This window comes from Pseudomonas sp. 65/3-MNA-CIBAN-0223, from assembly GCF_040310425.1.
Taxonomy (GTDB): domain Bacteria; phylum Pseudomonadota; class Gammaproteobacteria; order Pseudomonadales; family Pseudomonadaceae; genus Aquipseudomonas; species Aquipseudomonas gregormendelii.
The window spans coordinates 1-55,589 of the sequence record NZ_JBEOPV010000029.1; the positions used below are offsets into that span (position 1 = coordinate 1).

54 protein-coding genes and 1 tRNA gene (1 of these 55 running past the window's edge) are annotated in these 55,589 nt (G+C 60.7%); 21 read left to right on the forward strand and 34 right to left on the reverse strand.

Annotation, left to right across the window (positions count from 1 at the left end):
* Positions 1-146 precede the first annotated feature (146 nt).
* The 6 genes from prpD to AAEZ09_RS25425 all read right to left on the reverse strand — a co-directional run bounded on the left by prpD (position 147) and on the right by AAEZ09_RS25425 (position 8,779).
* Positions 147-1,631 carry a 2-methylcitrate dehydratase gene (gene prpD, locus AAEZ09_RS25400; RefSeq protein ID WP_350601251.1) on the reverse strand — a complete coding sequence of 495 codons (1,485 nt, stop codon included), beginning with the start codon at positions 1,629-1,631 and terminating at the stop codon, positions 147-149.
* A gap of 197 nt (positions 1,632-1,828) precedes the next feature.
* Positions 1,829-3,031: a 2-methylaconitate cis-trans isomerase PrpF gene (gene prpF, locus AAEZ09_RS25405; protein WP_350601253.1), complete on the reverse strand. Its 1,203-nt coding sequence runs from the start codon at positions 3,029-3,031 to the stop codon at positions 1,829-1,831.
* Between the two features lie 56 nt (positions 3,032-3,087).
* Positions 3,088-5,685, reverse strand: a complete 2,598-nt coding sequence (acnD, locus tag AAEZ09_RS25410) for a Fe/S-dependent 2-methylisocitrate dehydratase AcnD (RefSeq protein ID WP_045060989.1) — start codon at positions 5,683-5,685, stop codon at positions 3,088-3,090.
* A 214-nt stretch (positions 5,686-5,899) separates the two neighbouring features.
* Positions 5,900-7,027 (reverse strand): bifunctional 2-methylcitrate synthase/citrate synthase, encoded by a 1,128-nt coding sequence (prpC, locus tag AAEZ09_RS25415; RefSeq protein ID WP_045060988.1) that lies wholly within the window; start codon positions 7,025-7,027, stop codon positions 5,900-5,902.
* A 145-nt stretch (positions 7,028-7,172) separates the two neighbouring features.
* Positions 7,173-8,063, reverse strand: a complete 891-nt coding sequence (prpB, locus tag AAEZ09_RS25420) for a methylisocitrate lyase (protein ID WP_045060987.1) — start codon at positions 8,061-8,063, stop codon at positions 7,173-7,175.
* Positions 8,060-8,779 carry a GntR family transcriptional regulator gene (locus AAEZ09_RS25425; protein WP_177328579.1) on the reverse strand — a complete coding sequence of 240 codons (720 nt, stop codon included), beginning with the start codon at positions 8,777-8,779 and terminating at the stop codon, positions 8,060-8,062. The genes prpB and AAEZ09_RS25425 overlap by 4 nt, the downstream gene beginning before the upstream one ends.
* Positions 8,780-9,081: 302 nt before the next feature.
* Here AAEZ09_RS25425 and rloA point away from each other — a divergent pair, with 302 nt between their 5' ends.
* From rloA to pabB, 4 genes are read left to right on the forward strand one after another with little or no spacing between them, the layout of a single operon-like run.
* Positions 9,082-9,618 carry a retropepsin-like aspartic peptidase RloA gene (gene rloA, locus AAEZ09_RS25430; RefSeq protein ID WP_350601293.1) on the forward strand — a complete coding sequence of 179 codons (537 nt, stop codon included), beginning with the start codon at positions 9,082-9,084 and terminating at the stop codon, positions 9,616-9,618.
* Between the two features lie 5 nt (positions 9,619-9,623).
* Positions 9,624-11,159, forward strand: a complete 1,536-nt coding sequence (gene rloB / locus AAEZ09_RS25435; protein WP_045060984.1) for an osmotic stress tolerance membrane protein RloB — start codon at positions 9,624-9,626, stop codon at positions 11,157-11,159.
* Complete coding sequence (locus AAEZ09_RS25440; RefSeq protein WP_045060983.1) at positions 11,159-12,145, forward strand: alpha-L-glutamate ligase-like protein; 987 nt, start codon at positions 11,159-11,161, stop codon at positions 12,143-12,145. The genes rloB and AAEZ09_RS25440 overlap by 1 nt, the downstream gene beginning before the upstream one ends.
* Before the next feature lie 6 nt (positions 12,146-12,151).
* Positions 12,152-13,489, forward strand: coding sequence for an aminodeoxychorismate synthase component I (pabB, locus tag AAEZ09_RS25445; protein ID WP_350601255.1), 1,338 nt, complete (start codon positions 12,152-12,154; stop codon positions 13,487-13,489).
* 164 nt (positions 13,490-13,653) lie between these two features.
* Here pabB and thrH read toward each other — a convergent pair whose 3' ends face one another.
* Positions 13,654-14,271 carry a bifunctional phosphoserine phosphatase/homoserine phosphotransferase ThrH gene (gene thrH / locus AAEZ09_RS25450; protein ID WP_045060981.1) on the reverse strand — a complete coding sequence of 206 codons (618 nt, stop codon included), beginning with the start codon at positions 14,269-14,271 and terminating at the stop codon, positions 13,654-13,656.
* Between the two features lie 173 nt (positions 14,272-14,444).
* Here thrH and AAEZ09_RS25455 point away from each other — a divergent pair, with 173 nt between their 5' ends.
* The 3 genes from AAEZ09_RS25455 (at position 14,445) to AAEZ09_RS25465 (ending at position 17,961) form a co-directional block, all read left to right on the forward strand.
* Entirely contained in the window at positions 14,445-15,185 is a 741-nt protein-coding gene (locus tag AAEZ09_RS25455) for a phosphoadenylyl-sulfate reductase (protein ID WP_045060980.1), read from the forward strand.
* A gap of 459 nt (positions 15,186-15,644) precedes the next feature.
* Positions 15,645-17,177 (forward strand): NCS1 family nucleobase:cation symporter-1, encoded by a 1,533-nt coding sequence (locus tag AAEZ09_RS25460; protein WP_350601256.1) that lies wholly within the window; start codon positions 15,645-15,647, stop codon positions 17,175-17,177.
* 55 nt (positions 17,178-17,232) lie between these two features.
* The gene (locus tag AAEZ09_RS25465) at positions 17,233-17,961 is read left to right on the forward strand and encodes an aspartate/glutamate racemase family protein (protein ID WP_045058990.1); all 729 of its coding nucleotides are present in this window, start codon (positions 17,233-17,235) and stop codon (positions 17,959-17,961) included.
* 178 nt (positions 17,962-18,139) lie between these two features.
* Here AAEZ09_RS25465 and AAEZ09_RS25470 read toward each other — a convergent pair whose 3' ends face one another.
* Entirely contained in the window at positions 18,140-19,063 is a 924-nt protein-coding gene (locus AAEZ09_RS25470; protein WP_350601258.1) for a LysR family transcriptional regulator, read from the reverse strand.
* A gap of 10 nt (positions 19,064-19,073) precedes the next feature.
* The gene (locus AAEZ09_RS25475) at positions 19,074-19,739 is read right to left on the reverse strand and encodes a GntR family transcriptional regulator (RefSeq protein WP_082069157.1); all 666 of its coding nucleotides are present in this window, start codon (positions 19,737-19,739) and stop codon (positions 19,074-19,076) included.
* A gap of 254 nt (positions 19,740-19,993) precedes the next feature.
* Here AAEZ09_RS25475 and AAEZ09_RS25480 point away from each other — a divergent pair, with 254 nt between their 5' ends.
* The 7 genes from AAEZ09_RS25480 to AAEZ09_RS25510 all read left to right on the forward strand — a co-directional run bounded on the left by AAEZ09_RS25480 (position 19,994) and on the right by AAEZ09_RS25510 (position 28,576).
* Positions 19,994-21,256, forward strand: coding sequence for an NRAMP family divalent metal transporter (locus AAEZ09_RS25480; protein ID WP_236695849.1), 1,263 nt, complete (start codon positions 19,994-19,996; stop codon positions 21,254-21,256).
* A gap of 28 nt (positions 21,257-21,284) precedes the next feature.
* The gene (locus AAEZ09_RS25485) at positions 21,285-22,055 is read left to right on the forward strand and encodes a LamB/YcsF family protein (RefSeq protein ID WP_205892506.1); all 771 of its coding nucleotides are present in this window, start codon (positions 21,285-21,287) and stop codon (positions 22,053-22,055) included.
* A complete protein-coding gene (locus AAEZ09_RS25490; RefSeq protein WP_350601260.1) occupies positions 22,052-22,858 on the forward strand; it encodes a putative hydro-lyase in 807 nt (268 codons plus the stop codon). Before AAEZ09_RS25485 ends, AAEZ09_RS25490 begins: the two co-directional genes overlap by 4 nt.
* 9 nt (positions 22,859-22,867) lie before the next feature.
* Complete coding sequence (locus tag AAEZ09_RS25495) at positions 22,868-24,487, forward strand: 5-oxoprolinase subunit B/C family protein (RefSeq protein ID WP_350601261.1); 1,620 nt, start codon at positions 22,868-22,870, stop codon at positions 24,485-24,487.
* Complete coding sequence (locus tag AAEZ09_RS25500) at positions 24,484-26,223, forward strand: acetyl/propionyl/methylcrotonyl-CoA carboxylase subunit alpha (RefSeq protein WP_350601262.1); 1,740 nt, start codon at positions 24,484-24,486, stop codon at positions 26,221-26,223. The genes AAEZ09_RS25495 and AAEZ09_RS25500 overlap by 4 nt, the downstream gene beginning before the upstream one ends.
* 152 nt (positions 26,224-26,375) lie before the next feature.
* Positions 26,376-27,617 (forward strand): OprD family porin, encoded by a 1,242-nt coding sequence (locus AAEZ09_RS25505; RefSeq protein ID WP_350601264.1) that lies wholly within the window; start codon positions 26,376-26,378, stop codon positions 27,615-27,617.
* 212 nt (positions 27,618-27,829) lie between these two features.
* The gene (locus AAEZ09_RS25510; protein WP_045058982.1) at positions 27,830-28,576 is read left to right on the forward strand and encodes a 3-oxoacyl-ACP reductase family protein; all 747 of its coding nucleotides are present in this window, start codon (positions 27,830-27,832) and stop codon (positions 28,574-28,576) included.
* A 65-nt stretch (positions 28,577-28,641) separates the two neighbouring features.
* Here the strand turns inward: AAEZ09_RS25510 and AAEZ09_RS25515 are convergent, their stop codons facing one another.
* The 10 genes from AAEZ09_RS25515 to AAEZ09_RS25560 form a co-directional block, all read right to left on the reverse strand.
* Positions 28,642-29,337, reverse strand: a complete 696-nt coding sequence (locus AAEZ09_RS25515; protein WP_350601266.1) for an HAD-IA family hydrolase — start codon at positions 29,335-29,337, stop codon at positions 28,642-28,644.
* 130 nt (positions 29,338-29,467) lie between these two features.
* Positions 29,468-29,680 (reverse strand): hypothetical protein, encoded by a 213-nt coding sequence (locus AAEZ09_RS25520; protein ID WP_205892512.1) that lies wholly within the window; start codon positions 29,678-29,680, stop codon positions 29,468-29,470.
* Positions 29,681-29,775: 95 nt separating this feature from the next.
* Complete coding sequence (locus tag AAEZ09_RS25525) at positions 29,776-29,955, reverse strand: hypothetical protein (protein ID WP_045058979.1); 180 nt, start codon at positions 29,953-29,955, stop codon at positions 29,776-29,778.
* 30 nt (positions 29,956-29,985) lie between these two features.
* A complete protein-coding gene (locus tag AAEZ09_RS25530) occupies positions 29,986-30,456 on the reverse strand; it encodes a glycine zipper domain-containing protein (RefSeq protein ID WP_205892513.1) in 471 nt (156 codons plus the stop codon).
* A gap of 255 nt (positions 30,457-30,711) precedes the next feature.
* On the reverse strand, positions 30,712-31,083 hold the full coding sequence (locus AAEZ09_RS25535) for a bacteriocin (protein WP_350601268.1): 372 nt from the start codon (positions 31,081-31,083) through the stop codon (positions 30,712-30,714).
* A 310-nt stretch (positions 31,084-31,393) separates the two neighbouring features.
* Positions 31,394-31,582: a hypothetical protein gene (locus tag AAEZ09_RS25540; RefSeq protein WP_201147202.1), complete on the reverse strand. Its 189-nt coding sequence runs from the start codon at positions 31,580-31,582 to the stop codon at positions 31,394-31,396.
* A 143-nt stretch (positions 31,583-31,725) separates the two neighbouring features.
* Complete coding sequence (locus AAEZ09_RS25545; protein WP_350601294.1) at positions 31,726-33,000, reverse strand: serine hydrolase domain-containing protein; 1,275 nt, start codon at positions 32,998-33,000, stop codon at positions 31,726-31,728.
* 281 nt (positions 33,001-33,281) lie between these two features.
* Positions 33,282-33,563 (reverse strand): BrnA antitoxin family protein, encoded by a 282-nt coding sequence (locus tag AAEZ09_RS25550; protein WP_205892514.1) that lies wholly within the window; start codon positions 33,561-33,563, stop codon positions 33,282-33,284.
* Positions 33,523-33,795 carry a BrnT family toxin gene (locus AAEZ09_RS25555; RefSeq protein WP_350601269.1) on the reverse strand — a complete coding sequence of 91 codons (273 nt, stop codon included), beginning with the start codon at positions 33,793-33,795 and terminating at the stop codon, positions 33,523-33,525. The genes AAEZ09_RS25550 and AAEZ09_RS25555 overlap by 41 nt, the downstream gene beginning before the upstream one ends.
* A 183-nt stretch (positions 33,796-33,978) precedes the next feature.
* Positions 33,979-34,068, reverse strand: a tRNA-Ser gene (locus AAEZ09_RS25560).
* A 308-nt stretch (positions 34,069-34,376) separates the two neighbouring features.
* On the opposite strand from AAEZ09_RS25560, the gene AAEZ09_RS25565 reads away from it, so the two are divergent.
* The 3 genes from AAEZ09_RS25565 (at position 34,377) to AAEZ09_RS25575 (ending at position 37,237) form a co-directional block, all read left to right on the forward strand.
* Complete coding sequence (locus AAEZ09_RS25565) at positions 34,377-35,066, forward strand: crotonase/enoyl-CoA hydratase family protein (protein WP_045058973.1); 690 nt, start codon at positions 34,377-34,379, stop codon at positions 35,064-35,066.
* A 348-nt stretch (positions 35,067-35,414) separates the two neighbouring features.
* Complete coding sequence (locus AAEZ09_RS25570; protein WP_045058972.1) at positions 35,415-36,137, forward strand: 1-acylglycerol-3-phosphate O-acyltransferase; 723 nt, start codon at positions 35,415-35,417, stop codon at positions 36,135-36,137.
* A 125-nt stretch (positions 36,138-36,262) separates the two neighbouring features.
* A complete protein-coding gene (locus tag AAEZ09_RS25575) occupies positions 36,263-37,237 on the forward strand; it encodes a magnesium and cobalt transport protein CorA (protein WP_045058971.1) in 975 nt (324 codons plus the stop codon).
* Between the two features lie 87 nt (positions 37,238-37,324).
* Here AAEZ09_RS25575 and AAEZ09_RS25580 read toward each other — a convergent pair whose 3' ends face one another.
* The 3 genes from AAEZ09_RS25580 to AAEZ09_RS25590 all read right to left on the reverse strand — a co-directional run bounded on the left by AAEZ09_RS25580 (position 37,325) and on the right by AAEZ09_RS25590 (position 41,521).
* Positions 37,325-38,053 carry an amidotransferase gene (locus AAEZ09_RS25580; RefSeq protein WP_350601271.1) on the reverse strand — a complete coding sequence of 243 codons (729 nt, stop codon included), beginning with the start codon at positions 38,051-38,053 and terminating at the stop codon, positions 37,325-37,327.
* Between the two features lie 93 nt (positions 38,054-38,146).
* Positions 38,147-40,291 carry a 3-hydroxyacyl-CoA dehydrogenase NAD-binding domain-containing protein gene (locus AAEZ09_RS25585; RefSeq protein ID WP_350601272.1) on the reverse strand — a complete coding sequence of 715 codons (2,145 nt, stop codon included), beginning with the start codon at positions 40,289-40,291 and terminating at the stop codon, positions 38,147-38,149.
* Positions 40,292-40,315: 24 nt separating this feature from the next.
* Positions 40,316-41,521: an acetyl-CoA C-acetyltransferase gene (locus AAEZ09_RS25590; protein WP_350601274.1), complete on the reverse strand. Its 1,206-nt coding sequence runs from the start codon at positions 41,519-41,521 to the stop codon at positions 40,316-40,318.
* Positions 41,522-42,185: 664 nt separating this feature from the next.
* Between AAEZ09_RS25590 and AAEZ09_RS25595 the strand changes: the two genes are divergently transcribed.
* Positions 42,186-43,007, forward strand: coding sequence for a c-type cytochrome (locus AAEZ09_RS25595; protein ID WP_350601275.1), 822 nt, complete (start codon positions 42,186-42,188; stop codon positions 43,005-43,007).
* A 127-nt stretch (positions 43,008-43,134) separates the two neighbouring features.
* Here AAEZ09_RS25595 and AAEZ09_RS25600 read toward each other — a convergent pair whose 3' ends face one another.
* From AAEZ09_RS25600 to AAEZ09_RS25635, 8 genes are all read right to left on the reverse strand, one after another.
* Positions 43,135-43,944, reverse strand: coding sequence for a transglutaminase family protein (locus AAEZ09_RS25600; RefSeq protein ID WP_045058967.1), 810 nt, complete (start codon positions 43,942-43,944; stop codon positions 43,135-43,137).
* A complete protein-coding gene (locus tag AAEZ09_RS25605) occupies positions 43,941-44,891 on the reverse strand; it encodes an alpha-E domain-containing protein (protein ID WP_350601277.1) in 951 nt (316 codons plus the stop codon). Before AAEZ09_RS25605 ends, AAEZ09_RS25600 begins: the two co-directional genes overlap by 4 nt.
* Positions 44,892-44,903: 12 nt before the next feature.
* Complete coding sequence (locus AAEZ09_RS25610) at positions 44,904-46,313, reverse strand: circularly permuted type 2 ATP-grasp protein (RefSeq protein WP_350601278.1); 1,410 nt, start codon at positions 46,311-46,313, stop codon at positions 44,904-44,906.
* A gap of 476 nt (positions 46,314-46,789) precedes the next feature.
* Positions 46,790-47,131 (reverse strand): ribonuclease E inhibitor RraB, encoded by a 342-nt coding sequence (locus AAEZ09_RS25615; RefSeq protein WP_045058964.1) that lies wholly within the window; start codon positions 47,129-47,131, stop codon positions 46,790-46,792.
* A 214-nt stretch (positions 47,132-47,345) separates the two neighbouring features.
* Positions 47,346-47,579, reverse strand: coding sequence for a hypothetical protein (locus AAEZ09_RS25620; protein ID WP_045058993.1), 234 nt, complete (start codon positions 47,577-47,579; stop codon positions 47,346-47,348).
* Between the two features lie 218 nt (positions 47,580-47,797).
* Positions 47,798-48,673, reverse strand: coding sequence for a polyamine aminopropyltransferase (gene speE, locus AAEZ09_RS25625; protein ID WP_045058963.1), 876 nt, complete (start codon positions 48,671-48,673; stop codon positions 47,798-47,800).
* Positions 48,674-48,940: 267 nt separating this feature from the next.
* Positions 48,941-49,132, reverse strand: coding sequence for a PLDc N-terminal domain-containing protein (locus AAEZ09_RS25630; protein ID WP_028622263.1), 192 nt, complete (start codon positions 49,130-49,132; stop codon positions 48,941-48,943).
* A gap of 70 nt (positions 49,133-49,202) precedes the next feature.
* Positions 49,203-49,733, reverse strand: coding sequence for a hypothetical protein (locus AAEZ09_RS25635; protein WP_350601280.1), 531 nt, complete (start codon positions 49,731-49,733; stop codon positions 49,203-49,205).
* 175 nt (positions 49,734-49,908) lie between these two features.
* Between AAEZ09_RS25635 and AAEZ09_RS25640 the strand changes: the two genes are divergently transcribed.
* Positions 49,909-51,390: a methyl-accepting chemotaxis protein gene (locus tag AAEZ09_RS25640; RefSeq protein ID WP_350601282.1), complete on the forward strand. Its 1,482-nt coding sequence runs from the start codon at positions 49,909-49,911 to the stop codon at positions 51,388-51,390.
* 132 nt (positions 51,391-51,522) lie between these two features.
* The gene (locus AAEZ09_RS25645) at positions 51,523-51,888 is read left to right on the forward strand and encodes an Mpo1-like protein (RefSeq protein WP_045058960.1); all 366 of its coding nucleotides are present in this window, start codon (positions 51,523-51,525) and stop codon (positions 51,886-51,888) included.
* Here AAEZ09_RS25645 and AAEZ09_RS25650 read toward each other — a convergent pair whose 3' ends face one another.
* The 3 genes from AAEZ09_RS25650 to AAEZ09_RS25660 form a co-directional block, all read right to left on the reverse strand.
* Positions 51,889-52,686: an acyl-CoA thioesterase gene (locus tag AAEZ09_RS25650; protein ID WP_350601283.1), complete on the reverse strand. Its 798-nt coding sequence runs from the start codon at positions 52,684-52,686 to the stop codon at positions 51,889-51,891.
* Between the two features lie 269 nt (positions 52,687-52,955).
* Positions 52,956-53,723 carry a CHAD domain-containing protein gene (locus AAEZ09_RS25655; RefSeq protein WP_045058958.1) on the reverse strand — a complete coding sequence of 256 codons (768 nt, stop codon included), beginning with the start codon at positions 53,721-53,723 and terminating at the stop codon, positions 52,956-52,958.
* Positions 53,724-53,768: 45 nt separating this feature from the next.
* Positions 53,769-54,047 carry a hypothetical protein gene (locus tag AAEZ09_RS25660; protein WP_045058957.1) on the reverse strand — a complete coding sequence of 93 codons (279 nt, stop codon included), beginning with the start codon at positions 54,045-54,047 and terminating at the stop codon, positions 53,769-53,771.
* Positions 54,048-54,270: 223 nt separating this feature from the next.
* Here AAEZ09_RS25660 and AAEZ09_RS25665 point away from each other — a divergent pair, with 223 nt between their 5' ends.
* On the forward strand, positions 54,271-55,317 hold the full coding sequence (locus AAEZ09_RS25665) for a patatin-like phospholipase family protein (protein ID WP_205892525.1): 1,047 nt from the start codon (positions 54,271-54,273) through the stop codon (positions 55,315-55,317).
* A gap of 141 nt (positions 55,318-55,458) precedes the next feature.
* Here AAEZ09_RS25665 and AAEZ09_RS25670 read toward each other — a convergent pair whose 3' ends face one another.
* Positions 55,459-55,589, reverse strand: partial view of a response regulator gene (locus AAEZ09_RS25670; protein WP_045058992.1) — the 3' portion only. Its footprint extends 568 nt past the window's final position; only the last 131 of its 699 coding nucleotides appear in the window; the start codon falls outside the window, past its right edge; its stop codon occupies positions 55,459-55,461.

A 55,589-nucleotide genomic window follows, 5' to 3' on the forward strand; every position in this document is an offset into this window, starting at 1 on the left:
GGAGTTAGCCTGCTAGCGGTTCAAGTAATTCTCCATTGCCTGTTCCGGCCTCATCGCCAGCAGGCTGGCTCCCACAGGGAACCTGCGGTGCACACAAATCAACTGTGGGAGCCAGCCTGCTGGCGATTGAACGATAACGCGGTCCCTCAGATAACAAACAAATCCATAAACCTGTTCACCGGTGTCGCCTCAAGCCGAGCCTGATCCTTGCACAGCTCGAAGATCTCAGCGCTACGCTGGCGGGTGAATCGTGTCAGCAGGTTCGTCCTGAACTTGTCCTCCAGCAATGGTATGCCTTCGGCACGACGCCTGCGATGGCCGATCGGGTACTCCACCGCTACGTTCTCGGTACTGGTCCCGTCCTTGAAAAACACCTGCACCGCATTGGCGATCGAGCGCTTGTCGGCTTCCAGGTATTCACGGGTGTAAACCGGGCTTTCGACGATGACCATTTTCTCGCGCAGCACATCGATGATCGGGTGCGCAGCGTGGAAGGCATCCTCGTAGTGCTCGGCCACCAGGTTGCCGAACGCCAGTGGCACGGCCGTCATGTACTGGATGCAATGATCGCGATCCGCCGCGTTGGCCAGCGGGCCGACCTTGGAAATGATGCGGATCGCCGACTCGTGGGTGGTGATGACGATCCGGTCGATTTCATGCAGGCGGTTGCGTACCTGTGGGTACAGGGTCACGGCCGCTTCACAGGCGGTTTGTGCGTGGAACTCCGCGGGAAAGCTGATCTTGAACAGCACGTTTTCCATCACGTAGGAGCCGTATGCGCGGGAGAAACTGAACGCGCGCTTGTCTTGCGGCTTGAGCGCCAGATCGTTGTTGGTGTGGCTGAACAAGACGTCGTAGAACCCCCACTGCCGGGCCGTCAGCACCCCGGGAATGCCCATTTCCCCGCGCATGGCGATGTCCGCCAGGCGTACCCCGCGACTGGTGGCATCGCCTGCTCCCCAGGACTTTCGCGAGCCGGCATTCGGTGCATGTCGGTAGGTGCGCAGGGCCTGGCCGTCGGCAAAGGCATGGGACAAGGCTGACAGCAGTTGCTCGCGATTGGCGCCCATGAGTTTGGCGGTGACGGCGGTCGAGGCGACTTTGACCAGGATGACGTGGTCCAGACCCACTCGGTTGAAGGAGTTTTCCAGGGCAATCACGCCCTGGATTTCGTGGGCCATGATCATGGCTTCAAGCACTGCGCGCAGGGTCAGCGGCGCTTCGCCATTGGCCAGGCGTTTTTGCGACAGGTGGTCGGCTACCGCGAGAATAGCGCCGAGGTTATCCGACGGGTGACCCCACTCTGCGGCGAGCCAGGTGTCGTTGTAATCGAGCCAGCGCACGATGCAACCGATATCCCAGGCGGCCTTCACCGGGTCGAGGCGGTAGCTGGTGCCCGGCACCCGGGCGCCAAAAGGCACCACCGTGCCTTCGACGATCGGCCCCAGGTGTTTGGTGCATTCGGGGAAGCGCAGGGCCAGCAGGCCGCAGCCGAGGGTGTCGATCAGGCAGTTGCGGGCAGTGTCCAGGGCTTCGGCAGATTCAACCTTGAAGGTGAGGACGTAGTCGGCGATGTCCTGCAGGACGGAGTCGTAGTCGGGGCGGTTGTTCTGGTCGACGTTGGTGCTCATGTTCGATTCACTCTTGAAGTGGTTCGTTGATGGGACCTCGGTTCAGGGCAATCAAATTTTATTATTGAAATGCTTTCCCACTGTAGGAGCTGCCGAAGGCTCGGGCCGCGTTCGGACGATCTTTTGATCTTGATCGTAAAAACCAGGATCAAAAGATCGCAGCCTTCGGCAGCTCCTACAGGGGCTGCCGTGCCGGGTTAGAAGGAATCACCCGGTACGCGCACGAAGCCTTCCATCAGCACCCGCGCACTGCGGCTCATGATGGCTTTTTTCACGGTCCACTCGCCGTCAACCAGGCTCGCCTCGGCGCCTACGCGCAGGGTGCCGGATGGATGGCCGAAGCGCACCGCATTGCGTTCGGTACCGCCGGCGGCGAGGTTGACCAACGTGCCGGAAATCGCTGCCGCCGTACCAATGGCCACTGCTGCCGTGCCCATCATTGCGTGGTGCAACTTGCCCATGGACAGCGCGCGCACCAGCAGGTCGACATCCCCCGTCTTGATCGCCTTGCCGCTGGACGCTACGTAGTCCGCAGGCGCAGCTACGAAGGCCACTTTCGGTGTGTGCTGACGCGTGGCCGCTTCGTCGAGGTTCTTGATCAGGCCCATGCGCAGGGCGCCGTAAGCGCGAATGGTCTCGAACATCGCCAGCGCTTTGGGGTCGCCGTTGATCGCACCCTGCAGTTCGGTGCCGGTGTAACCGATGTCTTGCGCGTTGACGAAGATGGTCGGGATGCCAGCGTTGATCATGGTCGCCTTGAAGGTCCCCACGCCCGGTACTTCCAGGTCATCCACGAGGTTGCCGGTGGGGAACATCGAACCACCGCCACCCTCTTCTTCCGCAGCCGGGTCGAGAAATTCGACCTGGACTTCGGCCGCGGGAAAGGTCACGCCATCGAGTTCAAAATCGCCAGTTTCCTGCACCTCGCCGTGGGTGATCGGCACGTGGGCGATGATGGTCTTGCCGATGTTGGCCTGCCACACGCGAACCACGGCCACGCCGTTTTGCGGGACGCGGCTGGCGTCCACCAGGCCATTGCTGATGGCAAAAGAACCGACCGCCGCCGACAGGTTGCCGCAGTTGCCGCTCCAGTCGACAAAAGGCTTGTCGATAGACACTTGGCCGAACAGGTAATCGACGTCGTGGTCGGCCTTGGTGCTTTTCGACAGGATTACGGTTTTGCTGGTGCTGGAGGTGGCGCCGCCCATGCCGTCGATTTGCTTGTCGTAAGGGTCGGGGCTGCCGATCACCCGTAGCAGCAAGGCATCGCGCGCCGGGCCTGGAACCTGTGCCGCTTCGGGCAGGTCTTTGAGGCTGAAGAACACCCCCTTGCTGGTGCCGCCACGCATGTAGGTGGCGGGGATTTTGATCTGCGGTGCGAACGGGGTTGCGTGAGGCATGGTGCTCCTTAAAAGACGCGACGGAACCTGAAGTCCCGTCGCGGCATATCGAGTTGTTAAACGGCCACCGCCGACTCTTCGAGGAAGTCCTGGGCGAAACGTTGCAGCACGCCACCCGCCTCGTAGATCGACACTTCTTCAGCGGTATCGAGGCGGCAGGTCACCGGCACATCGACGCGCTCGCCGTTCTTGCGATGGATCACCAGCGTCAATTCGGCACGCGGCGTACGCTCGCCAATCACGTCGTAGGTTTCGCTGCCGTCGATGGCCAGGGTATGGCGGTCGGTGCCTGGCTTGAACTCCAGCGGCAACACGCCCATGCCCACCAGGTTGGTGCGGTGGATGCGTTCGAAACCTTCGGCGGCAATCGCTTCCACTCCGGCCAGGCGCACGCCTTTCGCCGCCCAGTCCCGGGAAGAACCCTGGCCATAGTCGGCGCCGGCGATGATGATCAGCGGCTGCTTGCGTTCCATGTAGGTTTCGATCGCTTCCCACATACGCATCACCTGCCCTTCCGGCTCGACGCGCGCCAGCGAACCCTGCTTGACCTTGCCGTTTTCCCGGACCATTTCGTTGAACAGTTTCGGGTTGGCAAAGGTCGCGCGTTGCGCGGTCAAGTGGTCGCCGCGATGAGTCGCGTAAGAGTTGAAGTCCTCTTCCGGCAGGCCCATTTTCGCCAGGTATTCACCGGCGGCGCTGTCGAGCATGATCGCGTTCGACGGCGACAGGTGATCGGTGGTGATGTTGTCCGGCAGCACTGCCAGCGGACGCATGCCCTTGAGCGGACGGGCACCGGCCAGCGCGCCTTCCCAGTAGGGCGGACGGCGGATGTAGGTGCTCATCTCGCGCCAGTCGTACAGCGGCGTGACTTTCGGGCCGGTGTCTTCGTGGATGGCGAACATCGGGATGTAGACCTGGCGGAACTGCTCGGGTTTGACCGATGCCTTGACCACTGCGTCGATCTCTTCGTCGCTTGGCCAGATGTCCTTCAGGCGAATTTCCTTGCCGTCTGCGTCCAGGCCCAACACGTCTTTCTCGATGTCGAAACGGATGGTGCCGGCGATGGCGTAGGCGACCACCAGTGGCGGGGACGCGAGGAACGCATTCCTGGCGTACGGGTGAATCCGCCCGTCGAAGTTGCGGTTACCCGACAGCACGGCGGTGGCGTACAGGTCGCGGTCGATAATTTCCTGCTGGATCACCGGATCCAGTGCGCCAGACATGCCGTTGCAGGTGGTGCAGGCAAAGGCCACGACGCCGAAGCCCAGTTGCTCGAGTTCGTCGGTCAGGCCGGCTTCATCGAGGTAAAGCGCGACAGTTTTCGAGCCCGGCGCCAGGGACGACTTGACCCATGGCTTGCGGGTCAACCCCAGCTTGTTGGCATTGCGCGCCAGCAGGCCGGCGGCGATCACGTTACGCGGGTTGCTGGTGTTGGTGCAGCTGGTGATGGCGGCGATGATCACGGCGCCGTCGGGCATCTGGCCTGGAACATCGTCCCACTGACCGGAGATGCCTTTGGCGGCCAGGTCTGACACCGCGACACGGGCGTGCGGGTTGCTCGGGCCGGCCATGTTGCGCACCACCGAAGACAGGTCGAAGGTCAACCCACGTTCGTATTGCGCATGCTTCAAGCTGTCAGCCCACAGGCCGGTAGTCTTGGCGTAGTTCTCCACCAGCTGCACCTGCTCGTCTTCACGGCCGGTGAGTTTGAGGTAGTCGATGGTTTGCTGGTCGATGTAGAACATCGCAGCCGTGGCGCCGTACTCCGGGGCCATGTTGGAAATGGTGGCGCGGTCGCCGAGGGTCAGCCTGGACGCGCCTTCACCGAAGAACTCCAGCCATGCGCCGACGACTTTTTGCTGACGCAGGAACTCGGTCAGCGCCAGCACCATGTCGGTGGCGGTGATGCCCGGTTGCAGCTTGCCGGTCAGTTCAACGCCAACGCTTTCCGGCAGACGCATCCACGACGCGCGTCCAAGCATCACGCTTTCCGCTTCCAGGCCACCCACGCCAATGGCGATCACGCCCAGCGCATCGACATGCGGGGTGTGGCTGTCGGTGCCGACGCAGGTGTCGGGGAATGCCACGCCGTCGCGCACCTGAATCACCGGAGACATTTTCTCCAGGTTGATCTGGTGCATGATGCCGTTGCCTGGCGGGATCACATCAACGTTTTTGAAGGCTTTTTTGGTCCAGTTGATGAAGTGGAAACGGTCTTCGTTGCGGCGGTCTTCGATGGCGCGGTTCTTCTCGAACGCTTCCGGATCAAACCCGCCGCGCTCGACGGCCAGGGAGTGGTCGACGATCAGCTGGGTGGGCACTACCGGGTTGACTTGCGCCGGGTCGCCGCCTTGTAACGCGATGGCGTCGCGCAGGCCGGCGAGGTCGACCAGCGCGGTCTGGCCGAGGATGTCGTGGCAGACCACGCGCGCCGGGAACCATGGAAAATCGAGGTCGCGTTTGCGCTCGATGAATTGCTTGAGGGATTCGGTGAGCGTGGCCGGGTCGCAGCGACGCACCAGGTTTTCCGCAAGGACGCGGGAGGTGTATGGCAGGGTGTCGTAGGCACCCGGCTGGATGGCTTCGACAGCCGCGCGGACGTCGAAGTAATCCAGATGGCTGCCGGGCAGCGGTTTGCGAAATTCAGTGTTCATCGTCAGGACTCGGTCACGGTAGATGCAAAGGGTGGGGCCGGACATTAATGCTGAATGGACTCCGATCCCCTGTAGGAGCTGCCGCAGGCTGCGATCTTTTGATCTTCGGCAATTTTTGAATCGCCAGAGAATCAAGATCAAAAGATCGCAGCCTGCGGCAGCTCCTACAAGGGTTCCCGGTTCATTCAGCAACCAGCGCGGGAGCCCCCACCATTCAGCGTTGTTCGATTGGCACGAACTTGCGCTGTTCGACGCCGGTGTACTCGGCGCTCGGGCGGATGATGCGGTTGTTGGCGCGTTGTTCGAATACGTGCGCCGCCCAGCCGGTCAGGCGCGAGCAGACGAAGATTGGGGTGAACAACTTGGTCGGGATGCCCATGAAGTGGTACGTCGACGCATGGTAGAAGTCGGCGTTGGGAAACAGTTTTTTCTGCTCCCACATGGTCTTGTCGATCGCCTCGGACACCGGGAACAACACAGTGTCGCCGACTTCTTCGGCGAGCTTTTTCGACCAGCCCTTGATCACCTCGTTGCGCGGATCGTTGTCCTTATAGATCGCGTGGCCGAAGCCCATGATCTTGTCCTTGCGCTCGAGCATGCCGAGGGTGCCCTTGATCGCCTCTTCCGGGGACGAGAAACGCTCGATCATTTCCATCGCCGCTTCGTTGGCGCCACCGTGCAATGGTCCACGCAGCGAGCCGATGGCCGCGGTGATGCACGAGTAGAGGTCGGACAGGGTCGAGGCACACACCCGTGCGGTGAAGGTCGAGGCGTTGAACTCATGTTCCGCGTAGAGGATCAGCGAAACGTTCATCACCTTGACGTGCAGCTCGCTTGGTTTCTTGCTGTGCAGCAGGTGCAGGAAGTGACCACCGATGGATGGTTCGTCGCTCACGCAGTTGATGCGCTTGCCGTCGTGGCTGTAGCGGTACCAGTAGCACATGATCGCCGGGAAAGCGGCCAAAAGGCGGTCGGTCTTGTCATGCTGCTCGGAGAAGTCTTTCTCCGGTTCCAGGTTGCCCAGGAACGAACAGCCGGTGCGCATCACATCCATCGGGTGGGCGTCGGCCGGAATGCGTTCCAGGACTTCCTTGAGCGCTTGCGGCAGGTCGCGCAGCTTGCCGAGTTTGTCCTGGTAAGCGGCGAGTTGTGCCTGGGTCGGCAGTTCGCCGTACAGCAGCAGGTACGCCACTTCTTCAAATTGTGCGTCTGCCGCCAGTTCGCGAACATCGTAGCCGCGATAGGTCAGGCCTGCGCCCGACTGGCCCACGGTGGACAGTGCGGTTTGCCCGGCAACCTGACCACGGAGCCCGGCGCCACTGAGTACTTTTGCTTCGGCCATTGCTGTCTCCAATTTTGAATTTGTTAGGGAATCTGCAATTTCTGGTGATGCTGAAAAGATCGCAGCCTTCGGCAGCTCCTACAGGACCGCGTTCGACGCACCCCGTAGGAGCTGTCGAGTGAAACGAGGCTGCGATCTTTACCGGTCATTTCTTGGCGGCAAACAACGCATCAAGCTTCTGCTCGAACGTGTGGTAATCGATGCGATCGTAAAGCTCCATGCGAGTCTGCATGGTGTCGATGACGTTTTGCTGAGTGCCGTCGCGACGGATCGCGGTGTAGACGTTTTCCGCCGCCTTGTTCATGGCCCGGAAGGCTGACAGCGGGTACAGCGCCAGGGACACGTCGGCACCCGCCAACTGCTCGGTGGTGTACAGCGGGGTCGCGCCGAACTCGGTGATGTTGGCCAGGATCGGCGCTTTCACGCGGTTGGCGAACAGCTTGTACATATCCAGTTCGGTGATGGCTTCCGGGAAAATCATGTCGGCGCCGGCCTCGATGCACGCGGCGGCGCGATCCAGGGCAGACTCCAGGCCTTCCACTGCCAGGGCGTCGGTGCGGGCCATGATCACGAAACTGTCATCGGTACGCGCATCGACGGCCGCCTTGATGCGGTCGACCATCTCCTGCAGCGACACGATCTCTTTATTAGGGCGGTGACCGCAGCGCTTGGCGCCGACCTGGTCTTCGATATGAATCGCCGCCGCGCCAAACTTGATCATCGACTTGACGGTACGCGCGACGTTGAACGCCGAGGAACCGAACCCGGTATCCACGTCCACCAGCAGCGGCAGGTCGCAGACATCGGTAATGCGCCGTACGTCGGTCAGCACGTCATCCAGGCTGGTGATACCCAGGTCCGGCACGCCGAGGGAGCCAGCCGCGACCCCGCCACCCGACAGGTAGATGGCCTTGAAACCGGCGCGCTTGGCCAGCAATGCATGGTTGGCGTTGATCGCGCCAACGACTTGCAACGGATGCTCGCTGGCGACCGCATCGCGGAAACGCTGGCCTGGAGTGCTCTTGTTGGAACTCATGACTCACCTCGTTCAGTGGCTGTCTGGTTAGCGCCGTCCTGGTAGTGACGGGCGATATTGCGTTTGGAGGCGCCGATATGGCGGCGCATCAACAACTCGGCCAGTTCACCGTCACGGTCGGCGATGGCATCGAGAATTCGGTGGTGTTCGGCGAACGCCTGGTGCGGGCGGTTGGGCGTGGTGGAAAACTTCATGCGGTACATGCGCACCAGTTGATACAACTCGCCGCAGAGCATCTGGGTCAGGGTGCGGTTGCCGCTGCCCTGGATGATCCGGTAATGGAAATCGAAGTCGCCTTCCTGCTGGTAATAACCGATGCCGGCCTGGAACGCCTCGTCGCGCTCATGGGTTTCGAGCACCCGGCGCAGTTCGTCGATTTCTTCCAGGGTCATGCGCTCGGCCGCCAGGCGGCAGGCCATGCCCTCCAGAGACTCGCGAATTTCGTAGAGTTCCAGCAGTTCGGCGTGATTGAGCGATACCACGCGCGCCCCGACATGCGGTACGCGCACCAGCAGGCGCTGGCCTTCCAGGCGATGGATGGCCTCGCGCAGCGGCCCGCGGCTGATGCCATAAGTGCGCGCCAGCTCCGGTTCGGAGATCTTGCTGCCCGGAGCGATCTCGCCCTTGACGATGGCCGCCTGAATGCGCCGGAAGACGTTCTCGGACAACGTCTCCGAATCGTCTTGGGCAATGACCGGGGGATCGAGTTGATCCAGCATATTGTCGACACCTTGAAAGCTGATACCGCGAAAACTAGCGAAAACGGTACGTACAGTCAAAGGAAATATGGATATTGTCGACAATCGTCTAATAAGCGTATGAAACCTACCGGCTCGGCATTAGAGGGTATAGCCCCCTGCCAGCGGTGGCGCCATAAAACCACCGTGCTAGAATGCCGCCCGCATTTGTTTGTGACATCTGCACGGCCTGTCATCACTTGATGGCTGGCATACGAGGGAGCTTGCGCAGCGATGCCAGGGCCTTGAATCAATACACGGACCGCTGCGCCCCAGGATTTATGACACTCAAGCCCTTTTTCACCTTCCTCTACCTCCTTTGCCTGCCCGGCGTCGCCGCGGCGGGGGAAAAGACCGTTTACGGCCTCAACGAATATGCGTCCCTCAATGGCATCGACCTTGAAGTCGCGGCCAAACTCGACACAGGCGCGAAAACCGCCTCGCTGAGTGCCCGGGATATCAAGCGCTTCAAGCGCAATGGCGAATCCTGGGTGCGCTTCTACCTGGCCATCGACACTGCGCACTCGCATCCGATCGAGCGGCCGCTGGCCCGCGTCAGCAAGATCAAGCGACGCGCCGGGGACTACGATCCCGATGCGGGCAAGAAGTACACCGCTCGTCCGGTGATCGAGCTGGATATTTGCATGGGTTCGGCTTTACGCAGCATCGAAGTGAACCTAACCGACCGCAGCGCTTTCCAATTCCCGCTCCTGATCGGCTCCGAAGCACTGAAACGCTTCGACGCGCTGGTCGATCCAAGTCTTAAATACGCTGCTGGCAAACCCGCCTGCGCCACCGACGCACATACCGCAGAGTAATTCCAATGCGCGCTCTTACACTCCATCTGAGAATCCTGATCGCCATCCTGGTGGTGCTGGGCATTTCAGTGACGGCCTATCAGATTTTCGTGCTCGGCATTCCCGTGACCGAAGACGCTACCGACGACTTGTGGAACATCGACGCCAAGGTCGAGTTCGTCGCCAGCGCCAAGGATCCGGTCAAGATCCAGATGTTCGTGCCGCCGTTGAGCCGCGACTATGTCAGCCTCAACGAAAGCTTCATTTCCAATAACTATGGGGTGGCGGTCAACCGTGTCGACGGCAACCGCAAGGTCACCTGGTCTGCGCGACGGGCAAAGGGCAACCAGACGCTGTACTACCGCCTGGTGCTGACCAAGCGCTACACCGGCGAGAAGGCCAAGATCAAGGGCCCCACCTTCCGCGACAGCATCGTGGTCGAAGGTCCGGAGAAAATCGCCGCCGAAGCCCTGCTCGCACCGATCCGCCAGCATTCGGCCGACGTCGAAACCTTTATTGGCGAGGCCATCAAGCGGGTCAACAACCTCAACGACGACAACGTGAAGCTGCTGCTGGGCGGTGATCCGTCCACCGTGCATAAGGCGCGGATCGTCGAGCTGCTGCTGTCGATCGCCCACGTGCCGATCGAGAAAGTCCACACCATCCGCCTGGTGGCCGACCAGCCGCAAGTGCCCGAACTGTGGCTGCGCAGCTTCAACGGCACCGACTGGCTGTACTTCAACCCGGAAACCGGCGAGCAGGGCCTGCCGACCGACCGCCTGCTGTGGTGGACCGGCGATGAAAACCTGATCACCGTCGAGGGTGGCAAAAAAGCCAACGTGACCTTCAGCCTGAACAACAGCGAAATGAACGCCATTCGCCTGGCCAAGCTGACGGATGAAAACACCGACGCCAACTTCCTCGAATATTCGCTGTATGGCCTGCCGCTGCAGACCCAGCAGACCTTCATGATCATGGTGATGATCCCGATCGGCGTGCTGGTGATCCTGATCCTGCGCAACCTGATCGGCCTCCAGACCCTCGGGACCTTTACTCCGGTACTGATCGCCCTGGCCTTCCGGGAAACCCAGCTGGGCTTCGGCATCGTGCTGTTCACCATCATCACTGCGCTTGGGCTGTCACTGCGTTCCTACCTCGAGCACCTGAAGCTGCAGATGTTGCCGAGGCTGTCAGTGGTGCTGACGTTCGTGGTGGTGCTGATTGCGGCGATCAGCCTGTTCAGCCACAAGCTCGGCCTGGAACGCGGGCTGTCGGTTGCGCTGTTCCCGATGGTGATTCTGACCATGACCATCGAACGTCTGTCGATCACCTGGGAAGAGCGCGGGGGTGGCCATGCCATGAAAGTGGCGGTCGGCACACTGTTCGCCGCCTCCCTGGCGCACCTGATCATGAGCGTGCCGGAACTGGTGTACTTCGTGTTCACGTTCCCGGCGATCCTGCTGATCCTGGTGGGCTTCATGCTGGCCATGGGTCGCTATCGCGGCTACCGCCTGACCGAGCTGGTGCGCTTCAAGGCGTTCCTGAAGAAGGCTGACGCCTGATGTTCGGTTTCTGGAAGACCTGGAAGGCCCTGGAAGCCCGGGGCATCATGGGCATCAATCGGCGCAACGCGGACTATGTGCTCAAGTACAACAAGCGCAGCCTGTACCCGATTGTCGATGACAAGATCATCACCAAGGAGCGCGCGATCGCTGCCGGCATCCATGTGCCGGAACTGTACGGGGTGATCTCCACCGAGAAGGAAATCGACAAGCTCGACGAGATCATCGGCGGGCGCACCGATTTCGTGGTCAAGCCGGCCCAGGGCGCTGGCGGTGACGGCATCATCGTGATCGCTGACCGCTTCGAGGGGCGCTACCGCACGGTGTCCGGGAAGATCATCAGCCATGAGGAGATCGAGCACCATATCTCCAGCATCCTCACTGGCCTGTATTCCCTGGGCGGTCACCGCGACCGCGCCCTGATCGAATACCGAGTGATCCCGGACCAGATTTTCAAGAGCATCAGCTATGAGGGCGTGCCGGACATCCGCATCATCGTGCTGATGGGCTACCCGGTCATGGCCATGCTGCGCCTGCCGACTCGCCAGTCCGGCGGCAAGGCCAACCTGCACCAGGGCGCCATCGGCGTAGGTGTCGACCTTGCCACCGGCCTGACGCTGCGCGGCACCTGGCTGAACAACATCATCACCAAGCATCCCGACACCACCAATGCGGTCGATGGCGTGCAACTGCCCTACTGGGACGGCTTCATGAAGCTCGCCGCCGGCTGTTATGAGCTGTGCGGGCTGGGCTACATTGGCGTGGACATGGTGCTCGACCAGGAAAAAGGCCCGCTGATTCTCGAGCTCAATGCCCGGCCCGGCCTGAACATCCAGATTGCCAACGATTGCGGGCTGACGCTGCGCACCCATGCCGTCGAGGCGCGACTGGAAGACTTGAAAGCCCGCGGCGTGACCGAGACGGTCGAGGAGCGCGTGGCGTTCGTGCAGGAAATGTTCGGGCATATTCCACCGGTTGAAGGCTGACCGTCCATGCTGACCTGTTCCGTACACCCGCTGCCCTATCGCGCCAATCCTGCCGATTATTTCGCGATCATTCGCCATGCCCCGGGCGCCGTGCTGCTCGACAGCGGCCGGCCGACCGCCGACCGAGGTCGCCATGACCTGCTCAGCGCCTGGCCGCTGGAGCAACTGGCGGTGCTGCCTGACGAAAGTGGCAGCGATTTCCTGCAACGCCTGCGGGACAACCTGACGCGCCTGGGTGAAGCCTCGGTACCGCTCGACCTGCCTTTCGCCGGCGGGCTGATCGGGTATCTGAGCTATGACTTCGGCCGTCATCTGGAGCAACTGCCAAGCGTGGCCAGGGACGATTTGCATCTGCCGGACGCTCGCTTCGGACTGTATGCCTGGGCCCTGATCAGCGACCACCAGCTGGCCACCAGCCAATTGGTATTTCACCCGACCCTGGCCGATAGCGAACGCCAGCGCCTGATCGAACTGTTCAGTGGAGCAACCAGCGATGAAATCGAGCCGTTCCGGCTGACCGCGCCGATGAGCCCCGACCTGAGCGCCGACGAGTATCGCCAGGCGCTTGAGCGCATCCAGCAGTACATCCAGGCCGGTGATTGCTACCAGGTCAACTTCGCCCAGCGTTTCCGCGCCGAGTGCCAGGGCGATCCCTGGGCGGCCTATTGCGCCCTGCGAGCGGCCTGCCCGACGCCGTTTTCCGGTTTCCAGAGCCTGCCTGATGGCGGCGCGGTGCTGAGCCTTTCACCCGAGCGTTTCGTCAAAGTCAGCCAGGGCCTGGTCGAAACCCGCCCGATCAAAGGCACGAGGCCCCGGGGCCAGACCGCAGCTGAAGACGCAGCCAACGCCGCTGAACTGCTGGCCAGCCCCAAGGATCGCGCCGAAAACCTGATGATCGTCGACCTGCTGCGCAACGACCTCGGCCGCACCTGCCGCATTGGTTCGGTGCGGGTGCCGGAGCTGTTCAGCCTGGAAAGCTACCCCAACGTGCACCATCTGGTGAGCAGCGTCACGGGTGAACTGGCCGCAGACCGCGACGCCCTGGACCTGATTGCCGGCAGCTTCCCCGGAGGCTCGATTACCGGCGCACCGAAAATCCGCGCGATGCAGATCATTGACGAACTGGAACCGACCCGACGGGGCCTGTATTGCGGCTCGCTGTTGTATCTGGACGTGCGCGGCGAGATGGACAGTTCCATCGCCATTCGCAGTTTGCTGGTCAAGGACGGGCAGGTGTGTTGCTGGGGTGGCGGCGGGATCGTCGCGGACTCGCAGTGGCAGGCCGAGTATGCGGAGTCGATCACCAAGGTGAAGGTGCTGCTCGATACCCTGCAGAACCTTTAATCAATTGACTGAACAACACCTGATCAATCGACTGAACAACACCATCCCTGTAGGAGCTGCCGCAGGCTGCGATCTTTTGACTTTGATTTTTAAGGTCAAGATCAAAAGATCGCAGCCTTCGGCAGCTCCTACGGGGGAGATCGGGGGATATGGGGGATTTGTGTTTACAAGGTCAGGGCCCGGTTCGAGGCCTTGATGAACTCCTGCTTGAGCTCCTCAAAGGTATGCACCGCCGGGAATTGCGGGAACTCGCGGATTACATTGTCCGGCGCATGGAACAGGATCCCCGCATCCGCTTCGCCCAGCATCGTCGTGTCGTTGTACGAATCCCCTGCTGCGATCACACGATAATAAAGGCTCTTGAAAGCCAGGACCGACTGGCGCTTGGGGTCTCTCTGACGCAACTGATAGCTCGTCACTCGACCGGCGTCATCGGTAATCAGCCGATGGCACAGCAGTGTCGGGAAACCCAGCTGGCGCATCAGCGGCTGGGAGAATTCGTAGAACGTATCTGACAGGATCACCACCTGAAAGCGTTCACGCAGCCAATTGACGAACTCCACCGCACCGTCCAGAGGCTTCAACGTGGCGATCACTTCCTGGATATCGGACAGCTTCAGGCCGTGCTCGTCGAGAATCCGCAGGCGCTGTTTCATCAGCACGTCGTAGTCGGGAATGTCCCGAGTGGTGGCCTTGAGGGATTCGATCCCGGTTTTTTCGGCGAAGGCGATCCAGATTTCGGGAACCAGTACCCCTTCAAGATCCAGGCAAGCAATTTCCACAAGACACTCCCATTTGTAGTGATTATTGAGTCGAGCGAGCAAAAAGACTGCCGAACTCTAACCACTCGCACTAGCCTGCGCAACGCAGAAGACGCGCCAGCGCTTGTCGGATTTTGTTACCATCAGCCCCATATAGAGCGCCCAGCGCCACCGACCTGTAGGAAGCCGCCCTGATGAGCCCATCGTTCGATGTCGTGGAACTCGCCACGACCTATGCCAATAAATCTGCCCAGGACATTCTCAAACTCGCGTTTGCCGAGTTCGGCGATGACCTGTGGATATCCTTCAGCGGCGCCGAAGACGTGGTGCTCGTGGACATGGCCTGGAAGCTGAACAAGAACGTCAAGGTGTTCAGCCTCGACACCGGCCGCCTGCATCCAGAGACCTACCGCTTCATCGATCAGGTGCGCGAGCACTACAAGATCGAGATCGAGCTCGTGTCGCCGGACTACACGAAACTGGAACCTTTCGTTAAGGAAAAAGGCCTGTTCAGTTTCTATAAGGACGGTCATGGTGAATGCTGTGGCATCCGCAAGATCGAACCGCTGCGGCGCAAACTGTCCGGCGTACGCGCATGGGCGACCGGCCAGCGGCGCGACCAGAGCCCGGGCACGCGCAGTGCGGTGGCCGTGATGGAAATCGACACCGCGTTTTCCACCCCCGAACGCACCCTTTACAAGTTCAACCCGCTGGCGCAGATGACCAGCGAAGAGATCTGGGGCTACATCCGCATGCTCGAACTGCCGTACAACAGCCTGCACGAGCGCGGCTTCATCAGCATCGGCTGCGAACCCTGCACCCGCCCGGTGCTGCCGAACCAGCATGAACGCGAAGGTCGTTGGTGGTGGGAAGAGGCGACGCAGAAAGAGTGCGGGTTGCATGCGGGAAACATCATCGGCAAGTCCAAGGCCTAATCTGCGCCTCACTAAAAAATGTGTACACACGACTGTCACCATCGGTGCCATTTGTGTGTGCACTTTTTGTTTCATCGCCCCAAAACGTTACATTTGCCCGCCCTCACCCCCTCCGCCGATCCGGTACTCACGCCCGCCTGTAGAAATAAATAGCTGATCAAACAGTCAGTTTATTTAGCTATATAATCAAATAGTTAGCGAAATTTGATAACAAAAGGAAATTAACAGCCACTTTCATAGATCGCTCACTGGCACAGATCTCGCTTGAGTGCATACATGTTTTGTATACAACACGATCCAAAACATACACACACTTTAGATCCGCAAGCCTGAAGCGCCCTATCCCGTACAGGCTGCAGATGCCCCGAAACCAATGATGTTTGCCGTTCGCGACGAAGATTTGTCGAGCCCTTGCTCAAGCACAGTCATCGCAGCGCCAAGCTTCAGGAGCCTGCCGGAATGCGTACTAGCCTCTCCAATAACAATATTGCGCTGGATCTACACCTCCCTCCCTCATCCCTCGATCAACCTTGCGACGGCCCCGTTGTTCTCAGCCCGCGCCTGCACAACAAGGACCTGGCACCGACCAAGGCCGAGGGGCGGCGCTGGGGCCGCTACAGTATTTTCGCCCTGTGGACCAACGATGTGCACAACATCGCCAACTACTCCTTCGCCATCGGCCTGTATGCGCTGGGGCTCGGGGGGTGGCAGATTCTGCTGTCGCTGGGGATTGGCGCAGCTCTCGTTTACTTCTTCATGAACCTGTCCGGCTACATGGGCCAGAAAACCGGCGTGCCGTTTCCGGTGATCAGCCGGATCAGTTTCGGCATTCATGGCGCGCAGATTCCTGCATTGATCCGCGCCGTTATCGCCATCGCCTGGTTCGGCATCCAGACGTACCTGGCCTCGGTAGTATTCCGGGTGCTGCTGACGGCAGTACACCCTGGTTTTGCCGACTATGACCACAACTCGATCCTCGGCCTGTCAAGCCTGGGCTGGGTGTGTTTCGTCGCTATCTGGCTGGTGCAACTGGCCATCCTGGCCTACGGCATGGAGATGGTGCGGCGCTATGAAGCGTTCGCCGGCCCGGTGATACTGCTGACCGTTGCCGCCCTCGCCGGCTGGATGTACACCCAGGCCGATGCGACGATCGCCTGGTCGATCCGCGAACCGCTGAGCGGCGCCGAGATGTGGCGCAACATCTTTGCTGGCGGCGCCTTGTGGCTGGCCATCTACGGCACGCTGATCCTCAATTTCTGCGATTTTGCCCGCTCTTCGCCATGCCGCAAGACCATCAAGGTCGGCAATTTCTGGGGACTGCCGGTAAACATCCTGGTATTCGCCGCCATCACAGTCCTGCTGTGCGGCGCGCAATTCCAGATCAACGGCCGAATCATCGAAAGCCCGACCGAGATCATTGCCTCTATCCCCAATACCTTCTTCCTGGTGCTGGGCTGCCTGGCGTTCCTGATCGTCACCGTGGCCGTCAACATCATGGCCAACTTCGTCGCACCGGCTTTCGTGCTGAGTAACCTGGCACCGAAATACCTGACCTTCCGCCGCGCCGGCTTGATCAGCGCTACCCTTGCGGTGCTGATCCTGCCGTGGAATCTCTACAACAGCCCGCTGGTGATCGTGTACTTCCTGTCCGGCCTGGGCGCCCTGCTGGGGCCGCTGTACGGGGTGATCATGGTCGATTACTGGCTGGTGCGAAAAGGCCAGGTCAACGTGCCGCAGCTGTACAGCGAAGACCCCGACGGCGCGTATTACTACAGCCGCGGCGTCAACCTGCGCGCGGTGGCAGCGTTCATTCCTGCAGCGCTGATCGCCATCGTCCTGGCACTGGTGCCGGGCTTTCACAGCGTGTCCCCGTTTTCCTGGTTGATCGGCGCCGGGATTGCCGGAATGCTCTACCTGATCATCGCCCGGCGCGAGCCTCATTACGCTGACGTCAGCGGCGAATCCATCGCGGTCGACAACGCCAGTCACTAACCCTTGGCGGCCCGGCGACTTCGGGCTGCAGAACCACCTGCTATAAGGACTTCCCATGCGAATTCTCGTGGTCAACGTCAACACCACCGAGTCCATCACCCAGGCCATTGCCCGCTCGGCCCAGGCAGTGGCTGCCCCGGGCACCGAAATTATTGGCCTGACGCCCTACTTCGGCGCCGACTCCGTGGAGGGCAACTTCGAAAGTTACCTGGCAGCGATTGCCGTGATGGACCGGGTGATGTCTTACGACCAGCCTTTCGACGCGGTTATCCAGGCCGGCTACGGCGAGCACGGCCGCGAAGGCCTGCAGGAGCTGCTGGACGTGCCGGTGGTGGACATCACCGATGCCGCCGCCAGTACCGCGATGTTTCTCGGCCATGCCTACTCGGTGGTCACGACCCTGGATCGCACCGTGCCCCTGATCGAGGACCGGTTAAAACTCTCCGGCCTGTGGGATCGCTGCGCCTCCGTGCGGGCCAGTGGCCTGGCGGTGCTGGAGCTGGAATCGGATCCGCAGCGTGCGCTGGAAGCCATCGTCCGCCAGGCGGAATTGGCGGTACTCGAAGACAAGGCTGAGGTGATTTGCCTGGGTTGCGGCGGGATGGCCGGGCTGGACGAGCAGATCCGCCAGCGCACCGGCGTGCCGGTCGTGGATGGCGTGACAGCGGCGGTCACCATTGCCGAATCACTGGTGCGACTGGGCTTGTCGACGTCCAAGGTGCGCACCTATGCGACGCCGCGGCCGAAGAAGATCATTGGTTGGCCGGGGCGGTTTGGTCGGTAGACCGAGGTGCCCCAATCGCGGGCAAGCCTGCTCCCACAGGTATCACCTGTAATTGGAGACTACATCGAGCCTGTGGGAGCAGCCTTGCTCCCACAGGCAGTACACATACTTGGAGCTAACATCGAACCTGTGGGAGCGGGCTTGCCCGCGATGGCTGCACCTCGGTCTATAGCCTTGCTCAGATAGCACTGAACCGCTGCCCCAACCCCTGCTGCGCAAACTGCTCAATCACAAAATCCACAAACGCCCGGGTCTTGCCCGGCAGCAACTTGTGTTCGGCGTAGTAGATGGAAATGTTGCCATCGTCGACGCACCAGTCCGGCAACACCCGCTGCAAGGTCCCCGCCTCCAGATACCCCAGCGCAAAAGGCATGCTGACCAAGGCCACGCCCAAGCCTTGGGCCGCCGTGGCACAGGCTGCTTCGGAATCGCTCATGGTCATCCGCGCCTTGAGCACCAGGGGACTGTGTTGCCGGGTGCGACTGGTCAACTGCCACGAGCGCACGCGGCCGGTTTGCGGTGAACGAATCAGGATACCGTCGTGATGCCCGAGATCTTCAGGCTCCAGGATCGGCGCCCGGCTCGACAGGTATTCGGCTGAAGCCACCAGCACCCGATGCGCCGGCGTCAGCTTGCGAGCGACCACGCCCTGGGGCAGGTCAAACCCGCCGCCAATCGCCGCGTCAAACCCTTGGGCGATCAGATCGACCTGGCGGTTATCGAAATGCCAGTCAGGGTTGATCGCCGGGAATCGCCGCAAAAACTCGCCTAGCAGGGGCACCACGTACAGCCGACCGAACATCGTGCCCATGCTGACCTTCAACGTCCCCGCCGGCAGCCCCTGCGCGCTGGCAAGGTTGGCCACGGCGTTCTGGATGGTGTTCAGGCTGGTGCTGACTTCGCCGAGAAACAGCTGGCCGGCTTCGGTCAACCTCAGGCTGCGCGTACTGCGCTGGAACAAGCGCACGCCCAGGCGCACCTCCAGCTTGGCGACGCTCTTGCCCACCGCCGCCGGCGTAAGGCTCAGGCGCCGCGCGGCTTCGGCAAAGCTGCCGACTTCGGCACTGCGTACAAAGCATTCGATACTGCTGAAGGTTTCCATGAGGGACTGGCTATCGATTCATGCTGCGTTCGTAGGCGGCCAGAACGGTGCGTTCCGATTGCACCAGATAGGCTTCGAGCATCCGGGTCGCCTCCTCCGGTCGCCCCTCTTCTATGCAACGCAAGACTGAAATGTTCATGTCGACGTAAGGCATATGCAGGAATTCGGCGTCATCCAGCAGGCCGAACGCCAAGCGCAGCTCGGCCGATATCTGCCCATAGAACACCACCAATCGCGGACTGTCGGCGAGCTCGACGATAGCCTTGTGGAACATCATGTTAGCGGTGCCGACTGCTTTCCAATCCTTGGCTTCGCGCGCTTGCATGCCCGCCTCCACCGCCTGACGCATATGCAATGTTCCCGGGTGCAGCGGGTATCCCTGGGCAATGGCCTTGCATTCGATAAAGCGGCGTACACGATAGATGTCAATAATCGACGCCATATCAGGCACCGCCACAGTGACCCCGCGATTAGGCTCATGCTTGAGCAAACCCTCCCGGGTCAGGACCCTGAACGCCTCTCTGAGCGTGTTGCGGGAGATCTGCAGGCTATCGGCCAGCGCCGCTTCGGACAGCCGTTGGCCCGGTACCAATTCGCCTTCGACCAGCATCCTGCGGACCTCCTGGGTAATGGACTCACCCAGCGAGCGCGGAAGGGAATGTGCAACGTCGTTCATGTGCGGTCCAGAGTCAGGGAGAGTCATTTTGATGTTCTATCAGAGCTCAGCGCATAGCAAGAACCGAGGGTGCCGTGTGCATCAATAAGTAACACGCAGGAGTGATATGGTTACAAACTGGTGCGCATTGTGGAACCAACGCCAATAGATTGTTCAACAATCAAATAGCCATGCATCAACACTTTCAGCCGTATGATTGAAACCTGGCACGCTCGTTGCTCAATCAAATCATCCCCTACCGAAGGAATGATGCCGTGACAGAGACAGCCGTGACACCGTCCGCCGGGACACAGACCGCTCAGGATTTTGCCAAGGCGCGACGGTCCTCCCTGATCGCCGCCATTTTCATGATGGCGACTTCTGCCATCGGTCCTGGATTCATTACCCAGACCGCCACCTTCACGGCCAAGATGGGTGCGGCATTTGCGTTCGGTATCCTGGCGTCGATTCTTATCGACTTCGTGGTGCAACTGAACGTCTGGCGCATCGTCACCCTGACCCGAATGCGTGCCGCAGACGTGGCCAATAAAGCGATTCCAGGCAGTGGGTACCTGCTGGCGGTGCTGGTGATCTTCGGCGGCCTGGTGTTCAACGTCGGCAACATCGCCGGTGCCGGGCTGGGCCTGAACGCGCTGATGGGGCTTGATGCAAAATGGGGCGGCAGCCTGAGCGCCCTGCTGGCCATCGGCATCTTCCTCTCCCACCGCGCCGGATTGGCCGTCGACCGGCTGATCGTCGTGCTGGGCCTGGTGATGATTGGCCTGACCCTGTTCGTGGCCTTTGCCTCCAACCCGCCACTGGGTGAAGCGCTCTACCAGACCGTACTTCCGGACCAGATCAACTTCGCCACCATTACCACCATTGTCGGAGGCACGGTCGGCGGTTACATCACCTATGCCGGGGCTCACAAACTGCTGGACCGCGGTACTACCGGCGTCGAAAACCTCCAGGTAGTGACCAGGGCGGCCCTGAGCGGCATCCTGGTCACCGGTCTGATGCGCTACGTCCTGTTTCTCGCCATCCTTGGCGTGGTGGCCAGCGGCGTCGTCATCGATACCTCGGGTCAGGGCGCCAATCCGGCCGCGCAAGCCTTCCAGGCAGCGGCTGGGCAAATCGGCCTGCGCGTCTTCGGCCTCATCCTCTGGGCCGCCAGTATCACCAGTGTGATCGGCGCTGCTTACACGTCCATTTCCTTCATCACCGTATTCATGCCGAGCATCACCGAGAAGGGACGCAACCGCGCCACGATGGTGTTCATCGCCCTGTCGCTGCTGATCTTTATCCTGATGGGCACGGCTCCGGCGGCATTGTTGCTCTTCGCGGGCGGCTTTAATGGCCTGATACTGCCAATCGGCCTGAGCATCTTCATCTACGTCGGCTGGCGCCGGTCCGACCTCATGGACGGTTACCATTACCCACGCTGGTTGTTGCTGCTGGGCGCCGTGACCTGCCTGCTGACCTGGTACATGGCGATCAAATCCGTCGGGCCGATCTTTGCCTTCCTCAACATTGCGTGAGCCCGATGACGAACAAGGAGTCAAGTTAATGCCAACGATAGACATCAACAGCGACCTGGGCGAAAGCTTTGGCGCCTGGCGCATGGGCGACGATGCCGCGATGCTCGACGTCGTGACCAGCGCCAATGTCGCCTGCGGTTTTCACGCCGGCGACCCGGCCGGCATCCTGCAGACGCTGAAAGCTGCAGTGGCAAAAAAGGTCACCATTGGTGCCCATGTCGCTTACCCGGACAAAGTCGGCTTTGGCCGCCGCAACATGGACCTGTCCAGCGATGAACTGACGGCTGACGTGATCTACCAGATCGGCGCGCTGCAGGGCCTGGCCAAGGCCGCTGGCAGCAGCGTGCGCTATGTGAAGCCCCACGGCGCCCTGTACAACACCATTGCTCACGATCGTCGTCAGGCGTTGGCCGTGATCGAAGCCATCCGCGCGATCGACTCCAGCCTGGTATTGGTTGCATTGGCAGGCTCAAGCCTCATTGAACTGGCCCGTAACGAGGGCTTGCAGTGTATCGCCGAAGCCTTCGCTGACCGTGCCTATACGCCACAAGGCACCCTCGTCTCTCGCCGCGAGCCCGGCGCCGTGCTGCACGATCCCAAGCTCGTCGCCCAACGCATGCTGCATCTCGTTGAGCACGGCACCCTGGAAGCGATCGATGGCAGCCTGGTCAGCATCCAGGCCGACTCGATCTGCGTCCATGGCGATAGCCCGGCAGCGGTGGACATGGCCCGCGAACTGCGTCGCGTGCTGGAACAGGCCAACATGTCCCTGCAACCGTTTGCCGGAGGTCGTCCATGAACGCCCTGGAACGCGCTCGTCAGGCGGCCATCGCCGCTGGCCGTGAAGCTCGCTCGGCCTACCGCGGCGGCCTGGTCACCCCCACCGCCGGCATCGCCCCGGGCATGACTCAGGCGAACCTGATTGCCTTGCCCCGCGACTGGGCCTACGACTTCCTGCTGTATGCCCAACGCAACCCCAAGGCTTGTCCGGTGCTTGACGTCACTGACGCCGCCAGACCCCACACCCGGCTGGCGGCAGGGGCGGACCTGCGCACCGATCTGCCCCTGTACCGTATCTGGCGTGACGGCAAGCTGGTGGAGGAAGTCAGCGACGCCACCCAGGCCTGGGCCGAACACGACGACATGGTGGCCTTCCTGATCGGTTGCAGCTTTACCTTTGAAACAGCCCTGCAAAAGGCAGGCATTGAAGTGCGGCATATCGCCGATGGCTGCAACGTGCCGATGTACCTGACCAACCGTGCCTGCCGCCCGGCCGGGCGCCTGCAGGGTGAGATGGTGGTTTCGATGCGGCCGATCCCCGCTGATCGCGTGGCCGAGGCCTGCGGTATCTCCGGGCGCTACCCCTCGGTGCATGGCGCACCGGTCCACGTCGGCGAGCCTGGCTTGCTGGGGATCGACGACCTGGCTAGGCCCGATTTCGGTGACGCCGTGCGCGTCGAGCCGGGCGAGGTCCCGGTGTTCTGGGCTTGCGGCGTAACGCCTCAAGCCGCAGTCATGGCCTCGGGCGTACCCTTCGCAATCACCCATTCGCCCGGCCACATGTTCATTACCGACGTGCCCGACAGCACGTACCACGTCTAGGAGTCTGCTGTGCGTTTCTTGCCGGTAAACCTGGACGCCCTGCTCGTCGAATTGAACGACCTGGATGAGACCCTGGCATTGTTCGACGCCCTGACGGCGGAGCCTATTGCGGGCGTGGAAGAAATCATTCCTGCCGCACGTACCCTGCTGATCCAGTTCCGCCCCAGCGCCATTGCGCGGCAGGCGCTGGTCAATCATATCGCCGGCCAGGACCTGAGCCAGCGCCGCGCGATCGAGCATCGCCGGGTGGAAATTCCCGTTCATTACAACGGTGAAGACCTGGAAGAGGTCGCCACCCTGCTGGGGATCAGCCGCGCCGAGGTGGTTCAACGCCACACCGCCCATGACTACAGCGTGGCTTTTTGCGGCTTCGCTCCGGGCTTCGCCTACCTGACCGGCGGTGCGGGTTTCCAGGTGCCTCGCCGACAAACGCCGCGTACCCGCATACCCGCAGGAGCGGTTGCCCTGGCGGGGGAATTCAGCGGTGTTTACCCGCAAGCCAGCCCTGGCGGGTGGCAGATCATCGGCGTCACGCCGTTGCAGATGTGGGACCTGAACCGTGCTGAATCGGCCCTGCTTCGCCCCGGCTACAAAGTGCGGTTCACCGATGCCGGCCCGCTTCCGGCAGGTGGCCTGCCCGCCCCCACTGCGCAGGCAAGCGCCGCCGCCCCCAGCGGTGCCTACCTGCAAATCATTACGCCCGGCTTGCACTGCGTGTTGCAGGACATGGGCCGCCCCGGCCAGACCGGCCAAGGCGTATCCCGCTCCGGCGCGCTGGACCTCGGCGCGCTGCGCGCAGCCAACCGCGCGGTCGGCAACCCTTCGGACATGGCCTGCGTGGAAGCGGTGCTCGGCGGCCTGAGCTTCATCTGTCATGGCCATGCGGTGATCGCAATCACCGGCGCGCAGACCCCGGTCATCATCACCAACGCCAGTGGCCTGCAATGGTCTGCCGACAACTACCAGCCCATCGAACTGGAGCCCGGGGACAAAGTCAGCCTGGGTTCACCTTCGGCAGGGTTGCGCAGTTACCTGGCGATTCGCGGCGGCTTTGAGGCCACTGCGGTGCTCGGCAGCCTTTCCACCGACACGCTCGCCCAGGTCGGCCCCCCTGCTCTCGCGGCCGGTGACCGACTGGGCTTTAACGCGCTGACGACAGGCACCAGCGTTTCGTTGAACGAATCTCCCGCCTTTGACCTGCCCACCGCGGCCAACATCGTGACCCTCGACGTGGTCATGGGGCCGCGCACTGACTGGTTTACCGAAGACGCCATCCAGCGTCTGGGCAGCCAGCTCTGGCGCGTCACCTCACAGTCCAACCGGGTTGGTATTCGCCTGGCGGGTGAAACGCCGCTGGAACGCAGCAACCATCAGGAGTTGCCCAGCGAAGGCACTTCCGTGGGCGCCATCCAGGTTCCGGCCAGCGGCCAACCGGTGCTGTTTCTCGCCGATCACCCGTTGACCGGTGGTTACCCGGTGATCGGCGCAGTCGCCAGCTACCACCTGGACCTGGCGGGCCAGATCCCGGTCAATGCGCAGATTCGCTTCAACCCTCTGGGTGGCTTCAAAGAGATGCAACCCGATACGCAAGCCTCTTCATCAACTGCCGATGTGAACAAACTCCCATGAAGAAATTACTGATTGCCAACCGTGGTGAAATTGCTGTCCGCATCGCCCGCGCCTGCAGTGACTACGGCGTGCAGTCTGTGGCGGTGTATGCCGATGCGGACATCGACGCCCTGCACGTGCGCCAAGCCAACGAAGCCTATTCACTCAATGGCCAGCGCCCGGCCGAGACCTACCTGGACATCGGCAAACTGATCGCCATCGCCAAACGCAGCGGCGCCGATGCCGTGCACCCCGGCTATGGTTTCCTGTCTGAGAGGGCCGACTTCGCCCGGGCAGTGATCGAGGCCGGGCTGATCTGGGTCGGTCCCAACCCGGATACCATCGACGTGCTCGGCGACAAGGTCGAGGCGCGAAAAATTGCCCACCTGGTCGGTGCCCCCCTGGTGGCCGGTACGCCTGGCCCAGTCGAAAGCGCCGCCGAAGTACTGGCCTTTGCCGAGCAGCACGGCCTGCCAATTGCCATCAAGGCAGCTTTTGGAGGCGGAGGACGCGGCATGAAAGTCGCATGGCGCATGGATGAGGTGGCTGAATTGTTCGCCTCAGCCGTACGCGAAGCAGAAGCGGCCTTCGGTCGTGGCGAATGCTACGTCGAGCAGTTCCTCGACCGTCCCCGGCACATCGAAGCGCAGATCCTCGCCGACAAACACGGCAAGGTCGTCGTCGTCGGCACGCGTGACTGCTCCTTGCAGCGGCGCAATCAGAAGCTGGTGGAGGAAGCGCCTGCGCCCTTTATCAGCGACCAACAGCGCCAGCGTATTCATCAGTCTGCCCAGGATATCTGCGCCAAGGCGGGCTACGTCGGTGCCGGTACGGTGGAGTTCCTGCTCAGCCAGGATGGCACCCTGTCGTTCCTTGAGGTCAATACCCGCTTGCAGGTCGAGCACCCGGTGACTGAAGAGACCACCGGGGTTGACCTGGTGATCGAGCAATTGCGGATCGCCGATGGTTTGCCGCTGTCCTTCAGCGAGACGCCGACCCCGCGTGGCCACAGCTTCGAGTTTCGCATCAACGCGGAAGACCCGGGCAAAGGCTTCCTGCCCACCCCCGGTCAGATCACCCATTTCCTGCCACCGTCTGGCCCGGGCGTGCGCCTGGACAGCGGCGTTATAAGCGGTTCGCGAGTGCCCAGCACCTTCGATTCGATGATGGCCAAACTGATCGTCACCGGCGCCACTCGCGAACAGGCTATCGTCCGCGCCCGGCGCGCACTGGCTGAGTTCAACATCGAGGGCATCGCCTCGGTGCTGCCGTTCCACCGGGCCGTCATGGACCATGATGACTTCACCGGTACCGATACATTCGCCGTACACACGCGCTGGATCGAGACCGATTTCGCCGAGCAGATCACGCTCGCCCCACGTGCTGCTGTATCGGCCGACCCGGAAATCCTGCGTACGTTTGTCGAGATCGACGGCAAACGCCACGAACTGGGCCTTCCGGCTGCACTGCTGCGCGGCGTCAGCCTGAATGCAGCGGGTACCACCAGCGAAAGCGCGGCCCCATCCGAGGTCATTGACCCGCAGGCGGTACTGACCCCCGTGGCGGGTAATCTGCATACCTGGGTGGTCGAAGACGGCGAGTCGGTGAGTGCCGGGCAGGTCATCGCCGTTGTAGAAGCCATGAAGATGGAAACTTCGGTCCTTGCACCTTGTGAAGGCCAGGTGCAGATCGCCAAACAGGCAGGTGACTATTTTGAAGCCGGCTCGGTGATTGGCCGCATCAAGACCCTGGCTTGATTTAAAGCTTTTCCTTTTACAGGTAGTCGCGCAACGGGTTAACCACCCGTTTGCCGCGTGCTGCCCGCAGAAAAGTTCAGCTGTAACTTTTCATGAAAAAAACAATAAAACCTGACCATTAAAAGCTGCCGTTTATCTGGAGCATCAAGAGCATGTCAATCAACAAGGCTTTTGCCATTGCGGGTACCTGCGCGCTGGTTTTACCAGTGACCGCCTCTGCCGACTTTATTGCCGACAGCAAAGCGAGTGTGGAACTGCGCAACTTTTACTTCAGTCGTGACTTTCGTAACGGCCCGCCCACGGCAGAGCGTGACGCTGCGGCGGAGTGGGCGCAGGGCGCGATGCTGCGCATCGAGTCGGGTTATACCGCAGGCACTATTGGCGTTGGCCTTGATGCCATCGGCATGCTCGGCATCAAGCTTGACGGCGGTGATGGGTCCGGTGGAACCGGCCTGTTGCCCGCTGACCTCAGCTCGAAGAACGGCCGCGGTTCGCAAAGCGAGTATTCCAAGCTGGGCCTGACGGCCAAGGCGAAGGTCTCTGCAACGGAACTCAAAGTCGGCTCCCTGGCTTTCCGTACGCCAGTAGTGTCGAGTAATGACACGCGCCTGTTGCCTTCGACCTTCGAAGGAGCGCTGCTGACCTCAAAAGATATCGACCAATTGGCCCTGCAAGGCGGCAAACTACAGCAAATCAAGTTTAACAGTTCTTCAAACTACCAGGACTTCACGGGTAACCGCATCGGCGGCGTCAGTGATGATTTCCGATTTGCCGGCGGCACCTACAGTTTTAATAAAGCCCTGAGTACAAGCCTGTTCTACGGCAACCTGGAAAATGTCTATCGCCAGTACTTTGGCGGCGTAGTTTATGAAATCCCTCTCGCCGCGCAACAGTCGCTCAAGTTCGACCTGCGTTATTCGAAAAGTACCGACGACGGTAATTTCCGCCCACTCGACAACCGTGCAGCGAACGGGCAAGTGGCCTACACCCTTGGCTCCAGCGTATTGACCGGCGCCTATCAGCGAATGAGCGGTGACGACCCGTTCCCGTACATCGCCAATAGCGACCCCTACCTGGTCAACTTTGTGCAGATCAACGACTTTGCCAACACCGATGAGCACTCATGGCAGGTGCGCTATGACTACAACTTCGCCGCACTGGGCATTCCCGGCCTCACCTTCATGACCCGTTACGTCAACGGCGACAATGTGCAGGTAGCGGGCAGTCATTCGGGGAAAGAATGGGAGCGAAACACCGATATCGGCTACGTGGTGCAAAGCGGTTCGCTGAAGAATCTTGGGGTCAAGGTTCGAAATGCGACGGTCCGCTCGAACTTCAGCAATGACCTGGATGAGACACGGCTGATCCTGAGTTACACATTGGCCTTGTGGTGAAGGCGGATCGCTTGACCGACGTTTGACAAAAGCCTTTGTTCAGCCCTGGGAAGCCCTCAGCATTCGATACTGCTGATGGTTTCCACAGCAGCCATTATAAACTTATGGTTTACACAGACTATCGTGATGACCGGCTACCCAGCAGGTAGTCCCGAACCGATACTAGGCTCCATCAACCGGGGCATCTCGCCCCGGCGACTTTGGAGACAGACATGACTACTCAGAACCTCAGCGGTAAAGTGGCTTTGATCCAAGGAGGGTCCCGCGGTATTGGCGCAGCCATCGTCAAACGCCTGGCCGCTGAAGGCGCAGCCGTTGCCTTCACTTACGTAAGCTCCACGGCAAAAGCCGAAGAATTGCAGAACAGCATCACCGCCAATGGCGGCAAGGCACTGGCCATCAAGGCCGACAGCGCCGATGCCGAGGCCATCCGTCACGCGGTCACGGCCACCGTCGAAGCCTTCGGCGCGCTGGATATCCTGGTCAACAACGCGGGTGTGCTGGCGGTTGCGCCACTGGAAGATTTCAAGCTCGAAGACTTCGACCAGACCCTGGCCATCAACGTACGCAGCGTATTCATTGCTACCCAGGCCGCTGCCAGGCATATGACCGAAGGCGGTCGCATCATCAACATTGGCAGCACCAATGCCGATCGCATGCCCTTCGCCGGTGGCGGTCCGTACGCCATGAGCAAGTCGGCGCTGGTCGGCCTGACCAAAGGCCTGGCACGCGACCTCGGCCCGCGCGGGATCACCATCAACAACGTGCAACCCGGCCCGGTCGACACCGACATGAACCCTGCACAGGGTGACTTTGCCGACAGCCTGATCCCGCTGATGGCAGTAGGTCGCTACGGTCATGCCGATGAAATCGCCAGCTTCGTGGCGTACCTGGTGGGCCCTGAAGCGGGCTACATCACGGGTGCCAGCCTGACCATCGACGGCGGCTTTGGCGCCTGATGGCGACACCTGCGTGAAAAAGCCGGCCACCTGATCAGGTGGCCGGCTTTTTCATGCCTGCTGGTTTACGCCCATTCCAACGCCGGCAAGCCGCAGTCAGCGGGCTTGAACGCCTTCAGCGTGCGCAGGATGCCATCGGCATGTGCGTACATTTCATCCGCCATGGCCGCATCCGGGATGGCAATGGCGGTCATGCCCGCCGCCTTCGCTGCTGTGACGCCGAAGGGCGAATCCTCGAACACCAGGCAGTCGGCCGGATCGACACCCAGACGCCGCGCGGCGGTCAGAAAGATGTCCGGTGCCGGCTTGGCCGCGCCCACTTCCGGATCATCAGCCGTGACGATGAAATCGAATAAATCGAACCACTCCCGGTGCAGCGTGGTTTTCTGGCCGAACGACTGACGTGAAGAACTGGTGCCCACCGCGATGGGGATATTGTTCGCCTTCAAGTGCCGCACCAGTTCCTGTGCGCCGGGCATTGCCAGCGCGTGTGGAAAACGCTCACGCATCAGCGGTTCGCGAATCACCAGGAATTCTTCTGCGGAGATCGGCAGGTCCAGGGCCTCGACCACGTAGCGCGCCAGATCATTTGCGCCGCGCCCGATGATGTTCTGTTTGATGCTCCAGTCGAACACCCGGCCATAGCGCTGGACGATCATCGACGTGACCTCGGTGTAGATGCCCTCGGTGTCCAGCAACAAGCCGTCCATATCGAAAATCACAGCCTTGATCGGGCCGAATTCGTTCAGCGGTGCATTCATCGCGTCTGATCCGTTTTCAACAACAAGAGGACCCGCACGTTAGCACCGATTCTGCGACGGATTAAAGGGTTCAGCAGGATATTGACAGGGGGCAGGCCAGAGAGTTGCGCACCCGACAGCCACGACGACTTCAGCTCGGTTCATCCGATGCATCATTATCGGCAATGTCCTGATCATCGGGAACGGCCTCTACATCCCCACGCTTCACATCATCCTCGGGCAACTGCTCCACGGCCGTGTCTTCGTCAGGCGGCCGTTGATCCCGACTCAGGGAGTCCGTGGGTGATGGCAGGGGATACTCAGGCGTTTCATCCGGGTCGAATGCTTTGGGAACAGGTTTCATGGGCCACCTCTCGACGGGCCTGCAATGGCAGGCCCTGACAGTTCGACGACCTCGGCGGCACGGCAGTGCTATGAGAGAGACAGTCGGTCGGCAGCTTATTGCTCGTCTTCGTCCAGCTCTTCGTCTTCGTAGTCGACATCGCCAGCGTCATCGGAGTCATTGAGCGGCACTGTCGCGTCATCCATAACCGACCCCGGATCTTCATTTCCCGGATCGTTGATAAACGGCAGTCCACTCGGACCTTTTTCTTCCTTGCCTTCTGTTTCAGGCGTCATGGAGCATACCTCGCAGGGTGCAGGGATGGATCAACGATGCTTATTCTTATATTTGTTTTTGTTCTTGTGCTTGTGATTGCCCTTGGAATGCGAACCACCGTCATCGGTACCCAGGTTGTTGCCGACAGCGCCACCGGCTGCGCCACCCAGGCCTGCGCCAATGGTCGAACCGGTCGAGCCGCCCAGGCTGTTGCCAATCACCGAACCACCCGCAGAACCCAAACCACCCCCCACCGCAGCTGCCGTGCGGCTGCCCTTGGGCGCACCTACCGCGCTACCCGCAGCCCCACCGACGCCTGCGCCGATGGCCGCGCCAGTGCTGCCGCCCATTTGCTGACCCACGACATTCCCGAGTGCCCCACCGAGGCCGCCGCCGACTGCTGCGGTGCCGTCGCCAGCGGCCATGGCGCCGTGGCTGACCATCAGTCCCAATACCAATGCAGACAACGTCAAGCCTTGACGACGACAGTCGCCTGGTTTGCTTTCGGATTTTGATGTCATGGTGCACCTCGCATGCGTTGGGGATGTAATGGCTTTGAGCCTCTGCGGACAGAAACGTTCATAAACGCAAAAGCCAGGCAATTAGCCATGATGCTCTGTTGTTAAGGCGCTTTTTGTAGGAGCGAGCTTGCTCGCGATGGTCGTTAACGATGACGCGGGGCCCCAGACACTCCGCGGCGTCCTCTGGTTTTTCGCGAGCGAGCTCGCTCCTACGGTGCTCAGCGCACTCCCGGCTTTTGTATCGATCCGCCAGGATCAGTGACGCTTGTGACCCTTGCTGAGGTTGCTGCCGACGCCACCGCCCAATGCACCGCCCAGGCCTGCGCCGATGGTGGAACCGGTCTTGCCGCCCAGGCTGTTACCAATCACCGAGCCACCTGCAGCGCCAACACCACCGCCGATCGCAGCCTTGGTGCGGCTGCCTTTACGTGCGGCAACAGCGCTGCCGGCTGCGCCCGCGACGCCTGCGCCGACTGCTGCGCCCGTGCTGCCGCCCATGCTTTGGCCAACCACGTTACCCAAGGCGCCGCCCAGGCCGCCGCCGATCGCGGCCGTGCCATCGCCAGCGGCCATCGCGCCTTGCGCAACGAAAAGTCCCAGAACCAGAGCAGGCAGTGTTAAACGCATGACAAAAACCTCAAAAAATAGGGAGAAACCGAAACCCGGGCATTGAATGCCCCTGCGGAGGAAACGTCCACACAAATCCTCCGTTGCTGGAAACAGCGACGATTGGACAGCGATATGGGAAAAGGTTTTATGACAGGCAAAAAAAAGCCCGCTGGGGAAACGGGCCAGGACTTGCTTTCTAACGGATGAGCTGAGACTACGCAAACCCTTGTGAAAAAGTTGTGAAAGAATTTGAGATCAACACGCCTGGTTAAATTGTTTCGGCGCACATAAAAAACCCCGCTGTTCAGCGGGGTTGTCAGATGGCTGCTTACTTTCTGGAAGCGGCCGCTACCCTGGGCAGGAACTTCGCCTTGGGTCCTTGGCTCACCATCGATTTGATCTTGCCAACCTGGTGCTTGTCCTCCCCAAAGCTGGCCACGTATTCGGTCTGGCCACACTGGACGCAATTGTTGATCGGAAACTCGGACCCGTCGTCTTCGATATACGGTTCAGTCATCACTTCGCCCCTTCAAACGCGGGATCGACACCGGCAAGCCCTATTTGCCCGAACCATATCGATCACCAAGGATTTTGAGACTAGTCGGTCACGACTGGACTTGTCATTCATATCACAGCGCGCCCGACGAATGGACTCTGGTTCTAGCGGGATAGATGCCGAGCCAGCGCCTCGAAGGCCGGCAGCGTCACCGGATCATTGGCGGCGTTGGCTGCGACCGGGTGCGATGCATACCGCACGATCACCAGCTCGGCTTTGGGATCGACATAAATCCTCTGGCCATACACCCCGCGCGCCATGAACGCCCCGCCCTCCTTGTCCGTCACCCACCACATCGAGCGATAGCTCCAGCCCTTGAGCAAGTCATAACCGGCCTTGGCAAACGCCTGTTTATCGCCACCGCGACGGATGTCGTCGATCACCGCCTTGGGCACAATCTGCTGGCCATTGAAGCGGCCGTCATTACGCAACATCTCACCGAATCGCGCCAGATCACGCAGCCCGGTATTCAGCCCACCACCGGCGAACGGCGTGCCGATGGAATCAACGGAAAAATACCCATCCTGCTCCGCTCCCAAGCGGCTCCAGATACGCTCCGACAGCAACTGCGCCACGTTACGACCGGTCGCACGCGCGATAATCCAACCCAGGACATCGGTGTTCACCGTCTTGTAGGCAAACGCGGCACCGTGCTCACCCTGGGGCTGCACTGTCTGCAGGTACTCGAAGTAACTGCGCGGCCCGGTATAGTCCTTGGCGAAAGGCAACGGACTCCCCGCCCGGCCATGGGCCCAGACATCAGCCTTCGGGTCGGCGTAGTCTTCGCTGAATTTGAGGCCGGTGGTCATATCCAGGACCTGGCGCACCGTTGCATTGCCGAACGCCGATCCCGCCAGTTCAGGCACGTACTCGACCACTCGCTTGTTATCGTCAATCTGCCCTTCAGCCACCAACGTGGCACCGAGTGTGCCCACCACCGACTTGGTCACTGACATCGCCGCGTGCTGACCTTGCGGGCCCAGGACACCGAAATAACGCTCATAGACCAGCTTGCCGCGATGCAGCACCACAATCCCGTCGGTATAAGTCGCCGCCAGCGACTGCTCCCAGGTCATCGACTGCTGAGCACCCAGCGGGGTAAAACTCAGCGCATCGATGTCCTGGCGCAAGGCTGACTCCAGCGCAACAGGCTCACCCAGCCCGCGGGACACGTTGACGGTGGGCATCAGCTGCCGGAAGTTGGAAACACTCCAGCGCATCGCCGGAAACTGGAAATAACTACCATCGGCAAACCGCACGGTGCGCTCTGGGGGCGGCGGCGAGCCGACCATCCAGCCAAGTTTGGCGGGGTCGCTGGCTGCAGCGTCCGGGAAAGTTGTTGGCGTGACCGCGAAAGCCAGGCATGGCAGGATCGACATCAGCAGCGTGGCGGCCGACTTGGCGATTTTCGGGTAGGTGGTGTCAGGCAGTGGCATGAGGATCGATTCCATTCGAGAGGTGAGTGGCCAGGGCTGGATGTTAACAGCACACTTCACGAATTAAGATCCCCACCTTTCCACTGTCCTCCCGCTGGAGCAGGCCAGAGGGGCAGCACAAACAACGCCCATAAAAAACGCGGGTAACGGCTCATCACCGTTCCCGCGCTGCTGCCCCGACCTCTACGGGCGCCAGACTCCCGCCGACCTACTCCGGTCGGTGGCTATGCTTTCAAATCACCTGGTGTATGTGTCTTGAGCCAGTCGGCCAAGGCGGCATTCATCCGCGTTTGCCAACCTGGGCCAGATGCCTTGAATTGAGCCAACACGTCTGGCTCCAGTCGGATCGTGATCCGCTCGCGCACCACGTCCGCCTTGGGTCTACCGCGCCGGACAAGTCGCGTGCCGTTGAACTCGTCAGCGCGCTTAAAGAAAGCGTCTGTGAGCTCAGGTGCATCATCTGGGTCAACCCAGGCGGCTTCGGTATTGCACTTGTTCGCGTTCATTGGCTTTCCTCATAGAGATGATGCGGCGGGCCTCGCCGCGAGGTGTCCAGACAATTACAACCATTCGACCGATCAGCAGCCCCAAGGTGATAAAGCGGACCTCTCCGTATTCCTGTCGTGTGTCTTCGCCTGTGAAGTGATGCCCGGCAAAAACGGCACCAGCGTCGGCAAAATCAACACCCCGCTCGAACAGGGTTTTGTCACGCTTGGCGGGATCGAAGGTTATTTGCATCGCTTTATTGTATGTACAAAAATCTATGGAGGCAAAATTTTTGTCATGACATTTAAAGAATACGAAACAGGCCTTCGAGCCCGCCGCATTCCCATGTCGTTCCCATACGGTCTTTTTCAGACACCAAAAACCACAAACCCCCGACTTTCTCTAGGAAAATCAGGGGTTTGTGTTTACTTAATGTGGCGGTGAAGGAGAGATTCGAACTCTCGATACAATTTCTTGTATACACACTTTCCAGGCGTGCTCCTTAAGCCACTCGGACACTTCACCGTATCTCTTCAAACATGTTCTGTCTGTCGAGGCGCGCTAATGTAGTCGAAAGCTTTTCCGATGGCAAATATTTTTTTCAGAATTTTCATGCGGTTAGCGATTTAGTTGTTCTGGCTACGCGCAGGCCATGGCAAACCTGCCAATCTCCGGCTTGGCCGCCCCTTCTATATAGAGGGGATGGCACAGCGGCGGTGGCTGGCCAGGCGCTGAGCGGCGACACGGGGTGACCGGCGAGTCAGTCACGGCGCTTTACCTGGCCTACGGTGGTGGGTAACGTCTGCCTCATCTTTCATACAAGGAACCGCGTCATGAGTGAGTTGATCTCCTACCACCTCGAAGACGGTATCGCGACACTGACCTTGAGCAACGGCAAGGTCAATGCGATCTCGCCGGACGTCATTGCCGCGTTCAATGCTGCGCTGGATCAGGCGGTGACTGATCGCGCGGTGGTGATCATCACCGGCACGCCCGGGATTTTGTCGGGGGGTTATGACCTGAAGGTCATGACGTCCGGTCCCAAGGAAGCCGTAGCCCTGGTCACGGCTGGCTCGACGCTGGCTCGCCGCCTGTTGGCGCACCCGTTCCCGGTGATCGTTGCATGCACCGGACATGCGGTGGCCAAGGGTGCGTTCCTGCTGTTGTCGGTGGATTACCGCATTGGGGTCGAGGGGGCTTTCAGCATCGGCCTTAACGAAGTGCAGATCGGCATGACCATGCACCATGCCGGCATCGAGCTGGCGCGCGATCGACTGCGCAAGTCGGCCTTCCACCGCTCCGTGATCAATGGCGAGATGTTCAATCCGCAAAGTGCCGTGGACGCAGGTTTCCTTGACGTCGTGGTGTCTGCCGATGAACTGCAAGGGGCTGCGCTGGCTGCTGCCCGGCAGTTGAAGAAGATCAACATGACCGCGCACAAGAACACCAAGCTGAAAGTGCGCAAGGCGCTGCTGGAGACGCTGGACAACGCCATCGTCCTGGATCAGCAACATATGGGCTAAGCCCGGACTGGCGCCACTGAGAAGCCCGACCCTTGTGCGGTCATGCTGCTCATTGCAGGAGCGAGCTTGCTCGCGAAAAACGTCAACGATCACGCGTGAAGCCTGGGAAAACGCGGTGTCCACGAGTTCTTCGCGAGCAAGCTCGCTCCTACAAAGCTTTGCGACCCTCGTGTCGGGCTTTTTCTTACCCATCGGTTAAAAATCCTACGACAGCTCTAGGACGCGTCTGACACACAAGTCGGAAACATGTGCTTAAACATCGCCTATCTCCGAACTCTATAGCGACAATTGCCGAAAACAGTGCACATCCGTACACTGCGCCACCTTTTGTCCCGGTGGGGCCTCTAAATGCTGTTCGCGTTTCGTATGTTATTGATGGGATTGCACTTTATTCTCGCCGGTGTGCTGGGCGTGATTCTCGGCCTGTGCCGACCTTTCAACCCGGACAACAGCCGCCTGTGCGCCCGCCTCTACGCCTGGCCGGCCATGTGTATCCTGCGCCTGCGGGTAAAGGCCGAAGTTGGCCCGTTGATGGACAAGCCTGCGAGCTGCGTGATCATCGCCAACCATCAGTCCAACTATGATCTTTTCGTGTTCGGCAACGTGGTTCCGTACCGCACCGTGTGCATCGGCAAGAAGAGCCTGAAGTGGGTACCGCTGTTCGGGCAGTTGTTCTGGTTGGCCGGTAACGTGCTGATCGACCGGGGCAATGCGCAGAAGGCGCGCAAGTCGATGTTGACGACGACTCATACGCTGCAGAATGAAAACACTTCGATCTGGGTGTTTCCGGAAGGCACGCGTAACCTGGGTGAAGATCTGCTGCCGTTCAAGAAAGGTGCGTTCCAGATGGCGATCGCTGCCGGGGTGCCGATTGTGCCGGTGTGCGTCAGCACTTATGTGAAGCACATGCGCCTGAATCGCTGGGATAGCGGGAAGATTCTGATCCGCTCTTTGCCGGCAATTCCTACGGCCGGGTTGAGCCTGGATGATATGCCGGCATTGATCGAGCAATGTCGCGAGCAGATGCGTGAGTGCATTGCTTCGATGGATCGGCAGATTCTGGCGGGCTAGTCGATCTTGGCCATGGATGGCCGAGCGTACAGGCGACAGTGTAAGAAGATCGCAGCCTCGTTTCACTCGACAGCTCCTACGGGCTAAGCTGGACACTGCCTGCTAATCAGAAGTGAACCAACACCATGGGTAGAGTTGTTGCGGCTGCGGTTTACAGCGCCGGGAAAAAAGTTACCAACATCACCCTCGACGAGGGCGCTGCCTGGGCTGCCAAGCCTGACCACTTTGTCTGGATCGGGCTGGAAGAGCCCGATGCCCAGGAACTGGCCAACCTGCAACGCCAGTTCAACCTGCACGAACTGGCCATTGAAGACGCCCTGGAGAAACACAGCCGGCCCAAGCTCGAGACCTTCGGCGACGCGCTGTTTATCGTCACCTATTCGCCCATCCGCGATGAACACGGAAAACTCGAGTTCATTGAAACCCACATCTTCGCCGGCAACGGCTACATCATCACTGCGCGAAATGGGCATTCGGCGTCCTACGCCTACGTCCGACAACGTTGTGAGGCACGTCCGCTGCTGCTGGAGCACGGGGAAGATTTTGTCCTCTATGCGCTCCTCGACTTCGTGATCGAAAACTACCAGCCGGTGGGCGAAGCGATCCACGCCGAGATCGATGAGCTGGAACGCAATGTGTTGTGCAGCGCGCTGAATGAACGCGATATCCAGAAGCTCCACGGCCTGCGTCGCGATGTCGTGCGCCTGCGGCGTTATGCAGCGCCCATGGTGGAGATTGGCGAGGAGCTGCAGAGGCTCAGCTTTCCTTTCATCGACAAAAACATGCGGCCGTACTTTCGCGACGTGCAGATCCACGTCACCCGGCAGATGGAAGACCTCACGACCCTGGCCGACATTGCCAGCCAGACGATCGAGGTCGGGGTGTTGCTGGAGGCATCACGCCAAAGCGTGGTGCAGCGCAAGTTTGCGGCATGGGCGGCGATTCTGGCGTTCCCGACGGCGGTGGCCGGGATCTACGGGATGAACTTCCAGAACATGCCGGAGCTGACCTGGCACTACGGATATTTTGCGGTGCTGGGGTTTATTGCGGTGGGCTGTGTGAGTTTATGGGCGAGTTTCAAGAGATCGGGGTGGTTGTAGGAGCAAGGCGAGCGCTGCGCACTCGATCGCGGGCAAGCCTTGCTCCCACAGTTTTGCGCTCACAAGCCTTGCTCCCAGAGCTTTCGGCTAGACCGCTTTGAGCTCTGGCTTGTGCGCCACGAACCGCATCATCCATTCGGCCACGGTCGCGCCGTGGTGCTGATGGTCCAGGCTGGCCACGCCCTTCTGGTAAATCTGCTCACCCAGGGCCTGCTGGCGGATCTCCAGCAGCGCTCGCGAGTAGTCGTGGATGAACTCTGGATGCCCCTGGAAGCACAGCACCTGATCGTTGATGTGATACGCGGCAAACGGGCAGAAATCGCTGGAGGCGATGACTGTGGCGTTTTCCGGTAGCGCGGTGACCTGGTCCTGGTGGCTGATCAGCAACGTCAGCTCTTCCACGACCGGGCTCATCCACGGCGCCTTGGCCGCGAGCTTGTAGTTGTGGGTGCCGACACCCCATCCTTGAGAGGCGCGCTCGCTCTTGCCGCCCAGCAGCAGCGCCAGCAACTGATGACCGAAACACACGCCGAGCAACTTGTCGCCGCGCTCGTAGCGCTTGAGCAGATAAGCCCGGAGGGTTTCTATCCAAGGGTCGGTGCCAAAGGAATCGGCCTTGCTACCGGTGACCAAATAAGCATCGAACACCTGCTCATCGTCGGGATACTCGCCCTGCATCACGTTGTACACCGTGAACTCGGCGGCAATTGGCTGCTGCGTGAACAGACGCTGGAACATCTGCCCGTAACCCTGATATTGATCGACCAGTTCCGGACGCAGGATGTCGGTTTCCAGAATGCAGATGCGTAACGACATAAAAAATACCTGACACGTGATGGGAATAATGCACACCCAGAGCCTGCCTCGAAACACCGTGACAAGGCAAGCCCCACAGGCATCATCGGTCCCCTAAAACGTCTCCCCCCGGGCCGCTTTTTCCAGCAGCAGTGCCGGCGGCGTGAATCGCTCGCCATATTGCTCGGCCAGGTACTGCGCGCGAGCGACGAAGTCTTGCACGCCGTACTGGTTGATGAACTGCAACGCGCCGCCGGTCCAGGCCGCAAAGCCGATGCCGAAAATCGAGCCGATGTTGGCATCCGCCGTCGAAGTCAGCACGCCCTCCTCCAGGCACCGCACGGTTTCGATGGCCTGCACGAACAGCAGGCGGTCGCGCACGTCCTTGGGCGAGATCTGCCCGTCGGCCGTTTCGAAGCGTGTTTTCAGTTCCGGCCACAGGTACTTCTGGCCACCACTTGGGTATTGATAGAACCCGCCGCCTGCGGCCTTGCCAGGACGCTTGTACTCGTTGAGCAACAGATCGATCACCGCAAAGGCTGGATGCTCGATCAGCGGTTTGCCCTCCGCCTGCAAGTCCTTGGCGGTTTGCTGGCGGATGTGGCTCATGAGGCTCAGGGAAACCTCGTCGGAAATCGCCAGCGGTCCAATCGGCATGCCCGCCTTGCGCGCCTCGGTTTCGATCATCGCCGCGCTGACGCCTTCGCCGAGCATGGCAATGCCTTCGTTGGTGAAAGTGCCAAACACCCGCGAGGTGAAGAATCCACGGCTGTCGTTGACGACGATCGGGGTTTTCTTGATTTGCAGGACGAAATCAAAACCCCGGGCCAGGGTTTCATCGCTGGTGCGCGAGCCTCTGATGATCTCCACCAGGGGCATTTTTTCCACCGGGCTGAAAAAATGCAGGCCGATGAACCGGGTCTGGTCCGGCACGGCGGTAGCGAGGCCGCTGATCGGCAAGGTGGACGTGTTGGAGGCAATCACCGCCTGGGCACCGACGACTTTCTGCGCGGCCGAGGACACTTTGGCTTTGAGCTCCCGATCCTCGTACACAGCTTCGATGATCAGGTCGCAGCCGGCCAGGTCAGCATCATTTTCGCTCGGTAGAATCCGCGCCAGAATCGCTTCGCGCTGCTCGGATGACAGCTGCCCGCGAGCGACTTTTTTATCCAGCAGTGTCGCCGAGTGGACCTTGCCCTTCTCTGCTGCGGCCAGGCTGATGTCCTTGAGCACTACCTCGATACCCGCCGAGGCGCTGACGAAGGCAATGCCCGCGCCCATCATCCCGGCACCCAGCACGCCGACCTTGTGCGTGGTGAACGGGGCATGCCCCTGGGGCCTGGAGCCGCCGGCGTTGATTTCGTTGAGTTGAAACCAGAAGGTGCCGATCAGGTTTTTCGACACCTGGCCGGTGGTCAACTCGGTGAAGTAGCGGGTCTCGATCAGGTGCGCGGTGTCGAAATCAACCTGGGCCCCTTCCACCGCCGCACAGAGGATTTTTTCCGGCGCGGGCATGCAGCCCTGGGTTTTGCTGCGCAGGATCGATGGCGCGATCGCCAGCATCTGCGCGACTTTGGGGTGCGATGGCGTGCCGCCGGGAATCTGGTAGCCCTTCACATCCCATGGCTGCACGGCGGCCGGATTGGCCAGGATCCAGGCCCGGGCCTTGCTCAGCAACTCTTGCGGGTCCTGCGCCAGCTCGTCGATCAAACCGGCCTGCAGGGCCTGTTGAGGCCGCACCTTCTTGCCCTCCAGCAGATACGGCAAGGCTTTCTCGATCCCCAGCAGGCGCACCATGCGCACGACCCCGCCGCCGCCCGGCAGCAGGCCCAGGGTGACCTCCGGCAGGCCAAGCTGCACCGAGGAATGATCCAGCGCCACGCGGTGATGGCACGCCAGGCAGATTTCCCAGCCACCGCCGAGCGCTGCGCCATTGATCGCGGCGACCACGGGTTTGCCGAGCGTTTCCAGGGCGCGCAGCTGGGCCTTGAGGGTCAATACCATGTCGTAGAAGGCCTTGGCCTCGGGCTTGCCGACCTTGATCAGTTCATTGAGGTCGCCGCCGGCAAAGAAAGTCTTTTTCGCCGAGGTGATGATGACGCCGGCTATCGACGCTTTCTCTTCGACCAGGCGCTTCACGCAGTCCGCCATGGCGTCGCGGTACAGCGCATTCATGGTGTTGGCGCTCTGGCCCGGCATATCAATGGTCAGGACGACGATCTGGTCCTGGCCCTTTTCGTAACGGATGGCTTCGGTCATGACGATGTTCCTTGAAGTCGGGGCTCAGAGGCGTTCGATGATCGTGGCGATGCCCATGCCGCCGCCGACACACAGGGTCGCGAGGCCGTAGCGCAGCTGGCGGGCTTCCAGTTCGTCGAGCAAGGTGCCAAGGATTGCGCAGCCGGTGGCGCCCAATGGGTGCCCCATGGCGATGGAGCCGCCGTTGACGTTGACCTTGTCCGGGTCGATGGCCATGTCTTTGATGAACTTCAGCACCACCGAGGCGAAGGCCTCGTTGACCTCGAACAGATCGATATCCTCGACCCGTAAACCGGCCTTCGCCAGGGCCTTGCGCGTGGCCGGGGCGGGCCCCATGAGCATGATGGTCGGGTCAGTGCTGGTCACCGCCGCGGCAACGATCCGCGCCCGGGGTTGCAAGCCCAGTGCCCGGCCCTTGGCCTCGGAGCCAATCAGCATCAGCGCTGCACCATCGACGATGCCGGAGCTGTTGCCGGGGGTGTGGACGTGGTTGATCCGCTCCACATGGCTGTAGACCCGCAGCGCAGTGGCGTCGAAGCCCAACTGGCCGATCATTTCGAAGCTCGGCTTGAGCTTGCCCAACCCTTCGAGAGTCGTGTCGGCGCGAATGAATTCATCATGATCGAGCAGGACGATGCCGTTCTGATCCTGTACCGGCACCAGGGATTTGCTGAACGAGCCATCGGCCCGAGCCCGCGCTGCCTTTTGCTGGGAATGCAGCGCGTAGGCGTCGACCTGTTCACGACTGAAGCCTTCCAGTGTGGCAATCAGATCGGCGCCCACGCCTTGCGGGGTAAAATGGGTATGCAGGTTGGTTTGCGGGTCCAGGGCCCACGCCCCGCCGTCGCTGCCCATGGGCACCCGGGACATGGATTCGACGCCGCCGACCACCACCAGGTCTTCAAAACCGGAACGCACTTTCATCGCCCCGAGATTCACCGCCTCGAGCCCCGAGGCGCAAAACCGGTTGATCTGCACACCCGCCACGCTGATATCCCAGTCCGCCACCAGCGCCGCCGTCTTGGCGATGTCGCAGCCTTGATCACCGATGGGCGTCACGCACCCCAGCACCACGTCGTCGACCTGGCTGGTGTCCAGGGACATGCGCCGCTGCAGCGCGGTCATCAGGCCGGCGACCAGATTAATCGGTTTGACGCTGTGCAAGGCGCCATCGGCCTTGCCTTTGCCCCGGGGCGTGCGTAACGCGTCGAAAATCAAAGCTTGGGTCATGACGTCCTCACCTGTTGTAGTTGAAGATCAAAAGATCGCAGCCTTCGGCAGCTCCTACAGGGACAACGCGATTAATGTAGGAGCTGCCGAAGGCTGCGATCTTTTGATCTTCAGGAAGCCTTAACCTGATGCCTCAGCCCACCACATTCAATGACCACAACGCTCAGCACCATTGACGCACACGCTCAGACGAACGGTAGCGTGCTACGGGATTAACCGTTTCAGGTCGGCGAGAGGTCTAGCAAACGGGCGGCAAAGAAGCTGGCAATAGGCCTCATGCTATTTTCATAGCCTATGGATATCTCCCCATATGAAATAGATCTAAGCCAAGAGTGACGCGGGCCCTAAGGTAATCATGTACGAAGTTGTCGTCGGGTTTTGCCGAGGCGCTCGTCGGACAGGAAGTGCAACGCTCTGCCGTCATGGAGATATGCAGGCAGGCATCAGGAAATAACAATAAAGGCGGTCAAGCCATGTTCAAACAATCGAAAGTACGTCAAGCCGGGCTCATTCTTTTCGCCACCACGCTGTTGTTGATTTTGCCGAACCTGACCAAGGTCATCGGCTGATTTAAGCGCCTTTTGTTATCGCCGCCGTAGAAATGTGACTGGCCCGCTACCCGGGCCGGCGTGGGTGTGCCAACCTTCGCGGCACTCTCCACGACATGGACGGCGATCATTTGAAAACGCTCACTCTGCTCGGGGCCTTGCTGCTCAGTACGCCCCTTTCTGCCGCACAGCTGGATCTTCAGCTGGGCGAGAACTCGCGCACCTGGCAAACCGCCGAGCTGCTCAAGCATCCGCAGGTGCAGACCATCACCATCAGCAACGATGTGTCTTACAAACGCGAGATGACCTACCGTGCCGTGCCCATCGCTGCGTTGCTGACCGGGATCAAGCCAGACGACCATCTGCAGGCAGTGGCGCTGGACGGATTTGCCGCAGAGCTCTCAGCCGCGCCCCTGCTCAATGCCCAGGGCGCCAGAGCCTGGCTGGCGATCGAGGATCCGGCCCGGCCATGGCCCGCCCTGTCTGCGGGCAAGCACAGCGCGGGGCCGTTTTATCTGGTCTGGACCGATCCCCAGGCAGGCAACATCAGCCCGGAGCAGTGGCCGTTCGAAGTCGCGAGCATCCGGCAACTGGCGCCGGTGGCCCAGCGCTTCCCTGCCCTGCTGCCGGATCCGGCGTTGAAGGCCGACGATCCGGTGAACCTGGGATTTGCGCTGTTCCAGAAGAATTGCCTGGCGTGCCATCGGTTGAACGGCGCGGGGGATGCGCAGTTCGGACCGGATCTAAACATTCCGTTTAATCCCACCGAGTACTTCGGCGCTGATTTCCTCAAGCGCTACATTCGAGATCCGCAGAGCCTGCGGCAGTGGCCGCAGGCGAAGATGCCCGGGTTCAGTGCGCAGGTGCTGCCGGATCAGGATCTGGAGAGGCTGGTGGGGTATTTGAAGCATATGGCTGGGCGCAAGGTTCAGCCCTAGTTTTGTAGTGCCTGGGCTGACCTGATCGCGAGCAGGCTCGCTCCCACAGGGTTCTGCGGTGAATTTTGGATGGGGTTCACCGCTGGACAGTGTGGGAGCGAGCCTGCTCGCGATGCGGTCTGCCGGGTTACTGTTCCTGGACCGAAAAAACCGGCAAAGGCGTCGGCGAGACGAACACTTTTGCGTGCATCTGTTCACAGCCGCCACCGCGGCGCATGCCGCGAACCGGGCAGGCGTCCAGGTAGTCCAGGCCCACGGCCAGTTTCAGGTGACGCTCGGGCCGGGCCAGTTCGTTGGTCACGTCGAAGCTGTACCAGGCGTCATCCAGCCATGCTTCGGCCCAGGCGTGGCTGGCCAGGTGCTCGCTGTTCTCGCTGTACAAATAACCCGATACGTAACGCGCCGGAATCCCCAGGCTGCGGGCGCAGGCCAGGAAGGCGTGGGTGTGGTCCTGGCAAACCCCCGAGCGCCCAGCGAAGGACTGGGCCGCGCTGGTGTCGACCTCGGTCGAGCCCGGGGTGTAGGTCATGTGCGAGTTCAGGCCATGCATCAGGTCGATCAGCGCCGTGCGATCGCGGCGCTTCTTGCATTGCTTCTCCGCGAACGCGCGCAAGGCTTCATCCGGTTCGGTCAGGCGGGTGAACCGCAGGAACGGCAGCGCCGACTGGCTTTCATGCTCGGCTTCACGCAGCTCGTCGATGTCGACCTGGCCACGAGCGCCGATGATGATGGCCTCGTGCGGTTCGTCCATGGTCAGCACATGCAGGATATTGCCAAACGGGTCGAGTTGCGCCCGAACCGGGCGCGGCAGGTCGAGCTGCCAGCTGAGCACATGCTGGCGCTCGCTGTCGTGGGGTGTCAGTCGCAGGTACTGGATGCTCGCCCGCACCTGATCTTCGTAGTGATAGGTGGTCTCGTGGCTAATGGAAAGTCTCATGCAGCCTCCAGGTAGGAACTGTGAATGGCGTTGCCCAGCTGGCGCACCAGCGGGATGAACTCGGTCAGCCAGGCATGCAGGCCCTCGTCGAGAATTTCGTTGATGCCGGTGTAGCGCAGGCGCGCGTCCATTTCTGCGGCCAGGCGTTGGGCCGGTCGGCCGTTGGCGCCTGGAAGCTGGGCGAGAATCTGGTCGATTTCTTCGGTACAGGCGCGCAGCGAACGCGGCACGTCGGCGCGCAACAGCAGCAATTCGGCAACATGGCGGGCGCCGGGAGCGTCGCGGTAGATCTCGGTGTAAGCCTCGAACGAAGACAGCGCGCGCAATAGCGCACTCCACTGGTAATAGGCATGTGCGGTGCCGTCGCTGACCGCTTCCGCCTGGTCACCGGCCATTTCGTAGCGCGCATCGAGCAGGCGCAGGGTGTTGTCGGCGCGCTCGATGAAAGTGCCCAGGCGAATGAAACGAAACGCATCGTTGCGCATGATGGTGCCGTAGGACGCGCCGCGAAACAGGTGGGAACGTTCCTTGATCCATTCGCAGAAGCGGCTCATGCCATAGCGGCTCAAGCCCTGGTCGGCGATACCGCGAATTTCCAACCAGGTGGCATTGATGTTTTCCCACATGTCGGCGGTAATCCGCCCACGTACGGCATGGGCACTGGCCCGTGCAGAACCGAGACAACTGTAGATACTGGCCGGATTGGCCGCATCCAGGGCGAAGAAGTGCAGCAGTCGCTCGGCGTGCAGTTCGCCGTGGCGCTCAAGATAATCCTCAAGGGTGCCGGTGATCAGCAGCGGCATGGCCAGTTCGTGCAAGCCGTCGCCGCGGCCATCCTGTGGCATCAGCGACAGCGAATGACTGATGTCGAGCATCCGTGCGAGGTTTTCCGCCCGCTCCAGGTAACGCGACATCCAATACAGATCCGAGGCAGTTCTACTTAACATGGCAAGCTTCCTTCAATCCTCGACTACCCAGGTGTCCTTGGTTCCACCGCCCTGGGAGGAATTCACCACCAGGGAACCTTCGCGCAGCGCAACACGGGTCAGGCCACCGGGCACCACCCGGGTTTCACGGCCGGACAATACAAACGGACGCAGGTCGATATGCCGTGGCGCAATGCCGTTTTCGACGAAGGTCGGACAGGTCGACAGCGACAGGGTCGGCTGCGCGATATAGGCATGCGGCTTGGCCTTGATGCGCGCGCGGAATAACTCGATTTCCGCCGCCGTCGCGGCCGGCCCGACCAGCATTCCGTAGCCCCCCGAACCCTGGGTTTCCTTGACCACCAAGTCTGGAAGATTGGCCAGCACGTGGGAAAGTTCAGAAGCATTACGACACTGGAAGGTCGGAACGTTCTTAAGGATCGGTTCTTCATCCAGGTAAAAGCGGATCATGTCGGTGACAAACGGATACACCGATTTGTCATCCGCCACCCCGGTGCCGATGGCATTCGCCAGTACCACGTTGCCCGACCGGTAGGACGACAGCAGCCCTGGCACGCCGAGCATGGAGTCTGGATTGAACGCCAGCGGATCGAGGAACGCGTCGTCGAGTCGGCGATAGATCACATCGACCGCCTTCGGCCCGTCAGTCGTGCGCATAAAGACCTTGTCGTCACGCACGAACAGGTCCGCGCCCTCGACCAGTTCAACGCCCATCTCCCGCGCCAGGAACGCATGTTCGAAAAACGCGCTGTTGAAGCGGCCCGGGGTCAGCACCACCACGCTGGGGTTGTCGATAGGACTTGAGCTTTTCAGGGTGTCGAGCAACAGGTTCGGGTAGTGGTCAATGGGGGCGATGCGCTGGGCCGAAAACAACTCGGGAAACAGGCGCATCATCATCTTCCGGTCTTCGAGCATGTAGCTGACGCCGCTGGGGGTGCGCAGATTGTCTTCGAGCACGTAGTAGGTGCCGTCACCGTCGCGCACCAGATCGACACCGGAGATGTGTGAGTAAATATCCCGGTGCAGGTCGAGCCCTTGCATCGCCAACTGGTACTGCTCGTTGGCCAGCACCTGCTCGGCCGGAATGATCCCGGCCTTGATGATGCGCTGCTCGTGGTAGAGGTCGGCGAGGAACATGTTCAACGCCTTGACCCGCTGGATACAACCGCGCTCGACCACCCGCCACTCGCTCGCGGGAATGCTGCGCGGGATGGTGTCGAACGGGATCAGGCGCTCTGTGCCCTGCTCGTCGCCGTAAAGCGTGAACGTAATACCGGCTCGATGAAACAGCAGATCGGCCTCGCGGCGCCGTTGGGCCAGCAATTCGTCAGGCGTCTCGGCCAGCCAACGGGCAAATTCCCGGTAATGCGGGCGGACCTGGCCGCCGGCATCGTACATCTCATCAAAATAGGTGCGGATCATGCCGTACTCCTTGTCACCCGGACATCTAGGCATCGCAAGGCCCGTGCCATCGGCATAAACGCTTTGATATCAATCAGTTGGATAAAAGCTGTAAAAACACCGCACCAATTGCGTGCGGCAAATGCCCCAACCTGATCGCCCCCGCTCCATTGCGAAGCAATGCTGTCGCTATCACCAGCATAGTCAGAGTTGATTTCACTGCCCGCCTGGCGATGGGGATAATTGGCTTATTCGCTGAAAAGCTCATCGAACTTCCCATTTAGCCGCCTGTTTTGGGCGGTTTTTTTTTGCCTTTTTGAATCAAAAGCAGGATCAAAAGATCGCAGCCTTCGGCAGCTCCTACATTGGAAGGCGCCCTGGTGTATGAGCGGCCGAAGGCTCGGGCCGCGATCGGACGATCTTTTGATCATGCTTTTAAACGAAAAACGGCCAACCCTAAGGTCAGCCGTTGCTGGGTGTTGTTGCTGTTCATAATGTTATGCGAGTCGCCCTCGTACCTCCTGCTTCACGCCCCATCCTTCGATGATGCCGCCCAGAGGCTCTACCACTGCCTCGAATCCCTGTTCGAAATCGCCGATGTCATCGTAGGTGGCGTACATGACCTTGCTCAGTTCCAGCGCCCATGCGCCGTCGTCGCGCACACTGATCTGCGCATTCAAGGACTCACCACGGTAATGACCTGCTGCCCTGCGGGCCCGCTCCTCGTCGGGGAAAATCGCGTAGAACTCGATGGGATGAAATTTTGAAAAATCGAAACCGCCTTCTTTCATGCGGCGCAACACGCTGCTGCTGATGTCTTCTTGATAGGCTGTGCTCATGAAACGTCCTCCTGAATCCGATGGATAGACTTTCCGTGCTCCCCGACGCCCCCAGCCGAATAGTGAGGACGAGCCGGTAACCAGGTCACCGATGGGAATCAAGCATGTAGCTGACAAGACCAGACCTTAGCGATCCAATCGCTGATCTCTTCTGCAGAGTAGCCCTTTGACCGAGCAGCTGCCAAGGCCTGGTTTAAATGTGACAGGAGTTGTATCAGACGGGAGTGATGCCGAGGATTTGTATGCTGTTCTGGGATTTAAGACTTTTGACGCTCGCGTCAGCGGTTCGCCCTTCCAGATCATTCAGATCCAGTTCTGCAGCGACAGGAAGCAGACGAGCCTTGATGAGCTTGGCGGCGTGCTCGTTGTCCGGGCACTCCTCGCACTCGAAGATTTCGTCGACTGTTTCACCGTGATCATCCACGAAAGTGATTTTCCACTTTTGCATCAGTGCCTCCTCGATAAAACCCGCAAGTGGGCTTACATCTATCTGGACTTTTGCACTGGGTGATCGTTCCCCCAGATTATTCACCGGTTGACACAAAAAAACGGTAGGAGCGAGCTTGCTCGCGATGGCTTTGAAGGCGCCACGTTTAATCTGGCAGCCCGCGTCATCGTTGACGTCCATCGCGAGCGAGCTCGCTCCTACAGTCAATGTGTGTGGCTTCAGTCGTTGCTTGGCTTGTTGATGGCCTGCAATACGTACTGCGGCAAGGCGAATGCGCCGATGTGGATTTCCGGGTTGTAGTAGCGGGTGATGATGCCGCTGCCGGCAAAGCGCTGCTGCAGGATTTCACGGGACAGTTTGCGATAGCGGGTGTCGGTCGCGCCCCAGGCAAAGGTCATCGAGCCGCCGATGTAGGTCGGTACGGCTGCCTGGTAGAAATGCCAGTCCGGGAACAGGCTGCGCAGGCGTCCGGCAGTGGTTTTGACTTCTTCGATCTGCATGAACGGCGTGCCGTTCTGCGTCACCAGGATGCCGCCTTCGTTCAGGCAGCGACGGCAAGCCTGGTAGAAGTTTTCCGAGAACAGCACTTCGCCCGGGCCGATCGGGTCGGTGGAGTCGGAAATGATCACGTCGAACTTTTCAGTGGTGGTCGCGACGAAACGCATGCCGTCATCGATCACCAGGTTCAGGCGTGGATCGTCGAATGCGCCTTTGGAGTGGTTCGGCAGGAATTCCTTGCACATATCCACCACCGTGCCGTCGATCTCGACCATGGTGATGTGCTCGACGCCACGGTGCTTGGCCACTTCACGCAGCATGCCGCCGTCGCCGCCGCCGATAATCAGCACGCGCTTGGCGGTGCCGTGCGCCAGGATCGGCACGTGGGTGAGCATTTCGTGGTAGATGAATTCGTCGGCTTCGGTGGTCTGGATCACGCCGTCCAGCGCCATGACCCGGCCCATGCGCGGGTTTTCGAAAATCACCAGGTGCTGGTGTTCGGTGCGCACTTCGTGCAGCAGTTTTTCCATGCGAAAACGCTGGCCATAGCCTTCGTAGAGGGTTTCCAGGTATTCGCTGGTTGGGGTGGTGCTCATGGGAAGTGCTCCGATGAATGCGGTGGCAACGGACGGTTACCCGCCCATGATGGCCAATCGATTTGCTCGATTGCCCGGGAAAGGCGCGCATTCTACGACGCGGAAGATGACAGGTCGAACCTTCGTAATTTATGCCTATGTGCAAAACACTGTGGGAGCGAGCCTGCTCGCGATGGCGTCTCCACATCCTGCATCAATGTGACAGACAGATTGCCATCGCGAGCAGGCTCGCTCCCACAGGGGAGATATGAAGATTTGACGACTGGATCAGATCCGCACATTACCCCGCGGACCGGCGATGGCCCAGATGATCAGGCCCAGGACCGGCAACAGCAGGATCAGCAGCACCCAGACGATCTTCATGCCGGTGGATGCGCCACTTTTCAGCACGTTGATGATGGCCCAGATGTCCAGGGCAAGAATAATCAGGCCAATCAGGCCGTTGAACGTGGAACCCATGGTGACGCTCCCTAAGAGTGGTTTGCCCTCTTAGGATAGCCGGCCAATGCCAGGGTTCCGTTTTATTGTATTAAACGTGGATGGCGACTTTCAGGGCTTCCAGGGATGGAGCGGCGGCGATACCGACCTCGGCGCACAATTTCAGGACCCGCGGCACGTCGTCGCCGTACACCAGCACCACCTGCAGTTCATCATCGAGCAACTGGCTGAAGTTCATGAGCGTGTAGCCGCCGTTTTCCTTGTTCATGCTGCCCATCTGCACCTGGATGCGATTGAGCGCCGTCAGGGCTTCGGTCTTGGCCAGTTGTTTGGGCTTGATGTTGAAGTCCACGCCCGGCCCGAACGAGGCGACGATCAGGGCGAACAGGTCCATGTAGTTATCGGCCTGGAACAGCACGGTTTCCGGCAGGCTGCCGACCACCACCCATTCGCCCAGCGGGATCGGGAAAGTGTCGTCGTAGTTGATGTCCGGATTCGCTGCCAGGAATGTCTGCGGGTCGGCGTAGGCCTGGGCCGCTTCGTCCGCCACCTTGAGGATTTCGTCAGCGCTCATGCACCCGGAGCTGATTTTGCTGATGAGTTCGACGAGTGCAGCTTTCATGGGGCGCGATCCTGTAGCGAGAGAATTTTGAAGGCGCGCAGGATAGCGCATTACGCAGGCAATGGCTGTGTCCAGCCTGACCGGGAACCTTGATCCACATCAAGTCCCCACCGCCCGATCCCGGCACAATAATGGCACCTTGCCATAATTGTTTCCGCTATCAGAGAAGACCTCCATGGGTGCCTGGCTTAGCAACATCTCGTTGAAGTACAAATTCTGGGCGGTCAACGCCGTTGCCTTCGTCACGACCTTGTTGCTGGTGCTGTACGCCGTGCAACTCGAACAGCAGGTACGCGGTCACGCTGCCCAGGCGTCGGCGCAGGCCCAGGCGCGCCTCCTGAAAGCATGGCCGGACGGGCAACCGCTGCCCCAGGCCGACAACGTGCTGGCCTTCTCCAACGGGCAAGCGCCGATCATTGACGGACAACCGGTGCCGGCGCTGACCGGCGCCCGTGGCTGGGTCGAGGTCAATTCCCTGCCGCTGTTCGGCGATAATCCGTTGATGGGCGCTGAAGTTTTCAGTCGCCAGGATGGCCAGCAAGTCGCGATCATCGCCCATGGCCCGAGCCTGACCCAGGTGTTCGGCGAGCGCTTCGCCCACTACGCGGTGGCGGTGTTTATCTTGATGCTGGCCATGCTCGGCGCATCGCAATTGTTGATCCGCTTCCTGCTCAGCCAGCTCAACACGTTGAAAGACGTGATGCTGCACGTGGAAAAAACCGGCGACCTGTCAGCCCGCGTGCCCCTGGCCTGCACCGACGAGGTCGGGCAAATGGCCAATGCGTTTAACGCGATGCAGGCTGGTTATCAACGCGTGGTAAATACCGTGGCCAGCACCGCGCGGCAGCTGGATGACGGTGCAGCGCGGCTGGCCTCGAGTATGGACGAAGTGCGCCACGGCATGCTTGGCCAGCAAAGCGAAACCGACCAGGCCGCCACGGCGATCAACCAGATGACCGCGACGGTTTATCACATCGCCCAGCACGCCGGCGCGACCCGCGACCTGTCGCAAACCGCCGACACCCTGGCGGGCAGCGGGCAGGCAGTGGTCAGCCGCGTGCAGTTGTCGATTGCCGGGCTATCGTCCGGTGTGCAGCAAACGGCCCAGATGATCCAGCGCCTGGCCGAAGACAGCCAGAAAATCAACAGCGTGGTCGGGGTGATTCACAGCATCGCCGAGCAGACTAACCTGCTGGCGCTGAACGCGGCCATCGAAGCGGCCCGGGCCGGAGAGATGGGCCGGGGTTTCGCGGTCGTCGCCGATGAGGTGCGCAACCTGGCCAAGCGCGTCCAGGCCTCCACCGACGAGATCACCCGCATGGTTTCGGCCCTGCAGGCGGGCACTCGCGATGCGGTGGATTTCATGCAGGAAAGTTCGTTCAAGGCCGACGACTGCGTACAGCAGGCGCAGGAAGCGGGCGCGGCGCTGGCGCAGATCACCAGTGCGGTGGCACAGATGCGCGATAGCAACACGCAGATCGCGGTGGCCGCCGAGCAGCAGAGCCAGGTAGCCGAAGAGATGAACCGGGCGGTGGTGAGCATTCGCGATGTGACCGAGAACACGGTGCAGCAGACGGTGAGTTCGGCGATGACCAGTAATGAGCTGGCGGCGTTGGCGGGGGAATTGAGCAAGGCGATTGGGCAGTTGAAACTCTGAGTCCCCAACGTCCTGATCAATACACAGCTTGAACCTTGCGCTATCACCCCGATAGCCAACCTCCATTCGCCGCTGCGCTGTCCCAAGCCTATTCTTCAATCATGTGTTCAACACGGATCGAGGATCAGCATCATGGGCAAGCGTCATCCCAACCTTCCCGCCTGGCAATGGAGGGAGTACCCCAACAATCACCAGCACCCGACCAATCTGGTGTTGCACTTGCTTGCGGTACCGCTGTTTATCCTGGCGTTCCTGCTGATCGTGACGGGTGTGTTCGGCTTGAGCTTCGTCAACTTTGCCATCGGCATCGTCGGGCTGCTCGCCGCCCTGGGCTTGCAGCGCCATGGGCATACCCTGGAAAAACAGGCTTCCGAACCCTTCAGCGGTCGCAAGGACGCCGTGTCGCGCCTGCTGGTCGAGCAGTTTGTGACCTTTCCGCGGTTCCTTCTCAGCGGCGGTTGGTGGCGCGCCTGGCGTGAGCGCCACCGCCGGCATTGATCAGGCGAAAATGGTGACTGTCTGGCGGCTCATGGCGATCAATTGACCGTCGTGGCTCCACAGCTTGGCAGCTGCATGCCCGTAGCCATCCGCCGCGTATTCAATTTCAACCAGGTATTTGCACCAGTCCAGCGTGCTCACCTCCAGCAGCGGCTGCACGAATTCGATGGTCCAGGTCAGCGTGCTGCCCATGGCCGGTTTTTTCAGATGCGGTAACAACGCCGGAGGCCAGGCATCGACCAGCGCCAGGATGTGCGACTCGGTGACCGGCTCTTCCTTGACGTCCCCGCGCAAGCGCACCCATCCCCCCATTTGACGCGAAGTATTGCCGGTGAACGGCAGCCCGCCGACGCTCCAGCGCATCGCCAGGTGGCGCATGAATTCCGGCGTGATGCCCTTGATATAGGGCAATTCCTGGCATTCTTCCCAATGTTTCATTTCCGGCGCCGGTTGTGCGCTCACCGCCACCTCCGACGGACGCGATCCGCCGAAGCTGCCTTGCACCAGGGTCACCACCTGGCCTTTTTGCATCGCCCGGCCCAACACCTGGCTGACGGCTTTACCTTCACGCAGCACATCCACTTCGAAACTGACCGGCACATCCGGCTCGACCGGCCCGACAAAGGTGATCGCCAGCGAGCGTACGGGACGATCTGCCGGCACCTGGGCACGCATCGCTTCGTATTGCAAAGCGGCCACCAGACCACCAAAACTGGCCCGGCCCTGGGCCCATTCGGCTGGAATACTCAGTTCCAGCGGTTGGCTGCGAACAGCGTCAAGCAGATCGGAGAAGCGCATGAAAACCTCGGAGCAGATGGGGATGCAGGGATGTTAACCAGACGCGGGAGGCGATACAGGGCTTATTCCGGACAAATCCACCGACAGATAGGCCGAGACGCACGCATATCCCGTAGGAGCTGCCGCCCGCCGGCTGCGATCATCTGATCTTAGGCGACAGCGATGACGCCAAAGATCAACGTCAAAAGATCGCAGCCTGCGGCAGCTCCTACGGGGGGCGATGCGGTCTCGAGTCAAAAGATCGCAGCTTGCGGTAGCTATCCCGGTTGTCAGGACTTGAAGCAGTCCGCACTGAGCTTGTCCAGCACCCGGTCGGCGCGGCTTTCGGCCTTGGCCATGGTGGTTTGCCAGGTGCTGACGCAGGGTTGCAGATCGGCCTCGTGCTCGGCGCGCGCCAGCCACTGCCAGCAATCGTGCCAGTCACCCAGGGCCGCTTGCGCAGCTTTCAGGCGCGGCATGGCGGCCTTGGGCAAGCGGTCCAGCTCGGGATAGGCCTCGATGCCATAACGCACGCGCTTGATCAGCAGTCGCAGGCGATGGCGGTCGTGGGCAGGATCGTGCAGGGCGGTGTCGAGCTTTTTCCACTGTTTCGCCAAGCGCTTTTCGATGTTTGGGCGCAGGCCCTTGAGCAGTCCCTGGCGCTGGGACGCCCGCAAGAATCGGGGAAACGCGTCGAGTATCTGCAGCAGTTGCGCCAGCTCGGTGCTGGCGGCGACTGCAGGATAAGCCTCGGCCATTTGCGCCATGCGCCGATGCGCCGCGTCCGGTTGATCGTGCTCGAGCAGGTAGGCGGCCAACACTTCGCGATCGCGCAGCGGTGTAGTCAGGTCGCCGACCCGCGACGCCGCCGCTTCCAGCTGAGCGACGCCGGGCAAGCCGCGCAACGGCCGCAGCAGGCTGCGCAGACGGCGGACCGTGGTGCGCAGATCGTGCAAGGCCTCAGGGTCGGTGCGCGCCTCCAGGCGCGCCTGACTCGCCATCAATCCGACTTCAAGGCCCATGACATGAGCCACTAACCGATCAACCAACCCGGACATCGCTTGCTCCTTTTTTTGAATGGCAACTCAGCGTTGCATCATGCCTCAACGCCCGGCGCGTGACTCACGAATGTAGAAGCGCGCTTTTTCGGCTTTCTTGGTGCAACCTTCGAATGCCTCGAATTGTTGCTGGGTCTTCGCACCGGTCAGCAACGACAGCGCCTTGGAGTAGCTGACGGTGCCGGCAAACCCTTCCGCCTTGGCCAGGTCCAGCTCATGCCACGCCGCATCGATGCCGCTGCCGCAGCTGTCGCGGTAGGCGGTCTTGCCGGCACAGCCGGCCAGTGCCAGGGCAATCAAGGGTACACAGATCCAGGCTTTCATCACTTACACCTCAAAAAATAGGAAAACAGTCGTGCAGGTAAGACGGTCTGGCGGTTGAAAAGTGCCTTGAGCGCCTTGCTGAAACTGTCGCGCTGAGCAAGATACCCTTGCGCCGCCATGGAGTGTCGAAAAAACGACGTCTTCGCCTGCTTGAACGACCTTGGCGATTGAAGCGCGCCCCTCGTTGGGTGCATTGTTGAACCTTGTCAGACGAGGGCGATTCATGAAAAAGCGTGTCGCACTGGTACTGGGATCAGGTGGCGCCCGGGGTTATGCCCATATCGGCGTCATCGAGGAGATCGAACGGCGAGGCTACGACATCGCCTGCATCGCCGGGTGCTCCATGGGCGCGGTGGTCGGCGGGATCTATGCCGCCGGCAAACTCGAGGATTACCGCAACTGGATCGAGAGCCTGGACTACCTCGACGTCTTGCGTCTGGTTGACGTGAGTTTCCGACTGGGGGCGATTCGCGGCGAAAAAGTGTTCGGGCAGATTCGCAAGATCGTCGGCGAGATCAACATCGAGGAACTGCGGATTCCCTACACGGCGGTGGCCACCGACCTGACCAACCAGCAGGAAATCTGGTTCCAGGAAGGTTGCCTGCACCAGGCCATGCGCGCCTCGGCGGCGATCCCCAGCCTGTTCACCCCGGTGATGCAAGGCAATCGCATGCTGGTCGACGGCGGGATACTCAACCCGCTGCCAATCGTGCCGGTGGTCTCGAGCCATTGCGACCTGATCATCGCGGTCAATCTCAACTCCACCAACCAGCGGCATTATCAGCTGCCGGTGATCCCACGCCCGCCTGCGTTCAAAAGTCGTTTCGACAGCCTGATCAATTCCCTGGGGTCGAAGTTACCGTTCCGACGCACGCAGGCCGAGCAATTGCTGGCGCTGGAGAAAGAAGCACTGAAGGCGCAAGGGGCGGACATCAATCCGTGGATCGAATCCGCTGAGCCTGAAGCCCAGCAACCGGCCGCCGCTCCGGAGGCCGGGGGTGCGCCGAAGTCCGCCACCGGGTCGTTCATTATCGATAACGTCGGGCCGGCGTCGCTGCTGGATTTGATCAACCAGAGTTTCGAGGTGATGCAGACTTCGTTGGCGCAGTACAAGATTGCCGGGTATCCGCCGGATATCCTGATCAACGTACCGAAGCGGGTGTGCCGGTTTTTCGAGTTTTACAAGGCGCCGGAATTGATCGCGCTGGGGCGGGAAATTGCGCGCGATACGCTGGATCGGTATGAGGAAGAGCAGGGTCGCAGTCCCTAGACTTGTGCAGGATTCAAGGGCCTCATCGCGGGCAAGCCCGGCTCCCACAGGTTCGAGGGTGTCCACAAATATTGTGAATCAACTCATAACCTGTGGGAGCCGGGCTTGCCCGCGATGAGGCCGGAACATTCAACACAAATATTACTGGTTGTCCCCACCCAACAACCGATACCCCACCCCCGCCTCAGTCACGATAAACCGCGGCTGGGTGGGGTCATCGGCCAGCTTCTGGCGCAGATGCCCCACCACAATGCGCAAATAGTGACTGTCCT

Bases quoted from the DNA above. Each gene is read 5' to 3' on its own strand.
- prpD (WP_350601251.1), bottom strand. From the start codon at position 1,631: ATGAGCACCAACGTCGACCAGAACAACCGCCCCGACTACGACTCCGTC.
- prpF (WP_350601253.1), bottom strand. From the start codon at position 3,031: ATGCCTCACGCAACCCCGTTCGCACCGCAGATCAAAATCCCCGCCACC.
- acnD (WP_045060989.1), bottom strand. From the start codon at position 5,685: ATGAACACTGAATTTCGCAAACCGCTGCCCGGCAGCCATCTGGATTAC.
- prpC (WP_045060988.1), bottom strand. From the start codon at position 7,027: ATGGCCGAAGCAAAAGTACTCAGTGGCGCCGGGCTCCGTGGTCAGGTT.
- prpB (WP_045060987.1), bottom strand. From the start codon at position 8,063: ATGAGTTCCAACAAGAGCACTCCAGGCCAGCGTTTCCGCGATGCGGTC.
- rloA (WP_350601293.1), top strand. From the start codon at position 9,082: ATGACACTCAAGCCCTTTTTCACCTTCCTCTACCTCCTTTGCCTGCCC.
- rloB (WP_045060984.1), top strand. From the start codon at position 9,624: ATGCGCGCTCTTACACTCCATCTGAGAATCCTGATCGCCATCCTGGTG.
- AAEZ09_RS25440 (WP_045060983.1), top strand. From the start codon at position 11,159: ATGTTCGGTTTCTGGAAGACCTGGAAGGCCCTGGAAGCCCGGGGCATC.
- pabB (WP_350601255.1), top strand. From the start codon at position 12,152: ATGCTGACCTGTTCCGTACACCCGCTGCCCTATCGCGCCAATCCTGCC.
- AAEZ09_RS25455 (WP_045060980.1), top strand. From the start codon at position 14,445: ATGAGCCCATCGTTCGATGTCGTGGAACTCGCCACGACCTATGCCAAT.
- AAEZ09_RS25460 (WP_350601256.1), top strand. From the start codon at position 15,645: ATGCGTACTAGCCTCTCCAATAACAATATTGCGCTGGATCTACACCTC.
- AAEZ09_RS25465 (WP_045058990.1), top strand. From the start codon at position 17,233: ATGCGAATTCTCGTGGTCAACGTCAACACCACCGAGTCCATCACCCAG.
- AAEZ09_RS25470 (WP_350601258.1), bottom strand. From the start codon at position 19,063: ATGGAAACCTTCAGCAGTATCGAATGCTTTGTACGCAGTGCCGAAGTC.
- AAEZ09_RS25475 (WP_082069157.1), bottom strand. From the start codon at position 19,739: ATGAACGACGTTGCACATTCCCTTCCGCGCTCGCTGGGTGAGTCCATT.
- AAEZ09_RS25485 (WP_205892506.1), top strand. From the start codon at position 21,285: ATGCCAACGATAGACATCAACAGCGACCTGGGCGAAAGCTTTGGCGCC.
- AAEZ09_RS25490 (WP_350601260.1), top strand. From the start codon at position 22,052: ATGAACGCCCTGGAACGCGCTCGTCAGGCGGCCATCGCCGCTGGCCGT.
- AAEZ09_RS25500 (WP_350601262.1), top strand. From the start codon at position 24,484: ATGAAGAAATTACTGATTGCCAACCGTGGTGAAATTGCTGTCCGCATC.
- AAEZ09_RS25505 (WP_350601264.1), top strand. From the start codon at position 26,376: ATGTCAATCAACAAGGCTTTTGCCATTGCGGGTACCTGCGCGCTGGTT.
- AAEZ09_RS25510 (WP_045058982.1), top strand. From the start codon at position 27,830: ATGACTACTCAGAACCTCAGCGGTAAAGTGGCTTTGATCCAAGGAGGG.
- AAEZ09_RS25515 (WP_350601266.1), bottom strand. From the start codon at position 29,337: ATGAATGCACCGCTGAACGAATTCGGCCCGATCAAGGCTGTGATTTTC.
- AAEZ09_RS25520 (WP_205892512.1), bottom strand. From the start codon at position 29,680: ATGAAACCTGTTCCCAAAGCATTCGACCCGGATGAAACGCCTGAGTAT.
- AAEZ09_RS25525 (WP_045058979.1), bottom strand. From the start codon at position 29,955: ATGACGCCTGAAACAGAAGGCAAGGAAGAAAAAGGTCCGAGTGGACTG.
- AAEZ09_RS25530 (WP_205892513.1), bottom strand. From the start codon at position 30,456: ATGACATCAAAATCCGAAAGCAAACCAGGCGACTGTCGTCGTCAAGGC.
- AAEZ09_RS25535 (WP_350601268.1), bottom strand. From the start codon at position 31,083: ATGCGTTTAACACTGCCTGCTCTGGTTCTGGGACTTTTCGTTGCGCAA.
- AAEZ09_RS25540 (WP_201147202.1), bottom strand. From the start codon at position 31,582: ATGACTGAACCGTATATCGAAGACGACGGGTCCGAGTTTCCGATCAAC.
- AAEZ09_RS25545 (WP_350601294.1), bottom strand. From the start codon at position 33,000: ATGTCGATCCTGCCATGCCTGGCTTTCGCGGTCACGCCAACAACTTTC.
- AAEZ09_RS25550 (WP_205892514.1), bottom strand. From the start codon at position 33,563: ATGAACGCGAACAAGTGCAATACCGAAGCCGCCTGGGTTGACCCAGAT.
- AAEZ09_RS25555 (WP_350601269.1), bottom strand. From the start codon at position 33,795: ATGCAAATAACCTTCGATCCCGCCAAGCGTGACAAAACCCTGTTCGAG.
- AAEZ09_RS25565 (WP_045058973.1), top strand. From the start codon at position 34,377: ATGAGTGAGTTGATCTCCTACCACCTCGAAGACGGTATCGCGACACTG.
- AAEZ09_RS25570 (WP_045058972.1), top strand. From the start codon at position 35,415: ATGCTGTTCGCGTTTCGTATGTTATTGATGGGATTGCACTTTATTCTC.
- AAEZ09_RS25575 (WP_045058971.1), top strand. From the start codon at position 36,263: ATGGGTAGAGTTGTTGCGGCTGCGGTTTACAGCGCCGGGAAAAAAGTT.
- AAEZ09_RS25580 (WP_350601271.1), bottom strand. From the start codon at position 38,053: ATGTCGTTACGCATCTGCATTCTGGAAACCGACATCCTGCGTCCGGAA.
- AAEZ09_RS25585 (WP_350601272.1), bottom strand. From the start codon at position 40,291: ATGACCGAAGCCATCCGTTACGAAAAGGGCCAGGACCAGATCGTCGTC.
- AAEZ09_RS25590 (WP_350601274.1), bottom strand. From the start codon at position 41,521: ATGACCCAAGCTTTGATTTTCGACGCGTTACGCACGCCCCGGGGCAAA.
- AAEZ09_RS25595 (WP_350601275.1), top strand. From the start codon at position 42,186: ATGGACGGCGATCATTTGAAAACGCTCACTCTGCTCGGGGCCTTGCTG.
- AAEZ09_RS25600 (WP_045058967.1), bottom strand. From the start codon at position 43,944: ATGAGACTTTCCATTAGCCACGAGACCACCTATCACTACGAAGATCAG.
- AAEZ09_RS25605 (WP_350601277.1), bottom strand. From the start codon at position 44,891: ATGTTAAGTAGAACTGCCTCGGATCTGTATTGGATGTCGCGTTACCTG.
- AAEZ09_RS25610 (WP_350601278.1), bottom strand. From the start codon at position 46,313: ATGATCCGCACCTATTTTGATGAGATGTACGATGCCGGCGGCCAGGTC.
- AAEZ09_RS25615 (WP_045058964.1), bottom strand. From the start codon at position 47,131: ATGAGCACAGCCTATCAAGAAGACATCAGCAGCAGCGTGTTGCGCCGC.
- AAEZ09_RS25620 (WP_045058993.1), bottom strand. From the start codon at position 47,579: ATGCAAAAGTGGAAAATCACTTTCGTGGATGATCACGGTGAAACAGTC.
- speE (WP_045058963.1), bottom strand. From the start codon at position 48,673: ATGAGCACCACCCCAACCAGCGAATACCTGGAAACCCTCTACGAAGGC.
- AAEZ09_RS25630 (WP_028622263.1), bottom strand. From the start codon at position 49,132: ATGGGTTCCACGTTCAACGGCCTGATTGGCCTGATTATTCTTGCCCTG.
- AAEZ09_RS25635 (WP_350601280.1), bottom strand. From the start codon at position 49,733: ATGAAAGCTGCACTCGTCGAACTCATCAGCAAAATCAGCTCCGGGTGC.
- AAEZ09_RS25640 (WP_350601282.1), top strand. From the start codon at position 49,909: ATGGGTGCCTGGCTTAGCAACATCTCGTTGAAGTACAAATTCTGGGCG.
- AAEZ09_RS25645 (WP_045058960.1), top strand. From the start codon at position 51,523: ATGGGCAAGCGTCATCCCAACCTTCCCGCCTGGCAATGGAGGGAGTAC.
- AAEZ09_RS25650 (WP_350601283.1), bottom strand. From the start codon at position 52,686: ATGCGCTTCTCCGATCTGCTTGACGCTGTTCGCAGCCAACCGCTGGAA.
- AAEZ09_RS25655 (WP_045058958.1), bottom strand. From the start codon at position 53,723: ATGTCCGGGTTGGTTGATCGGTTAGTGGCTCATGTCATGGGCCTTGAA.
- AAEZ09_RS25660 (WP_045058957.1), bottom strand. From the start codon at position 54,047: ATGAAAGCCTGGATCTGTGTACCCTTGATTGCCCTGGCACTGGCCGGC.
- AAEZ09_RS25665 (WP_205892525.1), top strand. From the start codon at position 54,271: ATGAAAAAGCGTGTCGCACTGGTACTGGGATCAGGTGGCGCCCGGGGT.